The organism is Vibrio intestinalis (assembly GCF_025195085.2).
GTDB classification, from domain to species: domain Bacteria; phylum Pseudomonadota; class Gammaproteobacteria; order Enterobacterales; family Vibrionaceae; genus Vibrio; species Vibrio intestinalis.
In genome coordinates, this window is the sequence record NZ_JANAVY020000008.1 from 56,487 (window position 1) to 114,157 (window position 57,671).

A 57,671-nucleotide genomic window follows, 5' to 3' on the forward strand; every position below is an offset into this window, starting at 1 on the left:
GATACTTTTTGCAAAAGATACTTAAAAACATGAGTTAACCACTCTGTTGTACGTTTTAGGATGATGTATGTTTAAAAAGTTTGAGGGATTTACTAAACCCTTTCCAGAAAAAGAACCCGAACAACCGCCAGAAGGTATTATTGCCTTTTGCCGCTATTACACCCGAGGGTTTGAAAAGCCACTGATTATCATGTCTATCATGGCCACTATTGTTGCGATCGTAGAAGTTTCGCTCTTTGGTGCCATGGGTAGCTTGGTTGATTGGCTTTCTACCAGTAACCCTGACACGTTTTGGCAAGACAACAGCCAAGATTTGATTTTCTATGGTGTGCTACTGCTGCTCGTTATGCCAGTGTTAGTTGTCACTTACTCGTTGCTTACCCATCAGACATTATTGGGCAATTACCCGATGTCGATTCGTTGGTTAGCCCACCGCTACCTGCTAAAACAGAGCATCAACTTCTATCAAGATGATTTTGCAGGCCGCGTTGCGACTAAGGTAATGCAAACCTCACTAGCGGTGCGTGAAACGGTAATGAAGACCATGGACGTGTTTGTTTACGTCTCGGTTTACTTTACTGCGATGGTGTTTCTACTCGCTCAAGCAGATTGGCGCTTAATGATCCCGATGCTTGCTTGGCTTGTCGCTTATATTTGTATTCAGCTTTACTTCGTCCCTAAGCTGAAGCAAGTAGCTACCGAACAAGCAGATGCGAGATCACTAATGACAGGTCGTATCGTCGATAGCTACAACAATATCGCGACCGTTAAGCTGTTCTCACACAGTAAACGTGAAACCGAATACGCTGAAGAAGGCATGCAAGGCTTCCTTAAAACGGTGTACCGCCAGATGCGTTTGGTTACTGGTTTTGATGTCGCTGTCGAGATCACCAACTACATTTTAGTGTTTTCTATTGCTGCGCTTTCTATTTACTTGTGGATGGATAGTGCTATCAGTGTGGGTGCGATCGCCATTGCGGTGAGTCTAGCCCTACGTATCAACGGTATGTCGATGTGGATCATGTGGGAAGTAGGTGCTCTATTCGAAAACATGGGTACCGTTGTCGATGGCATGAAGACGCTTTCAAAACCTATCGATATCCAAGATAAACAAGACGCGAAACCACTGGCAGTGTCTCAGGGCCGTATTCGCTTTGAAGATGTAAGCTTCCATTACGGTGAGAAAGAAAAAGGTGTACTGAGCAACCTAAATCTTGAGATCAAACCGGGTGAGAAAGTGGGATTAGTTGGCCGCTCTGGCGCAGGTAAATCAACGCTAGTGAACTTACTGCTGCGTTTCCACGATGTAGAACAAGGCAAGATCACCATTGATGGCCAAGTCATCTCTGATGTTACTCAGGAATCTTTGCGCAGCAACATCGGTATGGTGACCCAAGATACATCACTGCTTCATCGCTCTATTCGTGAAAACATCCTTTACGGTAGACCAGATGCTAGTGAAGAAGATCTGATGCGAGCAACGAAACAAGCGCACGCACATGAGTTTATTGAGACCCTCAACGACCCATTTGGCAATGTAGGTTACGATGCCCAAGTAGGTGAGCGCGGTGTGAAGCTTTCTGGTGGTCAACGTCAACGTATCGCCATCTCTCGTGTACTACTTAAAGATGCGCCGTTATTAGTCTTGGATGAAGCAACCTCTGCCCTCGACTCAGAGGTCGAAGCGGCGATTCAAGAAAGCTTGTACGAACTGATGGAAGGCAAAACCGTTATTGCGATTGCACACCGTTTATCGACAATTGCAGCCATGGATCGCCTTATCGTACTAGACCAAGGCCAAGTGGTCGAACAAGGCTCGCACCAAGAACTACTGCAAAATGATGGCATTTACGCTCAGCTTTGGGCGCACCAGACTGGCGGTTTCTTAGGAGAGCAGCAAGATAACGACCAAGCGGAAAGCGCTTAAGTTACTTGCAACATTAACAGCTCGTTATCTACTAACAGCAATAACGAGGCTGTTATTTTTCAGCTTCAACATCAAAAAGCCACTGCAATTTGCAGTGGCTTTATTATTTACTGAGCTCTCCTAAACAAAACAGTTAATGGCGCTCATTGAGTAGATTTATTTCTCAAGCGACATGCCCATTTGATCTAAATGCTGCTTAAACGAATCGATACTCTCTGCTTGATATGTGGGTGAGCCATTGAAGTAGCGCGGTTTTTCGGGAAGCATTGCTTCCTTCAATGCTTTCTCTTGCTCAATGTCATCATGGTAAACCGTTACTCGATTTGGAATGTCCTGTTTAAAAGTCGCCATAGTGTCTCCTTTCAGCTGACGTGGTAATAAATCGCATACATTTAAGCGTAGGAAAAGCTAATCGAGAGTCAAAGTTAAGCCATCAACAAATCAACCGAGAAAACCAACAATCACCATCAACATTCTGTTATTAAACACTTTATTATTTACAGCCAATCCGCATTAATCTTGATTTTTGTGAGCCACATTGCAGTCACCGCGGTGCAATTAGTTACATTTATTTCACGCCTCATCCCCGATAATCTCGCCTACTAAAAAGCAATATTTCTACAAGGATGGCCGTCATGAACAAACTGATCGTCACATCAACGCTCATATTTAGTAGCTTGTTACCCAACCTAGCTTGGGGTAGCAGTGTCGATACTTGGGATAAAATTTCAGACATCTCCACTTACGGCTTAGTGGCCACCGCAGCACTGATACCGACTTATCATCGAGATTGGCAAGGCTTAAAGCAGGCAGGTTTTAGTATTGGGGTCGCATCAGGAGTGGGATTAATTGGTAAATCTTTGGTAGATAAAGAACGCCCAGATGGCAGTGATAACGACAGTTTCCCATCCAACCATACGGCAAATGCATTCGCCTCGGCTACCACGCTGCAACAACGCTATGGGTGGGAAGTTGGCATTCCAGCCTATGGTGTTGCGATTTTAGCTGGGATCGCTCGCGTCGAAGCCGAAGAACACTACTACTCAGATGTTTTAGCCGGCGCAGCGATTGGTATTGCCAGTGGCTATTTTCTCACAGACCAATATCAAGGTGACTTTCAACTGATGCCTTGGGCAACCACGGAGTCATTCGGCTTATCGATGCATTACACTTGGTAAATTACATCCCTAAAACGTAAAAAGCCCTCCGAAGAGGGCTTAACAATACCTATCAAAGCGTATTTACTTCGCGTTTACCGCTTTAATAAAAATCTCTTGCGCACCTTCAATATTAAGTGCTTTGGCTTCATCAAGTAGGCTTAGCGCTTTATCTAAATTGTTCGATTCAACCGCTGACTTAATCGCGTTGTGGTAGTAAGTTTGCGTTTCAGGCACCACAGTTTTGATTTCTACTTGGCTAACGGTCTCTTTTGGTAAGTTAGCTACTGGACTAGTTTGCGAAGTGCTCGGCTCTGAACCAAAACGGAAAAAGCTCGCACGGCCTAGTTCCACTTCAATCTTGCCGGTAAGTGCATTCGGGATCATAACAGGATCCATCGGGAAGTGATTACCGCGAGCCTCAGCGTCTAGTTGAGCTGGGTGAATCACGCCAGTATAACCACCAAGTTCAGATTGGTCGGTATAAACAATCAGATACATAGAGTCATTACCCGCTGGCGGGAAAAAATCCGTATCCAACACCAGTCGGTTACCATCAGCAAGGCGAGGTTTGGTGTACTTAAACTCTTCTTGATCATATTTAGCCACTAGATTACCAGCTTTATCAATGATCACAGCGCGAGGAACAAACGCAGTTTCTTCGATAAGGCTCGTCACCGTAAGGTTATACTCGCCGCGATTGGCAGGAATTTCGAATACCGCCACTGGGCTGTCTATTCCTGCATAGCTTAAGTATTGACTGTTATCATTAATATCAACGATGGCAGAACCGGGTAGCGTCACCGCTAAATGTTGTAATTGGTCATAAGCGACCGCTTTGTTGGTTTGAATTACTTGCGTGTGTTGTTCGGCAGGTTGGGTAAGTTGGCAGCCACTTAACAGCACGCAACCACTTAAAATCATAGTTCGGAGGATCATAGTTATTCCTTATTATTATTTTTTAAATATTCCCTTTAAATAGCTCTAGGAAATATTTAAAAAATAGCCGACACAAGGTCGGCTATCAGGACATTTAATGCTTCAAGCCTTAGCTTAGAACCAAGCTTCTACAGATGCACCTAGGATAAAGTCTGAATCGCCTTTTTCACCAAATGTAGTGCCTTCGCTATCAGTAATGTATGTACCGAAGATGCGGATTTCTGGACGAGCCCACCAGCTGTTACCCATTGCCCATGCTTGAGCTAGAGTGAACTTGTTACCTTCAGACTTGTCTGCGCCTTTCTCTTCAGTGAAGTAACCTACTTCTAGTACAGAACGCATGTTGTCGTTCCATTTGTACATTGGACGAACAACGATAGATGCAAGGTCGTGCTCAACTTTCGCTGAACCTACATCATAAGATTTTGCGAAAAGAACGTTGTGACCGATTTCAATGTTATCGGTTAAGCCAGCCACACCCCAGTTAAAGATACGGAAACCAGTAGCATCGTTGTTGTCGCCAGAACGGTCAAAGTATGAACCCGCACCTAGACCAGCCATATCTTTACCGTAAGAGCTTGTACCGTACTGGAATACTGTTTGGTTAAAGCCAGTATCAAGACCTTGTTGGATGATTGCAGTTGCTAGCACGCCATCGTCAGCTTTTACTGTTTGGTCACTGCCTTCGCTTGCAAAGTTGTAAACTGCTGCTAACTCTAGAGATGCGTTTTCCCAAAGGCCGATGTTAGCTAGACGAAGGTCGATTTTGTGTGCGTTAACATCTTCATCAGATGCTACTGACTTGTAACAACTGTCATCAGCCGGAGTACCTGTACCTGTACACTGCTCTTTATCAAATACAAATTCAGTTTCTGTATCAGATTTTTGAGAGCCTTTATCTTCGATTACAGCAAAAGACAGCTTCATATCTTTACCAACAGTCACACCTTCAATACCGATACCAGTACCTGATGTATCTAGGAAGTAGAAGTCGCTAATGTGAACGTCTTTACGTTGGTAGTAAGTTTTACCAGCCCATAGTGTTGCGTCACGGTCAAACTCAAATAGGCCTTTCGCTTTAACTGCGAATTGAGCAACGTTTACGTCGCCGCCAACCCAACCATTAGAACTGTCGCTGCCTTGAGCAATCATAGATTCAACGCGCCAAGTCTGCTCGCCAGTTTGTAGCTCTTCGTTAAAGCCAAACTCGTAGTAGTTGTCGCCTTGGTTACCTAGACGGCCTAGCTTCGCTTTTTGCCACGTAATGTCAGCACCAGTCTCACCACTCACACCAGTACTTGCACGTACGAAACCATTAAAATCAACTGCGAAAGCTGAACCAGCAGCTAGAGAAGCAGCCACTGCGGCAGCAATTAAACTTACTTTTTTCATTATTAACTCCATTTACCGTTGTAGGGTATTTTTTGTTTTTTGATTTTGTTCTTATCTATTTCTGTTTGATTCAGGGCATAGGCAGTAACACCATGAATAAAAGAGAGAAAGAATCGAACGAGGTTGTTAAACCCCTTGATGTTTCAACGAGCAAAGATTAACCAACAACGAGAAGGACGACTTCCTCCACCGCAAATTTATTTAGGGGGGATGAGAAAGGATGAAAGAATTACCAAAACGGCGTTTATTCGAGCTACGTCACGGTTAGAAGGTGGAGTTCTTTAGGATTAGACAAATCTTTGTAATACAAAATGCCATATAGTTCACTATTTAGAGAGTTAAGATGAATTAGTCTGAAATAAACTTTCATCTCTGCTCTATTATTTAGTGGTTGAGAGGCGCTTGACCTCTTGGACTCAAAGAATTTTACTTATGCTTTCGCCTCAACAAGTACGATTACCGACATCAATGACTTTACCAAGCTCTAGCCCATACCCATTAGGGGCCTCTTTAGATACTAAAGGGTGCAATTTCTCAATCTATTCTCCAGATAGTTCGGACATTCGTTTGGCGCTATTTGATGAGGACGGATTTTTCAGCACGCATGAATTAAGTCAACCTTACGTTGGCATTCGTCATACCTACATCGAAGGGATTAAAGCGGGTCAAAAATACGGATACGTAATAAACAAAGACGGAAACGAGCACTACCTCTCAGACCCGTATGCCAAAGCGCTCGATAAAGCGTTGCATTACGCAGTGCCATTCGATTCAACCAAAAGTTTTCAGTTGGCTAAATGCCTTGTGATCGAAGATGATTTCGATTGGCAGAACGTTCGCTCACCGAATCGCCCTCGCGATGAAATGGTGCTATTTGAAACTCATGTTAAAGGCGTGAGTAAACTAAACCCTGAAGTACCTACAGAACAGCAAGGTCGTTATTTAGGCTTAGCTAGTGAAGCAATGCTCCAGTTTTACCGTGAGCAAAACATTAATACCCTACAACTACTTCCAGTCGCAGCATGTATGCATGAACCTCACTTACTCAAAGAGAGCATGGTGAACTATTGGGGCTATAACCCCTACTTATTCATGGTTCCTGACCCACGCTATGCCGACAAAGATGCTGTCGCTGAGCTAAAAACAGCAATTAGAGAACTGCACCGCAATGGTATCGAAGTCATTCTCGATGTGGTGTATAACCACACAGCAGAAGGCGGCGGTGATGGCCCTATTTTTAACCTTAAAGCATTAGATTCAAACTACTACCTCAAACACGGCACTCATTTCGCCAATTATACTGGGTGCGGCAACACAGTCGATCTTTCTTATCAACCCGCACTCAATCTGGTAATGGATACCCTGCGTTACTGGGTAAGCGAGTTCCACGTAGATGGTTTCCGCTTTGATTTAGCGGCAACCCTAGGACGAGAAGGTGACCACTTCAACCCTGGAGCAGGCTTCTTTAAAGCCGTTGCGCAAGATCCTGTGCTTAAGCAAACCAAATTGATTGCCGAACCTTGGGATATTGGACCAAATGGCTACCAAGTTGGCAGTTTTCCTTTCGGCTGGAATGAATGTAATGATCGCCTGCGTGATATTACCCGAAGCTTCTGGCGGGGTGATAACGGTTACTTAACGGAATTTGCTACTCGAATCATGGGCTCGCGTGATCTCTACAGCGCAGCGAATTGGCCATATCGACTCACTGTAAACTACATCACCTATCATGACGGCTTCTGCTTACAAGATTTGGTCTCTTACAAATCAAAGCACAATGATAAAAATCGTGAACAAAATCGCGACGGTCACGGCGATAACCGCTCGGCGAATTACGGCGAAGAAGGAGAAACCACTCGACCATCAATCATTGCGATGCGTGAAAAGCAAAAGCGCAACTTTATGGCTAGCTTGTTATTTGCATTTGGCATACCGCACATTTTAACCGCCGATGTCCTCTCCCATACACAAGAAGGAAACAACAACGCCTATTGCCAAGACGGCCCTATCAGCTGGATAAACTGGCAAATAGACGAACGCAAGCAAAGTTTTAAAAATTGGTTAGCTGAAATGGTCGCAGCAAGACAAGAATACATGCTGCCATTTATCCGCGCGTTTAGTGGCGAGCGCCGTAATCACAATCGCATTTTCTGGCGTCGGATCGACGGCAAGTTTATGGAACATGATGATTGGAATAACCTCACCTCTGTTGCGCTCCATTTAGGCATCGATGAAGAAGGCGACGAGTTGTTTTACTGCATCAACCAAACCAATGCACCAGCAAGGTTCACTCTACCGAGTAAAAATGATCAACAATGGAATATGATCTGCAATACCAGTAGCCATAAACTTCATCAAAGTATTGATAACAAACAGATCCTTATCGAGCCTGTCTCCATGGCGATATTTCACTTCAAACGTAACTAAATTTACACCATCGTTCCTCTCTAAGGCGCTGTATTAGCGCCTTTTTTATACCCGATTTACCGCCAACTTAAATCACACTGTGCATTGATATGCGTAGAAAATGCGTTTAGTATACGCGACACAAATCACAATAATCAGCCCGTATTGAATAGAAATGCTATTTAGATCACAGGGTATGCATAACAACGTTGGCAAATAATATTAATCATGGCTTTACCTAAGTTCATTATACGTACGCTCAGGCCGTACATAATACTGTTATCCCTCGGGATGATTTATCTCGCGTATCAACAACTCAACTCTTCTGAGCTCAACGCTCATCGACAATCTCTGGCCAATCTCAATACTTCATCGCACCTTGTTTCAGCCCAAGTCGAAGCGGCAATCAGTAAACTCTATCTTCTTCACGACGCTCAATCTGTTACTGAATTTGACCATACCGCTCAGCGTATTCTTAAGCACTCCCCTTCGTATGCGGATATCATCTCAGTTAACCATGAAACCAAGCAGTACCGCTCCGCCAATTTAAAAAGCGTGACAGCAGAGCAAGAAGCGGATATTCAGTGGACGCCACTGCAAAGGTTATCAAGCGACATCGCTGTCTCATCACTTTATGAGAAGAAGCCAAACTACTGGGTTTTCGCGGTGAAATACACACCGAACAAACTTAAAGAAATCTGGTTAGAGTTCGATTTAATGCACACCACGCAAAGTCTACGTGGTTTACGCACACTCTCAGAAGGCTATGTGTTTGTTATCGATCAGCACACAGGCAGATTGATATTTCACCCAGATCCAGCACGCATCGGCACCCAGTCGATTAGCTTCCATAGCGGCATCAACGAACTGATTGAGAAAAACATCAAGTTTGGCGAGCACGAATACTACTATCGAGACCAGTTCAAAGTGACAGTATTTGATGCCAACAACCCTTATGGTTGGGTGTTTATATCGGGCACAGACAGGGCAGATATACTGGCAACCTCTTATCAATTCTCCCTCACAGCAGTTGTGATCGCCTCCCTATTACTGCTCGCTATCGCGATTAACTACTTCTCTTATCAGCTCAACCAATCATTGGCGGAACTCAACACCAAGCATGAGATGGCAGATTTTAAGTCTCACCTTCGCCACATTTTCGATCGCTTCTTGCCTCACCAAGGGGTGCAGTTTTGCTTATACGATGCTGACTACGGTCATTTCAGTACCATAGACTTCCACGGCAACAGTAAAATCATCCTCACGGATCCACGCCTAGCGCAAAGTTTTTCAGTCAATAACTTTAGCTATTTCGGCAAAAAATACGCCGATCCTCTGGCTAAACTACTGCGAATTGAATCCCGCCATTATTCGATTCCTCTTTTCAGTAAGGGAGAACTTATTGCGGTTATCTATGTGCAATCATTCCTGCCGACATACCATAGCGTGCTACGTATGATTCGTGACTTTTCCGAAGTCGCACTTTCAAATTTACTGCTTCACAAGCAACTGCGTAGTAAAGATGTCATGACCCATCTCGACAATAAAATGACTGTCCGTGAGGAAATCGAGCGTAACGTCGAGGATGAAAGTGCCTACTTTGCCCTCTGCGATCTCGACCACTTTAAAAAGCTCAATGACCAATACGGCCATTTGTGTGGCGACAAAGTCATCTTAGCCACCGCTGAGTTGATGGAAAAATGCTTCCCTAAACCTGGTGCGATCAGCCTTGCTCGCTACGGTGGCGAGGAGTTTTGTGTACTGTTTCACGCCAATGACCAAAACGACGCCTATGAGCAATGTGAACTATTTCGTCAGCTGATGGAAAAAACGGCCATCGAGTTTAATGGCCAACAAGTGAGAGCGACCATCAGTATTGGTATCACTCAGGCCGATGCCACTCAGCACATTACCATTGGCCGCGCCGACAAAGCGCTTTACCAAGCAAAAGGGTTGGGGCGCAACCAAGTGGTGCTAAACACTTTTAAATCTTAATCAAGGAGGCTTCGGCCTCCTTTTTCATCGCTTCAATTTAATCCACTCCGCATTATCTTCCCTTACAGTAGCGCCGAAAAATAAGATGGGTAAAATGTGCGTTATCGGTGCAACAAGGACAGTCTATTTTGGCCAAGCAGAAAATATCCACCTCACAACTTGCCAAGTTGAGAAACGTAGAAGCAAAAGCGCTGTTTGGCGACCTCAAACTTGCTGGCTACATCAACCGCCATGAAGATAATTGGGTACTTACTGAGTTAGGTAGTAAATTTGGTGGTGAGTACGTCAATCACAGCAAATTTGGCCAGTTTATTGTTTGGCCTGAAAACCTCTTGATAGATACCGACGCCACCAGTGGTCAATTACTAAGCGCGACCCAAATAGGCGAGCGACTAAAGCTTCCAGCAAAGAAGGTCAACCAGCTATTGAGCGAGCTTGGATGGATAGCAAGAGTGGACAAAGGCTGGCAAGTGAGCCCATCTGGTTTGACCCACGGCGGCCAACAACAAATGGACAACCACAATGAGCAACAGTACGTGTTGTGGCATGACTCTATCGTACGTAACAAACGTCTAAAACAGTCTGTGGTGGAGTTTCTAGGGCAAGATGCCGAGGCGCATGCCACAGATAAGTCTATCTCAAGCTTTCGCCAAAAATTTGAAGCTAAACACCGCACGTTAGATGGCCACTATGTACGCTCGCAAGGAGAGCTTCGTATCGATAATTGGCTGTATCTTAACGGCGTTGTGCACGCATACGATCGCCAACTGCCGATAGAACAAGATGTATTGAGCGATTTTTACCTGCCAAGTGGCAAGGTCTACCTTCAATATTGGGGGGATGATAACGGCGCGACAGAGGAAAAAGAAAGAGTGGCAATCCGTGCGATATATCAGCAACACGAATTCCCACTGATTGAAATTTTCACTGACGAAATAGACCAACTAGATAAAGTTTTACCTAGTAAATTGCGCGCTTATGGTATTAAGGCTTACTAGGGCGAAACTTAATTAATTTAAACCAAATACGTGCTCATAATCTGACTTACGGTACTTCTTCATTTGATAGAGGTTTTCGTCTGCTTCTGCTATGGCGGTTTTGTAGTCATTGTTCAAACAAGCTGCGGTACCATAGCTAAACTTCACCTTATCCGCATCACAAGCGTGGGAAACGCTATCAATAAAAGATTGAGCATCTTTCATATCAACGAGCGCAATAAACTCATCGCCACCAAACCTTAATATGTAGCCCGATTCTCCACACGCCTCAATCATGTGGCCAGAGAAGGTCTTGAGCACGTGATCACCAAAATTATGCCCTTGTGTATCATTGATCTGTTTAAAATCATCCAGATCAAAGTAAAACAACTGATATTGACCCACAGGAATCAAATCCAGTGCCGATCTTGTATAGGTACTGGTTAAATTGTCGGTAAGCGATAAAGTATTCACTCTCTTAAAGTGATGGTACAAGCCGTATAGTACACAGCCATAAGCAGCAATCAGTAGAGCTTCATCAAGCAATGCGTCTGCAAATGGGAAAGGACCACTGATTGCATTATCTATTGCGATGATCTCGGTAATGGCATCGTATGCGCCATTAAACACGGCGAAACCTAAACCAATTTTAATCACTTTAGATTTAACTAACTTACTCACCATCGAAGCAATCAAAACAACGCAATACAAACGGGTCACTTCAAGTAGATAATCGTATACCGACTCGATAGGAATTGAGAAAGCAAAGACAGGGATAAAGTAAGCCAAAGGCACAATCGAATACACAATGGCTGTTTTCGCTATTTGGCTAAAAAGCTCATGATTATTGAAAAGAGTTCTCATGACATACTGCGTCCACAAACGAAAAAAACAGGGTAATTCTATCATTTACCCGTGGATATTAATGCAAACAATCCCATATTTAGGTAAAACTTGTCTCACGCATTCACCTTGCAAAAAGAAAAATGAAACCATTAGCATAATTGAGAATTAGAAAATCAGGAATTTTATAAAACATTGCCGTTAAAACAATAGCCTAGCATACAATTCGTTCACTCTTATACATCCATTTTCCCCTCATTAACGTCCAATAACACTTTATTCAGACACAAAAAAACGAGGCAATGATAGCCTCGCTCTTAGAATATCCAACAACTCAATTAGCGGTTATGCTGAACATAACGAGCCGCTGCCGCTTCTTCTTTTGACACTACTGTTTTGCCAATTGGAGCCAATGAGATCACAGCCAATTTCAAATGTTGCAGTGCAAATGGAATACCAATAATCGTCACAAAACACGCCACTGCCGATAAGATATGGCCAATCGCGAGCCATAAACCAGCAAAGATAAACCAAACCACATTACCAATCACACCTAACGGGCTTGTGCCGACATCCATCTCATTGGTTAACTCACTACGAGAGATAGCTTCTTGTCCAAATGGGAAAAATGAAAAGTTACCCATTACAAAGCAAGCTCGTCCCCATGGAATACCAACAATACTAATAAAGGCTAATAAGCCAAATAGCCACCACAGCAGCCCCATAAATACACCACCGCATATAAACCAGATGATGTTTCCTAATGTCCTCATAACCTTCTACCCTCTTGTAAAAACGGAAAATCAAAATGAGAGAGTGCTTCTAGTATCTCACGCCAACATGAACAGACGATGAACTAGGCGGCAACGATACCTTGCCAGACCGCTGTCGCACCGCTAATAAAACATAATAGCAAAGCGCCAATTCGGATTTTTTCCTTTGGCAGAGATTGAGTGGTTAACCGCGCCAAACAGTAACCTAACCAAGCCGCAGGGATGAGAGGAATCGTAATCCAAACATGGTGCAACGTCAGAAACCCTGCGGGCATTTGTACGCATAAAGAAATCATCGAGCTAAATACGAAAAAAGCAGAGAGATTGCCGCGCAATTGATTCGCTTCTTGATGCTGCAACAATAGCGCCATCGGCGGCCCACCAATTGCAGAGCTTGTGCCAAAGAACCCAGAGAAGAAACCGGCTACACCCATGCGCATTGGCGTCGGCTCTATTCTAAATGGTAACAGGCTCACAACCACCGCAAAGAGCACGAGGCCACCTAACCACAAGGCAAGCAAATCAGTTGAGACCATGACCAACAATACACCACCTGCAATTGAGCCGGGAACTCGACCAATCAAGGCCATTTTTAGCCCGCCAATTTCAATATTACTGCGATGCTTTAACGCATTTAAAATAGAGATGAACAAGGCGACTAAGCAAATAGGAGAAGGTACGTAATCAGGTGAAATTAAGAACAACAAAGGCGCAGCTACAATCGCGAGACCAAAACCAATGGCCGTTTGCACGAATGAGCCCAAAAAGATCAAACTCGCGGCTATCAAAGCTTCTACCGTAAACCAATCCGCGTACATCATTATCTCACTAGCAAAAAGAAAGCTGAGTATAACTCAGCTTTCTCGATTAGGTGGATAGATAGTTTAAATTTCACACACTTAACAGAGTGAATCTATCTACTATGCATGGGCTAAACGAGCCACTGGCTTGTCATTAATTGGGATGTGCAAAAGCGCCGCTAAAAATGCCAATACCACGGTTGACCACCAAATCGGATCGTATGAGCCATAGTAATCGTAAATTCGACCACCTGCCCACGCCCCCAAGAAGCTGCCAACTTGGTGAGTAAAGAAAACCAAACCATACAAAGTAGATAGATAACGTGCACCGAAGATTTGTCGAACCAAGCCAGAAGTCAAAGGCACGGTACCTAACCAACAAAAACCAATTGCTGCGCCAAAAATAGCGGCGGTATGCTCAGTAACTGGCAAAGTAACAAATGCGGCAATAACGGCAGTGCGCATTAAATACAGCGCCGACATCACGTAACGCTTATTAAAACGGTCACCCATTACGCCCCAAAAATACGAACCAAAGATATTGAAGATGCCAACATAGGCTAATGCCATTGCTGCACTTGTCGCTGGCAGGTTTTTATCCGCCAAATAGCTTGGTAAATGAGTAGCGATAAACATCACATGAAAACCACACACGAAAAATCCGGCGTGAATCAGCCAATAGCCGCGATGAGAGAACGCTTCTTTTAAAGCTTGTGTCAGCGTTTGATTGTCTTGCTGGTTGTTTGCTTGCTGAGCTCCACTTTTATCGCTGGTTTTCATGAATAAGCTCAGCGCAACCATGATGGCACAAAGCATCGCAAACACCTGCATCGCTTGCTGCCAGCCAAAATCAGTCAGTAGCCATTGCGCACCTGGGATCATAGCAAACATACCAAACGATCCTGCAGCCGTTGTTAAGCCAAATGCTTTAGCTGCATGCTGCGCTGGAACTACTTTAGCAACTGCGCCAAGCACAATCACATAGCTGGTCGCACTCAAACCTAAACCAATAAGCACGCCTAGAGAGATATACAGCATGCTTGATTCAGCAGCAATCGATGTCAGATACAGGCCCAACGCATAAAAAATAGAGCCGAAAAAGATGATGCGCTTAGAGCCAAATTTATCTGCAGCCATACCAACAAACGGCTGAAACATACCGAATAGCAAGTTTTGCAATGCAATAGCAAAACTGAAAAACTCACGTCCAGTTTGGAAGTGCTCAGATATCGGCATCATAAAAATACCAAATGATTGGCGAATACCTAAACTGGTGATCAAAATTCCAATGCCCAACCAAACCAGCAAAGGAAAACGGAAAATACTCATATCAATAACTCTTAATGATGATGTGAATGATGCTCATGGCCTTCTGTACCACTTTGTTGGTGGCAACCCATATCGACAGCATGCTGAGCCAAAAGGTTTAATACTGGCTCCCAGTTATGCACCACATAAAGGGTGACACTGAGTGCGAGCAGCATTCGTATTAATTGCGCAGTAAGTGATTGCGAAAACATAAAATACCCCTGCAAATTCAAGAGCGCGGAGTTTAGTGCCTATTGATAAAACCATCTAATGATATTTAGTCAGCATAAACATGCATCAAATGCATAAATCTCTAAGCTTGATGATAAAAGTAAATGCCATGCCGAGAACCGATAGCCGTCGGTCCTAAAATTCCTCCATAAAACCGAATGACTTGTCTCTGAAAGTTTGAGGTTTGTGTCGCAATCACCCATTCGCATTAATGCTGAGGACGAATGAAAAGCTGACAATCAATGCAGATGCCCTTCCTAGGTACAAAACGATGAGCAATAAGCTGTCTGATTTTTCTGTGCACATTCCGATTGATGAAGCCTTGTGCAAAACCCAAGATCGAACCAAAGATCTGCTTTACGATTACAATCACGCAAGACCATCAGAGCATAAAATTAAACATCAGATCCTTGAAAAGTTGCTCGGTAGCTACAGCGGTGAAACCATCATCCCGCCGTTTTACTGCGATTTAGGCGAAAACATTCACTTTAAAGGCGGTGGATTTTTAAACACCAACGTTACCATCTTAGATCTAGCTCCAGTTTACTTAGGAGAATACGTTCAACTTGGACCGAATGTGGTCATCAGCACCGCTGGCCATCCTATTGATATGGCAGAACGTGTGTTGCCAATAGCATTAGGTAACCCAATCACCATTGGAGATCATGTCTGGATAGGCGCTGGATCTGTCATTCTCGATGGCGTCACGATAGGTGATCGCAGCGTGATTGGCGCAGGCAGTATTGTGACTAAAGATATACCATCTGATAGCGTTGCAGTAGGGAACCCATGTAGAGTCGTAAAGCAGATTCAGCATGGCAAAATACCAAGCGACGAAGAACTAGAAGAAATGTGGCGCCCTATTTTTGAAATGGAAAATGCCACCCGAGAAGAGAGTTAAAAATAGTAAAGCCCAGTCGATGCTGGGCTTTTTTAAATTCAGAAGTTAAAGAAGAGTATCTTTAATCACCTTTAATACACCAGATTCATTATTGCTTGGCGCACTAAAACGAGCGTATTGCTTCACTTCAGGGTGCGCATTTTCAACCGCGTAAGAGTGGTAACTCGCCTTTAGCATTTCAACATCATTGAAGTAATCACCAAAGCTCATCGTCTGCTCATGAGCAAAGCCAAGAGTCTTTTGAAGATGCTCTATCGCTGCTCCTTTTGACGCTTCTGCATTCATGATATCCAGCCAAATCTTGGCGCTCACAACCACTTGGTGAGAATGTCCGAACTGTTCGTTCATAGTTGGGTAGACATGTTCAGCCGTGCTATCGAAATGACAAATCGCGACTTTGATAAAGTCATCTTCTACCGTAAGTAAATCGTCTACGTATTGGCACTCGTGGTAGTACTTGCTTAGTTCCGCTATCGCAACTGGATCTTGAGTCTCGATATAAGCTGACTTTTTGCCACATAGCACCGTGTATGCACCATCAATGTCACGAGTCAATTGAATCACTTTAGCTATCGTAGGATGGTCTAACGGGCAGCTGTATAGCTCTTCCCCTTTGTGCATCACCAAAGTGCCATTTTCAGCAATAAACATCATCTCATCTTTAATAGGCGCAAACGTGGTTTGCAGACTCGCATATTGACGACCAGACGCCGCCGCGAAAATGATGCCTTTTTCTTTTAGTTGCTGGTATACATCATAAAACTCTGGGTCTAGCTGAGAAGATTCATTTAACAAAGTGCCATCCATATCAGAGGCAATAAATTTGATGTTCAATGCAGGCATTCCGTCTGGCTCATATAAAAAGTGGAATGGGAAGATTGCTCGATCTCTGTTTTTTTGTAAACCCCTAAACGCGGTACAATTGCACTATCAAGTTATCCTGTTTTCCTTTTTAAGAACTCTCCAGAGCGAGGTTTTGCAATAGGCTCAGCAATTGCGTACGGCGATCACTTCATAGTTATCGACACTTTCAATGTCATAGCGGAAGGTTACATGCTTGCAGACTCTTTGTTCTTGGTGGTGGTAATTCACCTTACCATGCACGTAAACCCAGTCCAACGTATCAGTCGCGGAAGAGATTTCAGCCTGATATAAGGCCCCCTCATTAACTATCGCAGACGGATCCATCCAATCTTTATGATGGGCGATATCAAACAAATAACTGTTGGCTACTTTTTCCAAATCTTTTGGTACTAAATACCAGTGGTAATATCCAAACGCGGCGACCCCAGACAACACCACCGCGCAAACCTTAGCAATAGGACTCACTACTTTTCCTTAACGCAAAAATCAACTCCATTAATGATATTTATCACTTTACATTGCAAACAATTGCTTATGTTCATTGTTGACTATTTTTGTGACATAATCTTCATTGTTAAGTTATTGATAACCATTATTTAAATGGATAGAACCATTAGCCCTTATCCTCTTTTTGGGCTGTAGTCACAAGGATTCACATGAACGCTACTCAATATCTCAACGAGCTCAATGCTCGTTATCTCGCGATCCATCGAAACAAAGAAGATTTTTTCTGGGAAACCTACATGGGCATCAGCGATGACCATCAAGGATCAGCCGAAGCGCAAACCAAGTGGACGCAGTTCCTCAGCGATGCGGAAAACATTGTTGAGACTAAAAAACAATTAGAGACGGCTATCTCTATTACGAATGAACAAGAAAAAGAAGCGACGATCCATGGCCTTAAAGGTTGGCTAGCGGTGTTCGAATCGCACGCGATTGAAGATACAGACACGCAGCAGAAACAAGCAGAGCTGATCAAATTTGAATCCGAGCTGTTTAAGAAGAAGCAATCACATCCGCTGATGTATCAAAACGAATCCGGCGAACAAGTTGAAGGTTCATTACCGGTCATCTCTTCTGCGATTCGTACCAGCGATCATGCCGAGGTTCGCCAATCAGCTCACCAAGCGCTTCTAAATTTAGAGCAATGGCTGCTAGAAAATGGCTTTTTAGAGTTAGTAAAACGTCGTAACCAGTTTGCTCGTTCACTGGGCTACAAAAACTACTTCGACTATTCGGTACTAAAAACCGAACACATGAGCAGTGATGAGCTGTTCGCCATTCTTGATGATTTTGAAACACGCACTCGTGATGTTCACCTCGCTAGTTTAGAAGGCTTAGCCACTAACAAGGGAGCTCAAGCGCTAGAAGGACATAACTTCGTTTACTCCTACTCCGGCGATGCAATGCGCGATCTTGACCCATATGTGCCATTCTCTAAATCACTGCGCCGCTGGGTTGAGTCGTTCGGTCGGTTAAATATCGAGTTTTCTGATGCAGAGCTAACGCTTGATCTACTTGATCGTAAGGGTAAATACCAAAATGGCTTCTGCCATGGCCCAGTTCCTTGTTTCTATAACCAGGGCGAATGGGTAGCTGCCAAAGTAAACTTCACCAGTAATGCAAAACCTGACCAAGTTGGCAGTGGGTACAGCGGTATGAACACACTCTTCCACGAAGGCGGCCATGCAGCACACTTCGCTAACATGAAGCAAAACGCTCCATGTTACTCAATTGAATTTGCGCCTACGTCTATGGCTTATGCAGAAACACAATCGATGTTCTGTGACAGCTTGCTGAAAGATGCTGACTGGTTAAAACTGTATGCATTAAATGCTGATGGTCAACCCGTACCAGACGACATCATTAAAAACATCACCATGAGCGGCCAACCATTTAAAGCTTATGAAGAGCGCTCTATTCTTGTTGTGCCTTACTTCGAACGTGCGCTATACCAGTTAGATGATGACCAACTACAGCCTGAGTTAGTAACCAAACTGGCTCGTGATTGTGAGAAACGCATTCTTGGCCTTGAGTGCAGTCCTCGACCATTGATGGCAATCCCACACCTACTGTCTGACGAAGCCTCATGTGCTTACCAAGGCTACTTACTGGCTCATATGGCGGTGTACCAAACTCGATCTTACTTTACCGAGAAGTACGGCTACCTTACCGATAACCCAGAAATCGGCCCTCTACTAGCCGAGCACTACTGGAAACCGGGTAACAGCCAAACCCACAACGAAACTATCGTGGCATTAACAGGTGAAGGTTTTAACGCTAAATATCTGGCTGATATTTGTAACCTAACACCAGAACAAGCGTGGCAAGCTCAGCAAGATAAAATGGCTAAACTAGCCAATCGTTCTCAAACTGAAATCAAGCCTCTTAATGCAACCATAAAGATCGTAGACGGTGCGAAGGAGCTAGCAAGCAACCAAAACTCAGACACTGAAATGTTTGAGCAATTTGAAGCTTACATTGCCAAACAATATGGCTGCTAAATTAGACTCGTTATTCAATAACGACTGATTACCCATTCTTTACCTAATAAGCAACAACTTGCCCAAAGCAAAGCAAGTTGTTGCTTTATTCAATATAACCACCTGATTTTACTCACTTAAAAACTTGGCATCGACCTTGTAATAACCCTAGCGATTATTTAATCACTTCCCCGCCCGGCTCACGCTCTGGGTGGCTAATAGGACTAATACTTAAGGATTTTAAGATGCCAACTCCATGTTATATCGCCATCGAGGGCGAAACTCAGGGCCTTATCACTGCAGGTGCATGTACTTCTGACTCTATCGGTGACTCTTACGTTGAAGGCCACGAAGATGAGATGCTAGTGCAATTCTTCGACCACGTAGTAACAGTACCGACTGACCCGCAATCTGGTCAGCCTTCTGGTCAACGTGTTCACAAACCATTCAAATTCACTGTATCACTAAACAAAGCGGTACCTCTGCTTTACAACGCACTGGCTGCGGGTGAGAAGATGAAGTCAGTGGAACTAAAATGGTACCGCACTTCAGTAGAAGGTAAGCAAGAGAACTTCTTCACAACTTGCCTAGAGAACGCGTCTATCGTGGATATCCAATGTGAGATGCCGCACTGTCAAGACCCTGCGTTTGCAGACTTCACTCAGAACCTAACCGTTTCTATGTCATACCGTAAAATCACTTGGGACCACGTTAACTCGGGTACTTCAGGTGCAGACGACTGGCGTAAGCCTATCGAAGCGTAATCGCGCTCGATATGACTCTTCCCTAAGTGCCTTCATTGAGTTGAATCACTTAGGGCTTAGCCCATTTCTTCGGAAGTGGGCTTTATGCCAATTTAGATAAGCCATTGTGTCACCGAACTCATTTCAACCCACAAGGTTTATCTCAGTTGGTATCGCACACAGCGAGCTAAGCAAAAGGAAGCGGTAATGGTAACTCTCAATTTTACTCTGCAAGTGGATGGCCTCGACCCTGAGACCTTTGTCGTGCATGACTATCACGGCACAGAGTCCATCTCTTGTGCGTCAATAACCAATGGCATTGACTGCCATGGCTACCATTACCAAGTTGAACTTGCCAGCCGATTACCCAGTTTAACCGCCGCTGATGTGGTGGATAAAACCGTCCAACTGGATATCTACCAAAATCGTGAGTTAGTCAAAACCATCCATGGCATTGCCAGCAGTTATAGCCAAGCCGACAGCGGCCACCATCATAGTTTTTACTCGTTAACCTTAGTGCCTTCGCTCAAGCGTTTAGCACTTCGCCAAAACAGCCGTATCTTCCAACAACAAACGGTGCCAGAAATTATCTCGATTCTTTTGCAAGAGATGGGCATTGAAGATTACGCCTTTGCGGTGCAACGTGATTGCTTACCACGTGAGTTTTGTGTTCAGTACCGAGAAACCGACCTGGCCTTTTTAGAGCGTTTAGCCGCTGAAGAAGGTTTGCGTTACAGCTTTGTCCACCAACCGGGTAAACACACCTTACTCTTTACCGACAGTAACGACAGTGTGCATTACATTGGTGACTTACCTTATAACGCCTTATCCGGCGGGATGAGTGAGCAAAACTATGTGTCGCAGTTTAGTGTCACTAAACAGGCGCAGACTAGCCACTCTCAGCTTAATGACTACAGCTTTAAAAAGCCCCATTATGCCTTCAGCCATCAAACCACCGGCTCTAGTGTCGGTACTGGCATGGAGTACCAACGCCAAGACCAATACGAACACTTTGATTACCCGGGCCGCTTTAAAGACGACGCCAGTGGTAAAGCCTTTAACCAAACCCGCTTAGAGTATCTGCGCCGTAGCGCCCATACCGCGCAAGGCAAAAGTAATCACCCACAACTACAAGCGGGGCATAGCTTCTCACTCAGTGAGCACCTCGATGATGCCAACAACCAAACTTGGCTGATTACCCAGATTCATCATCAAGGCAGCCAGCCACAAGCGCTCGAAGAAGAAGGGGGCAGCGGCGCCACCACTTACGCCAACCAATTTCATTTAGTGCCGGCCATTATGCCTTGGCGCGCGACTCCGACGCCAAAGCCTTTAGTCGATGGCCCGATGATTGCCCTTGTGGTTGGCCCAGAAGGCGAAGAAATCTTCTGTGATGAACATGGCCGAGTAAAACTGCATTTCCCGTGGGATAGATATTCTAATGCTGATGAACAAAGCTCATGCTGGGTACGCGTGTCCCAAGGTTGGGCTGGTAGCCAATACGGCATGATGGCCATCCCACGTATTGGCCATGAAGTGATTGTATCGTTCTTAAACGGTGACCCTGACCAACCAATTATTACCGGTCGCACCTACCATGCAACCAACACACCACCTTATGCCCTACCCGAGCATAAGACCAAAACCATCTTACGCAGTGAAACCCACCAAGGCCAAGGTTATAACGAACTCAGCTTTGAAGACCAAGCAGGGCAAGAACAAATCTATCTGCATGCCCAAAAAGACTTGGATGCGGAAATTAAGAACGACCACACCACCCACATTAAGCACGATAAGCACTTAACCGTCGATAACGATAGTTTTGCGTTGGTGAAAAACAATCAACACACCATCGTAAAAGGTGAAGACCGAACCAAAGTAACTAAAGACACAACCCAAGTGGTTAATGGGGCGTTAAACCAAAAAATAGGCTCCAACTACGCACTCCAATCTGGTACAGAGATTCACCTCAAATCAGGTCATAAGCTAGTCATGGAGGCCGGCAGCGAAATCACCATTAAAGCTGGCGGAAGCTTTGTAAAAGTCGACCCAGCGGGCGTACACATTGTTGGACCGACCATCAACCTAAACGCAGGTGGCAGCCCAGGTAGCGGCAGCGGCTACGGTGGCAGTGAAGCAATAGCACCAAGAATTATTGAAGAGTTAGTAGCGCCCGAGGAGCTGATTGTCCATAAGCAGAATGCAGCTAAGTTTGTTACTGCTCAGCAGATAAAAACTTTGAAAATTTCGGCATCAAAAGCTCAAGGTATATGTGAAACTTGTGAAGAAAAGGAACGAGATGAAAGCAAGCAAAATACCTGAATTACGAGTACCCAAGAGTCAATCTCTCTATTTGTTAATTGATGGAAATGCGGTTGATAAATTGGCGGAAAAAATATATTCATTAACCGAAAATTTAAATGTTCAATGCATATATACAAATAGCCCCTTACAACCTCTAAGAGAGGCTTCTCCATGGCTAATTGAACTTCTTGATTCTCAACGCTTTAGCGTACTAGCTTGGGCTCAGGAGCAAAATTTTTTCGAAAACCAAGCAGCATGGTTATTCATTTCAGAATCAAATATAGAAACAACCGCCGATCATTTTCGCTCGCTAGTGGAAGTTGAGCACCCAATGGGTCACCAAGTAGTTTTTAGGCTTCAGGATCCTAGAGTCGCCCGAGCATTATTTACTTACCATGCTGAGCAAAATCATTTCGAATTAACAGGCCCTATTTCAGAGTCTTGGTTTTATGTTCAGGAAAAATGGTTCAAAGTTAAGAGCTTTCCTCAACCAGTCAATAAGCGTAAGTACGTGCTGACAGAACAAGATCTAAATATATTAAACATCGTAGCTATGGAACAGTTTATTTTGGGACTCGATAAACATATCTCTCTATATTTCCCTCATTGGGTTGCACAAAAGAAAAGTAATACAAGAACCATCATAGAAAATGCCAAATCAAGAGGATTTACATCTGAGCGAGCTATATATTTCTACACCAATGTCCTTGGTTTTCTTGGAGAAAACTGTTTAGACAACAATGAATACCAAGATATTCAACAACTCGTACTCATGCCATCTAGGCTAACACCAGAGCAAAGAATTGAGAAAGCCGCACACCTTGCTTATCAGTACTCACAGGGAGAAATTCATGTCTAATGCTATATCAAACGCCTCGGAACAATCTTCACAAGAAGCTGGGTTGTCACTAGGCACCTGTCCAATGCAGGCGCTCGGCATAAATATCGTCCCTGTTCGCTATGCATTAGATGAACTAGATGATTTAGGCAATGCAAAAAATGGTTTAGTTAACAACTGGAAAGGGAACGGTATTTTCAACGACAATCTCTCTAGGTCTCAATACACACTGCGTCAGCTAAGGGACGGATGGCTTTATGTTCTATGTGATTACGACAAAACATTCCACGAATATGAAGTATCAGGTAATAACCTCATCAAATACGATCTAGATACCTGGATAAAAGAAAAAGGAAAAACAGAAAGAGGGTCAGCTGGAAAAACAGCGCCGTTCCTAACTTACAACCAAAACAACACTATCTATCTAGCTTGGTCGAAACAAAGATGGAGTTGGAGACTGTTTAACGATGTTTTAAAAAACAAATCTAATTATAAAAAATGGATGCGAAAAGTTGAACTAAGAGATTACTGCCAATCAATGGATGCTAAACATGTAGGCTTAATCACTGAAATAGAAACTTTTGTATCGGATATATCAATTGATAGCTCGAATTGCTCAAAGTTTTTGGGTCACATGACCCAAACTGCTGCAGGAGAAAATACTAAGAATACAGACATTAAGCCTGTTGTTCCCAAATCAGCACTAACATCAGGAATGACAGATGAGCAATCTGCTATATTTGTAGCCCTTGACGATCCAATTTGTGATTTACAAGAGCTAGGTCTATTTTTGAACAAAGAAGTACTTGAGTACGAACAACTCAAAGAAACAAAAGAGCACAAATGGGTACTTCTAGAAACTGCGGCAAAAGTTACGTCACTTAATGCACCTGAGGATCTAATTTATCCAGCTTCAGTTAATACAAATAGTGACACTGATAAACACGATTACTATGCACAACTATCAGAATATTTAAAGTTAAAGGCTGATTTACGGCCTTTAGAAGCATTAAAAAGTACGCACTATGGTTACGCCCAAAGGCTCTTACAAGAACAGAAAATTGTGTCCGCCAAGAAACAGCTTGTGTCAAAATATGGAGAGCACGATGTTGATAGCGAAACAGTCTTCGCTCGCTGGAACAATACGAAGCAATGGAGAGATGAGGTAAACAACGAAAAACTTCTACAAGCAATCGAAGACTTTAATACTACAGATCGTCCTGAACTAGAAAATTTAGTTAAAAGCCTTAATCAATATCGCCAGCAGTTAATCGCGTCTGTTCAAACCTTTGGGTGGGCCCCAGAAAGAGGATTTATAGATCACCACAACGTTGATGGACAAGAATTATTGTTTGAAGTCCATCAGTTCATTACTGAGGCTATGACGAAAGTGATTGATGATGAGACATTGTCATGGCTTGAAAAAGAATTTGAACAACCCACTACTCTGATTCCCCTTTATCTTTCTGGATTTAGTAAAGAGTTATACCTCAAGATAGGTTCTGAACTAATACCAAACGATACTGATAATGTATCTATCAACGACACAGGAAACTTTATTTCTCGCTATAATGACTTTCTGAGCTTTACGTCAAGCGAATCAATACAAAGCAGTCAATTCTATAGTGACCTATCTGAAAAAACCAAGCCTGTGATACAAGCATTTAAACAAGCTATCAAGACAACTGGCGAAGCGACTGTATCAATAATAGCTCGCCGTACCACATCATTTACATTCATGCTTGGAAACAATGGTTTTATTGACCGCTCAACGATTGCTGAACAGATTTCCTTAAATAGGAAGATCCAGATCTCAGAAGATTTTTTAGATGCTAGAACAAACTGGAAAGCACAAAGAACTAAGATAGCGCAAGAAGTTGAAGAGCTCTACCAACAATTACATGGAACTAAACTAGCCGTAAACCGTGCCGACCTAGACCTTGCAGGATATGATCCTACTACTTCTCCAGAGCGAATTGTAGAAATGGAAGAGCAGATCGATAGTGCCAAAGCAAAGCAAAAGGCAATGAATAAAGTAATAGATGCAAAGCAGAGACTTCAAAATGGATTTGATCTCTTAGATGAAGTCGAACAACAAAATCTACGCACTCGTTACTACACTGCCTTAAGCGAAATGAATGAACTATTTTATGGTACTCCATCGATGATGTTGATAGATGGAGAGGATGTAGCTAAAGAAATCAGAGGTAAAATTAAACTGAACTTTAAAAACAGTATCAAAGTAACCAGTAAAACATTTGAGAACTTAGGCGGATTAGGATTTTTAGCCTTTTTGTTCAATGCTCGTGATCTATATATGGCCTACGGTGATCTAAAACAAAACAATGTTCATACAACAAGAGAAAAAGCTGAATTAGTGCAGAAATTTTCTTATACCTTTAGCTCTCTAGCGGCAATATTCCAGAGCAAATCGTGGCGTAAAGTAGATAAAACTTCAGAGTTTTTTTATCAATCGACAATTAAACGCGCTAGTAATATGCATCGTTCGGTAAGTGATTACATCCGAATTTCTAGATTTACTAGCTCCTTCGCTATATTAGCAATAGGCATAGAACTCTACTTCTTAAAAACTGACATTGACAATGAAACTGACGAAACCAATAAACTTTACATGCAAATGAAGTTCAATGGACTCGTTCTAATGGGCGCCAGCGAAGTGGCTAAAAGGGGGGCTATGATTTTAGCTTCTCGTGTAAGCATTAGTTTTTTAGTCGGGTCATTTGTAACTGGCACCGCTTTAATAGGTGGTATTCTATATCTATTATCTACACTAGTTCTTAATGGACTAAAAAAAGATGACTATCAGAAATGGTTACATCGTTTACCTTGGTCATCGAAACCTAGTGAAAAACAGTTCCCCGATACACCTGAAGGCGTTGCTGAAGCTCTAATAGCATTGTATCAGTTTACTATGCAGCCAAAAGTTTACGTACAACAACTAGGACAGTTCACTAAGATTAGTAATGGGTATGGAAAAGTAAAATTCGAAAGAGAAGGCCTAAAACTACACGTACACCTCAATAAAAACTTAGAACAATCCAACAACCAAGTAGTCGTTAATGTCAGCTCCCCTAGAAAATATACTACCATAGCATCGAACTTTTCAAATACATCTGAATCTCTTAACTATGATTTAAAAATAAAAGACTCCCCAAAAAAAGAGCTATTAATTGAAGTTAGTTTTTATATAGATGCAACTAAAGGATCAAAACTCAATAAAAAACTAACATACAACTACTCCATAGATATTGCACAGATTGGCATTCATAGTATGACATTAATTCAACCTTTGAACTCTAACGAAGAAAAAGTGACCATCATACAAAATTATCATGACCAACAATGGTACACTAATCATCAGTTTAATTGGTCACCTTCAGAAAACCCTGTGGAAGCTGTTATTATATAGGTAACATTATGAATCCTAACTTTACTAAAGAGCAAATTACAGCTGAATTTACCAAGCTTGTAAAAACAAACCCTAAAAAAGAAACACTATTAAAATATAGATCAAAAATATACAGCCAAATTTCAAGTAGCCCTGACTCTTTAAAGTTTGATACAAAATTATCATTGGGTTTTTACAAGTTAAGAGAATGCTTTTCTTTGGCAGCGTTTGTTTTTCCTTATTTTCTATTGTCAATCTTTGAAGGTAAACTATTATCTCCAAACAGCGAACATTTCAACCTTGCTATCTCCAGCGGAATACTACCTCTTTTATTCGTGTGGTTTGGGTTCGCTGAAAAATGTTACTATTATCGATTGGACAAAAAACATATATCAACATATGAACACCAAGACCAACCTTTGATAATATTTTCAATACTAAGGTATATCGCATGGTTCGGAGTAGGCATCTGTATTATAGCAGTATTATGGATTGGCCCGATGGCGTTTGTTGGTGCTGGAGGCTCTGCTTTACTTGCATTTAAGCTGATAAATGCTAAAAGAGAAGAAGTCTATTGGTTGATAAATTATGACGGAATTTTGTTTATTGAGGAAGTAGAAAAAGAGAATAAAATTAATATCACTCACAAATTCCAAACTTTCACATCAAAAACAACACCTAAGATGATAAAGGAAGAAATTTTTATTGATACTATTTGGTGTGGTAATCAAGACAGAAACATAATAATGCAACATATAAAAAACAATATAGATGAAAACGTTGAGATATTTTCAACTGATAAAGAGGAAAATGAAATAAATTTCTTTGAGAAAATAAAAGACTACAATCTAACTCTAAAAGAATATTCTATTGATGAATACTAAATTAAATAATCAAAGTGTTTTACTTGATTGAGTTTTATAAAAACCATGTAAATAATTCATCTCAATTTAGAATGACAAGCACCTATTTTATGAAACATAACTATCAGTTATTTATATCGAATCTAAAGTTAGCTTTACATTTTTAACTATTAGCGAGTTGTAACCTTATGAATAATTTATTTTTACTTTAAACACAAAGCGCACGCGGGCAACAAAATCAACACCGACATGATAGACCAAGAAATGGCAGTACCAATTAACAAACCGAAAGTGAGCAAATCCCCATGATTGGCCATCACAAACAACGAAAATGCGCTGGCAACAATGGTGTTTGAGATAACTAGCGGCCTAGATGCAGACGCTAATTTCTTTGAAATTTCGGTGCTGTGATCTTTTTTAGCATTGGATGAGGTAATTTGCTGGTTGAGCTTTATTGGGCGCAAAATTTGTATCACTGCATCAACGATTAGGTAAATCAGCACTGACGCAAACCCCATTAAACCTGCGGTAATCGGCATCATCGCCATGGCCAGCGCCCCTAACGTCGCACCAAGAGTCATCGTCAACACAAGAAAAATCCACATTAACGAAGAGACAAACCCTTTACCTTGCCCCTTAATCAAACCACATAACAAAACACCAGCGAACAGCAATGATGGCCAAGATACCAAGGTAGAGTTCATTGCCTCATGAGTGACACTCAACATGGCCAACCCAGCGGCCATAAGCAATGTAACAACAATAAACCCTATCGACCATAGCTTAGGTCTCGCGAGTATGCGTTGGATCGTTTTGCTCAATCCTTTGTCGAGCCAATCAGGCTTAGTCTCTTTTGAGGTGAGAGACGGAGCAAAGGCCACCAGCAGTAACAGCAATAATCCCTGAGTGACAAGCATTACCGCAATACTTGCTATCGCAAAGCTGTAACCAATGAATGACCCAATCAGCAAAATTAGCGCAGCCGCCCAAATAGTCACTAACCCAATTGAACCCAGGTTAGATGTGAGTATCTTCGCTGACGGGCTCATGCTTGGCTGTGGCGTTTCTTTTACAGAAAACTGAACAGCACTGGTAATCGATACTGCTATGACTAACAACACAATTTGCAATGCACTAAACAGGGGCATTCCAAGTTGACTGAGCGCTATTAAAGTCGAACACAAACCGACGGCGCAAACTAACATAGTAATCAACGTGAGCAACAAGCTACGGCACAACCACCACATTAATAACATTACGGTCGCCATCACTGATACCCATAGGTATAGCGGTTCCTGCAATAGCCAACTAGTGATTTCACCTTGCTGAGAAACTAAATACAAACAAGCAGTCAAACTCACCAACACACACACAAGCAACCAATATCGGCAACCAGCGACGAAACAGAAAAAGGTAGAATTTGAGGTGTAACTTGACGAAGCAGATGTCCATTCAGCGTGCATTGGCCGTATCCTTATTTCACTACGGTGAGCAAATAAAGACTCTCATATTACGTATTAATTGAATCCTGACGAGACAACAGAGGGAGAGTTTTTGTCACTTAACGAAGCTTTAGTTCAACTCAGAGAGTCACTCAAAGCCAACTAGCATGTACTCTGCGGCAAAGAATACCATTACCCCACAGCAACAGACTTACGACGATAGTCTTTTGGACTGCAAGCGTACTGCTCTTTGAATTTCTTAGAGAAATGACCAACGTGCTTGAAGCCAATTTTATTGGCAACCTCTTGTACTGATAGCTCCCCTTCCGCCAACAGTTCGCTGGCTTTGGCCATGCGTTTGCTATACAAAAAGCCATATACAGTATCGCCAAACACCAGTTTAAAGTTACGTTTTAGCTTGTTGTCATTGATGCCTACTTGGCGAGCTAGGTCTTGTAGTGAAGGCGGCTCTTGCATGTGTTCTTCAATGATTCGAGCCGCATTTTGAATACAATCCATATCACGAGATGTCATGCCATCACACTGTTTCACTGGGTGAGTCAAGTTGTGGTACAGAATGGCTAACAGCTCCATCACCTTACCTTGTAGATAAAAGTTATTGGCAGATTTACTCAGCTTTGAGCGGAAAATATCATCCACCACTTTCACCATAGGCGCAGTCACTGACACAAGGTCGTATTTATTGCATACATTATCAGGGTCGACATTTGCGCCAATCAAAGACTCATACAAGGCTTTCGGCACACAAAAATTTAAGAACTTGGTGCGCTTATCGTTGTAGTGGAACTCAAACTCTCCACCCTGACAGACAAAGAACAAGGCTCTTTCTCGGGTAATGGTGATCGCCTTCGCTTGCTCTGGAACCACTAAGTCCATTTCACCTTGTAAGATTAAACAAGCACCATAGAAGTCTTGAGCTTGCTCTTTGAAACGAGTTGGTACTTTGAATGTCACGTCACTCAAAGTAACCGACATCCCCTCTGCTAAGTCAAAAATGTAACCAGCACCATCGCATACACTTTCTTCTAAGGTCACTTTAGAGGTAGCAAACTGAGCCAATTGATCATCTTGGGCGCAATCGAGAATGTCGTACATACGAAACGGCGTAGTATCAATGTCAACAAGCTCCATAGTCTGCTCTCCATGCCTGATAGTTAAATCAATAGATGAGCTGAAAACTATAACAAATGAGAATAATTATCAATTAATTTCAGGCGATATCACGCACTACCGCATAAGAATTGTCATCTTTACGGTACGAATAGATAGATTTGAAGCCAAATGGCTATGCCTCATAAACGGCTAATCGCTCGACGACTCACCAACAATGAGCCCTTAGCTTAACTCAATAGCGAATCCTGAATTACAAGCACCAACTGGTCGAAGACTGATGATCACGCCACAATGCTTGGTATGTTTCGCAGTCAGACAACAGCGCCTCGTGTTTACCTACCGCTTCAACCTTCCCGTTGTTCATCACAACAATTTGATCCACATGAGTGATACTCGATAAATTATGCGCCACCATAATCACGGTCTTATTTGCAACCAAGTGGCTAACCGCTTGCTTCACTTTGAGTTCGTTCTCTGCATCTAACGCTGCGGTTGCTTCATCCAGCAGTATTAATGGCGATTGGTTTAACAGTGCACGAGCAATGGAAATCCGCTGCTTTTCACCACCAGACAGTTTAGTCCCACCTTCACCAACTTGAGTATCCAAGCCCTGCGGTAAAGATTGAATAAACTCCCAGCACGATGCCATCTGACAACAGCGCTCAATCTCATCAGTGGAAATGGATGGATTCCCCATCGTCAGGTTATTCAATATGCTGTCATCAAATAGATACACTTGCTGAAATACCACACTGACCAACTGAGCTATCTGAGTTTGGTTTAAGCTATTAATGGGTTGCCCTGATAGCAATATTTGCCCTGATTGCACATCCCAAAATCTTGCCAGTAGATGAATCAAGGTTGATTTACCCGAGCCTGATGGCCCAACAATCGCAGTTACCGTATTAGGCTTAACCGTAAAACTGACTTGGCTAAGAACTTGTTGCTGCTGATATGCAAAACTGACGTTTGTTAGCTCTACTCCCGAGAAAGGATTTGAACCATTATTCGAACTCTGCTTAGGGGAACTATCAGTAATGTTATCAAGGCCTGGTTCAGCTAATACACCTGCGACACGATCCATCGCTGACTGGAAGAACTGCCACTGAGAAATCAAAATCCCCGCCTGCATGATCGGACGATAAAACTGCGTTGAAAGCAGTAAAAACAGCAACAGAACAGACACAGTAACTTGCCCATCAAGCACCCAGTAAATGCCCAAACTGATCAGCAAAGCAAAGCCTGACTCAGCTAACACAATGAATGCGGCAGGAGCCAATGTGGCACGTTTTTCAAAGGCAAGATGCGCATCTCGTGCGGATTTTGACTTCTCATCTAGCGATAGAATCTCTCCCCCAGCACAACCATGAGCTCGCAAAATTTTGATACCTGCGATGTAATCAAAAATGGTGTCCGTTAGCTCATCTCCCGCTTGGTACAACTGCGCTTTACTAGTTAAGGAAGCTTTGTTTAACCAATAGAATGCGCCACAAGCCAATGGAATGCCTGCCGCCATGCTTAGCGCTAAGCGCCAATCAAAATAGGCTAAACCAAGAAGAATTACGCTTAAAGTACAAAGCACGGCCATTAAATGACTCACTACATGGGAAAAAGCGTGCTCTACATGGTCAACATCTTTAAGCAATGTGTTGTTCAATGTACCAAGGTCGATGCTTAGTAAGCGGCCCATCGGAATGTTAGTCAACTTGCTCAACAAACCATTTCGGGTCTTTTCCCCAACGAGCGTCGCTAAGTAACTTTGTTTGAGGTTGGCGATACGAATCATCACCATCCGCACCAGCACACAAACCGCAATGGCTAAACAATAATAAGGCCAAGTTTCGGGCAGTTGGTTGTCAGCAATCAATACCGATAACAGCTGAAAAACCAATAGATAAGGCACAAGCGCAAACAATGCATCCAATGCGACCCACAGGGTATTAACCAGCATCGGGCGCAGCGAAATCCCCGTTAACTGTTGATAGCGTTTAAGCATGCTGCGCCTCCGGTTGTTGCTCTACCATTTGCGACGGCTTAATTTTCCATTGCTTAGCGGTTTGTTGCGTGTTCCATAACTGTGCGTAGTGTCCCTGTTGCTCTAGCAACTGCTGGTGCGATCCACACTCAACCAATAAGCCGTCATTAAGCACTAAAATTTGATCGGCATTGACCACTGTAGAAAGCTGGTGTGCAATCACGACGACCGTTTTACCTTGTGCTAACTCGCTAATAGCGGATTGAATCAGCTTTTGATTGGTGGCATCTGCATGCGCCGTCGGCTCATCCAACACTAGAATAGGCGCATCTTTTAGCATCGCCCTTGCAATTGCGATACGCTGTTTTTGACCGCCGCTCAGTGAGACACCATCACTCAATAGCGTGTCATAACCTTGGGGCAATTGTTTGATAAACTGATGAGCGTTGGCCGCTTTCGCTGCCGCCTCTATTTGCTGAAATGAATACGGCTTACCCATAGTAATGTTGTCCCGGATGGTCAGCTTAAATAGGTGTGAATCTTGAAAAACCAACGACATCTGATCCATCAACTGCGTCTCTGAAAAATCACTTAATGGCTGATCATCAAGATAAATTTGACCACTACTTGGTTGCCACATTCTGGCTAATAGATGAACCAAGGTCGACTTACCCGCCCCAGACCCACCGACAATCGCAGTCACAGTATGAGGCTTGAGCTCAAAACTGATGTTTTGCAGTGCTGATTTGTTTGTTTCTGGATAATGAAAACTGACTTGCTCGAACCGAACCTGATGATGTTTTACATTAGGCTTAGAAGCCGATTGATTGGAATCGTTGGCTTGTGTGACCACAGACTCTTGCGGCAATTGCTCAATCTTGATTAATCGCCCTACGCCTTCAAAAACTTGCCCCAGATAGGTGCTCAGCAAGGTTAGATTAAACAGCGGCTCCAGCATTCCTACACCAAGCAACAAACAGATAATGAACTGGGCAATGGTCAATGAACCATCAAGCCAAAAATAGAGACCCATCGGCACCAACACCGCTAAGCCACTGTTAAGAAAAGCTTTGAACGCAGCCATTGGCCAAGCCGCCTCTTTTATCCATTTAGCTAAATATTGTCGATGCTGAGCTAAGCCCTGCTCTAACTTAGTATGGCGAGTCTGCTGCATAGCAAACAAACGAATCACGGGCATCGCTCTGGCGAACTCCGTCACTGCACTGTTGAGCTGCTCCAAGTTATGGTGGTATTGCTGGGCTTTCTCTTTGTAACCACGAAACATCATCGCTTGGCTAATGGCAGCAAGAGGAATGGGAATTAGCGCAAATAGAGCCATGCGATAATCTATAAAACAGAGCAATACAAAAGTGGTCAAAGGCACAAACAGCGCTGTCACAAGATCAGCTAACTGATGCGCAATAAACACTTCCACTCTGTCGATATCTTCTGCCAACACCTTCTTTATCTCGCCGCTACTGGTTTGATTAAAATAACCTAACGGAATGCGGCTCATGTGCCGAAACAAGCGTGTCCTAATCTGATACTGAATATGAAAGGCGCTAGAATGGGCTAAATAGGTAGATAACAGTAAACAACCATAGCGCAGTAACATGGCCACCAACGCTAAGCTGGTAAACCACCAAATAGCTTGTTGGTCAGTCACTTGAGTAAGTAAGCTATCAGCAATCAAATAGACAAAATAGTAAGGCGCAAGAGAGAGCGTCGCTGCAATCGCTGCCAAGCAGACGGAACAAATCAAAATCCATCGATGTTGATGACAAAATTGCAGTAGCCAAGGCAACGCTGAGGGGGAAGATGACGAAGACATCCTTTCCTCCAAATAGAAATAAAAACAGCAGTGATAAGCCATGCTTACCACTGGAAAGAAATCGGGCTTTCAAATCGAATGATGAAAGCCCTTATGATTAGAAGTTAGCGCTTAAATCGACACCAAATCGCACTGGGTCACCATAATTGCTAAAGCCTGTTCCACCCCAGTTAACCGAATAGGTTTTATATCGCTCGTCGGTGACGTTGACGCCCCAGAGTCGAATTTCAAAGTCGTCTCGATAATTGAATCGAACATTGGCATCAACCACAAAGTAAGGGTCTTGGAAGTTGTTACCTTGCTTATCTAGTGCCATTTCACCATAGAAGCCAACACCGAGGTTTGGAGTAAACGTCCAGTTGTCGCCAATTTCACCGTAATAGGTCGCTTCAACATTAACTGTATGCTCCGGTGCAAATGGAATGCGTGCGCCTTCAGAGTAACTCGCTCCCGTGTAGCCATCCACTTGAGTGACCTTGGCATCATTGAAACCAAAGCTCAGTGCCGCTTCCCACACATCATTAATGAGTGCGCTGATTGAGCCTTCGATACCACGTGAGCGTACCTCTTTAATTGGTGCAATCGCATTCGCCCCTGTCGTCGGGTCTTGATAAGCGTATTGCAGGTTATTCACACGCATATCGAACACGTTAATATCGGCGACGATAGTACGATCATTCCAATAGCTCTTATACCCAAGTTCGTACACTTCGCTGGTTTCAGGGTCATAAGGTAAGCCATGACCTAGATTGCCCGAGCTGTCACTCGCTTCCGCAATCCATGAACCTCCACCACTTAACATACCCTCACCATAGCTCGCATACACGGTGTGATTTTTGCCAAAATCTTTACTGATGGCGAAGTTAGGTAAGAACTCAGAATAGTCTTTCTGGTAGCTGCCCTGCGTTTCAAATGGGAAACGGAACATGCTGTAGAACTGAGAGTCGATCTGGAAATCTTCTTTGGTGTAACGTGCGCCTGCTTTTAGTGTCCATGTCGGCGCAAAACGCCAACTCGCATCCATATAAGCGGTATAAGTATCTCGGGTATACTTACCAGCGGTCTTGGTAAGCTGCATTTTGTTTATATCCATCTCAGTGAAGTTATTATTATCTTCTTGAGAGCGATAAAACGCAGCGCCAAATGTCCAATCAACAGGTAGTGCACCTAAGTTCGAATTTAAACGCAGTTCTTGGAAGGTATCTTTTTCACGAATATAGTTATCAAGATAAGCAGACCCAGCGGGAGGCGTGACCACTAAGTCAGCATCAAAACGGCCATAAGTATCAATTTCACGAATACCCGTAACTGAGCTTAGTTGCCAGTTTTCTAATCCTGTCCAAGTAACATTCAACGCAGCACCTTTTGAGGTTTGATCGAACAAACCTTCTATATCGGTCGCCGTTTTCAGATCATCACCACGTTCGGTTTTCGGGTCATCTTTCACATACGGATATACACCACTTTCTAATGTGGTGTGGTCAAGGTAAAGGTTGGCTGTCCAGTCACTACTTGGCGTCCAATGCAGGCTTAACATGGCCGAACGTTGCTCTTTAGGATCTACCGATTTGTTAAGGTGAGTATTCTCAACAAAACCATCGCGAGATAAGTAATCTAGCGTAACTTTCGCAGTCAACACGTCTTCAATCAGCGCTGTACCCGCAGTCACCGTTCCGCTTTGTTGATCGTAGTTAGCAACACCTAACTCAAAAGATGCAGAAGGATCATTGCCCTGCTTTTTAGTGGTAATAACGATGATACCGTCACGAGCATTACTGCCATAAGTGTTACCTTGGGGTCCACGTAAGAACTCAATCGATTCAACGTCTTTCAACAGTAAGTTGAGGCCATATAAACTGGTCTGCGGTACACCATCAACGTAAATTGGCACGTTACTTTGCTCTAAGTGACGCGGCAATCCACGCACTTGAATGTAACTGTAATCGCCCGGTAGCTCCGGTAATACAATGTTTGCGATAGACTTAATCGCATCCGCTACGGTCTTATAACGGTGCTTTTCAATATCCTCAGCAGAGAGATAATCCATGCTTTGCGGAATATCTTTCATGTCCTTTGCTACACGAGCAGCATGCACAATAACCGTCTCGTCCGCTTGCGGTGCGGCGACGCTTTGTCCATAAGCAAGTGTTCCTAAAATAGCGGCTGCTAGTACTGCTTTATTGTTCACCTAGAGTCTCCCCTAATGACTGGATGATGTGAGATGGCAGTAATGTAAATGAAAACTATTTTCGACTAAATGGAGAAACTAGCAGTAGCGGGAGACAAAACAGCACTAGAGGAATTTTAGTGATTATCCATCGAATGTGATGAGTATTTCATTTTAGCCCTAATCTCAATTCCCAACTTCGATACAGCGTGATAAAACGGTGTACGGAAATGAGAAAGTGTGTTGATTTGCATATAAGTTAAACAGGTAAAAAATGGCTAAACCAAGAATATTCGTAAGCTCTACCTACTACGATTTAAAACAAGTTAGAACTGATTTAGAAAGATTCATAGTTGAACAGGGTTACGATGCTGTTCTAAATGAAAAAGGCCATATTTCATATGGAAGCCAAGAAAAACTGGAAGAATACTGCTACAAAGAAATCGACCAATGCGACATCCTAGTATCAATAATTGGTGGTAGATACGGCTCTCAATCACATGAAAGTGAATACTCGGTATCCAACAAAGAGCTAAAAAAAGCTTTAGACACAGGAAAACAAGTTTATATATTCGTTGATCATGCTGTTGCTACCGAGTATCGAACTTTTGAAGTAAACAAAGGCGTATCTGGTGTTAGATATGCAGCAGTGGATGATGTAAAAGTATATGAATTCCTAGAAGAAGTATATGACCTGCCAAAGAACAATACCATCCATAACTTCCATGGTGCACAAGACATCACTAACTTCCTAAAAGAACAATGGGCGGGACTATTTCAAAGGCTTTTAAGTGATGAATCTAAGAAAAAAGAGTTGGATCTAATCCAAAAGCTATCCGAAACATCTGAAACTCTAAATCAGTTAGTAGAATACTTAATTGGTGAGAAAAATAATGGTGAAACGGCTGTCTCAAACATATTGCTCAACAACCACCCTATTTTCTCTGATATAAAAAGCAAAGCTAAGATTCCCTTCAGAGTATTTTTCGAATCAACAAATGAACTATATGAGATACTTTACGCATCTGGATTTAGAAGCCTAGGCAAGGACGAACTTGGCTACAAAAAAGATTACTACTCCGCAGTGTTCCCAGACGACGGAATCAAAGTTCTAAGAGTACATAAAGATGTTTTTGATGAACAAGACAATAAATTAAAAGTTATGACTCCTAGAGAATGGAAAAGCGAATACGTAACTATTGATATTATCTTTGATGACGACATACCGTTTTAAGCTCTAACTAATATAAAACCAGCTTGCTCTGGTTTTATATTTTAACGCTTGCTCCTAAACGTATATCGTGCCTTTGAGGTACAACACGCCCGTACCTGACACCAATACACGATCATCCACAAGTTGGCAGTGCAGTACTCCGCTACGCTTAGATGCTTGTAAAGCCACCAAATTCTGTTTACCAAGTTGCTCTGCCCAGTAAGGCGCGAGTCCAGTGTGAATAGAACCAGTCACCGGATCTTCATCACCTCCATTAGCAGGCCAAAAGTAGCGTGAGACAAAATCGTACTCACTCCCCTTCGCTGTCACTACCACATCATACGGCGCAAGCTGTTTAAGCTGGTCTGAATCGTACTCGACTTCGAACACATCTTGCTCGCTGGCCACCACCGCCACATAGGCTTGTCGATTGCGTAGCACTTTTACTGGTAAGCGAGATAGCCCATCTAACAATGCACTCGGTGTATCATCAATCTCATCTGGCTTTTGATTTGGGAAGCTCATTTCAATTCGGCCATTTTGCTTTTGCTGCACAAAAAGGTTGCCGACTTCTTGAGTCAAATATTCGATTTCGCCAGTAACACCAAGCTGGTTAAACAGCACAAACGATGCGGCCAACGTAGCATGACCACAAAAATCAATTTCAGTCAGAGGAGAAAACCAACGAATTTGATATTGATTGGAAGAGCTTGTGTAACCAAGCTTTTGATTAACAGGAACAATAAAAGCCGTTTCAGACAGGTTATTTTCTGCGGCGATGGATTGCATCAGCTCCACGCTAGGCCATTGCGTTACCGGTACAACTGCCGCTGAATTGCCCTTAAACTGCTGATCGGTAAATGCGTCGACAACATATATATCTAGCTCTAACTTTGACATAGCGATTCCTTTCAATGTTCGAATGCTGATTGGTATCCAGACATTCAGTCTATCGAATTTACGCTAGTCATACCGAGCGTAGTTTATAAAACTATTAGTATTTTCAACTACTCACGAACGATTAGACTGGGTAAACCTTCTCGAACCGCTCTAACACTAGATCAGAAGATGTATTGAACTCTGCGCCAATTTGTTGAGCATATTGAGTAAAGAACTTCACATGGGCATCGTGCCACCATTGATAACTACGATCGCCTTCCCCCTCAGCATACGCAAACTCTGGCGTAACTTGATCGAACGGGCAAACATCCACCTGAGTCAACTTAACGATGCACACAGGATTTTCTTGCCAATCCAAAACCACGGTTAATCGGCCGACTTGTGGCAATGGCTCATCTTCTATCTCATAACCTTGCTTTAAACTGCACGAAGCCGTCTTTATACCCTGATCGATCAGCTTGGCACATTGATTTGCATTGTATTCATCAGCACAAAAATACTCGGCGATGGTTTGCGGGATTTGACTGCGCTGTTCGGCAGTTAACTGTGACAGGTACTGTTCTAAAAATTGCTGGTGATGCGGCTTCATATTTCTTCCTTGGTTACAAATCATCATCGACCTGATAATGAGCTACGATTATAAACTATTGATTCAATGAAAAAAGGAGCATTTTACTGCTCCTTTCAAACCGTGACATCTTTGATCATCAGCTAACTTTGTAATACGCGCTCAATCTCGCTGATGCTGGATGGGTCATCGATGGTTGATGGAACGGTGTAAGACTCTCCATCTGCGATTTGACGAATCGTGCGACGCAATATCTTACCGGAGCGTGTTTTCGGTAATCGCTCCACCACCAAAGCATGTTTAAAGCAGGCAACTGCGCCAATAGAATCTCGCACTTTAGAGACCAATTCGCCCTCTAATTGCAGCGAATCAATACTTATCCCGTCTTTTAGTACCACAAAGCCTAATGGCAATTGACCTTTCAAATCATCATGAATACCGACAACCGCACACTCAGCAATCGCAGGATGCGCACCAACGATTTCTTCCATCTCTCCGGTGGATAACCTATGCCCAGCAACGTTAATCACATCGTCAATTCGCCCCATAATAAACAAATAACCATCTTGATCGAGATACCCCCCATCACCTGACACGTAGTAACCCGGAAATTGACTTAAATAACCTGATTCAAAGCGGTCATGGTTGCGCCATACGGTGGGTAAACAACTTGGAGGTAATGGGCGTTTCAAGGCGATATAACCTTGCTGATTGGCCTGCGCTGATTCGCCTAGCTCATTGAGGATTTCTACTTGATAGCCAGGAATAGGTTTGGTGGCAGAGCCAGCTTTTACTGGCATCATTTCAAGCCCCGTCGGGTTGCCCGCAATCGCCCAGCCAGTCTCCGTTTGCCACCAATGATCGACCACAGGTTTATCGGTTTTCGATTCTACCCAGTCCAGTGTTGGCGGGTCGAGCCGCTCTCCGGCCATAAAAATCGTCTTTAATTGGCTAAGATCGTATTGGTTTAAATAATCCCCTTGAGGATCTTCTTTTTTGATCGCTCGAAATGCCGTTGGAGCAGAGAACAGCGCATCGACTCGGTACTCTTCGCACACTCGCCAAAATGCGCCCGGATCAGGTGTACGCACTGGCTTTCCTTCATACAAAATCGTCGTGCAGCCATGAATCAACGGGGCATAGACAATATAAGAGTGGCCAACTACCCAGCCCACATCGGATGCCGCCCAAAACACGCCATCTTGCGGCATGTTGTAAATCGTGCTCATCGAATATTTCATCGCAACAGCATGACCACCATTATCTCGTACCACGCCTTTTGGCTTACCCGTCGTGCCTGAGGTATACAAAATATAAAGCGGATCAGTGGCGAGTACCGGGACACAAGCATGAGGTAGCGCATCTTGATAGGCTTGTTGCCAATCAATATCACGGTCTTGGTTTAGATCTGCGATTACTTGTGGCCTTTGCAATACGAACACGGTTTCCGGTTTCCAGCGGCTATCCATAATTGCTTGGTCGACCATAGGTTTGTATGGCAATACTTTGTTGATTTCAATCCCGCAAGAGGCCGTCATGATCACCTTAGGCTCTGCATCTTCAATTCGCACGGCTAATTCGTTGGGCGCAAAGCCACCAAACACCACCGAATGGATAGCCCCCAGACGAGCACAAGCAAGCATGGCCATGGCCGCTTCTGGAATCATCGGCATGTAAATCACCACGCGATCGCCTTTTGTCACACCTTGCTTAGCCAACATTCCAGCAATCTTCGCCACTTGATCACGCAGTTGTTGATAGCTAAAAGTTTTCTTTGCTCCCGTTGCTGGAGAATCATAAATCAAGGCAATGTTGTCACCTCGTCCCTGCTCGCAGTGGTAGTCCAACGCCAACCATGAAGTATTGAGCAACCCATCGGGAAACCAACGCTCAATGCCGTTTTCGTCCGTGGCTAAAATGGTATTGGGCGCTTTAAACCAATCGATTTGCTCAGATTGTTGTCGCCAAAACTGCTCAGGCTCGTTTTTGGCCCAAAGATATTCCTTCTGATACTCAGACATAGTGCTTCCTCCAGTATGTCTCGATACTGCTCTAACTTGGTTTTAATACAGCTTCGCTTTATCGTTATTAAAATAGGTCGGAGGGAACACGCACTACGCCCTCCATCAATATGCGGGCGCTACGGCTCATGGTCACTTTTTCAATTTGCCATTGCTGATCTTGCGAACACGACGCTTGTGCGCCAACTTTGAGCGTTCCGGATGGATGACCAAAAGTAACGGTTTCTCGTTCACCACCTCCCGCCACTAAATTGACTAGCGTACCGGGAATTGCGGCGGCAGAGGCTATTGCCACAGCAGCCGTCCCCATCATGGCATGATGCAGTTGCCCCATCGAAAGCGCGCGAACCAGTAAGTCCACTTGCTCTCGTTCAACCTCTTTCCCACTCGAACTTAGATAGCTTTTGGGCGCAGAGACAAAAGCGATTTTCGGTGTGTGCTGACGAGTCTTGGCTTGCTCTAAATCTTCTATCAAACCCATTTTTAATGCGCCATGTGCTCTTATCATTTCAAAGCGATCTAACGCAGCAGCATCAGAATTAATTTCTGACTGTAGTTCAGTGCCTTGATAACCTTGAGCCTGCGCTTCAATAAAGATAGTTGGGATGCCAGCATTGATTAATGTGGCCGGAAACCTTCCTACATCAGGCACATCAAGTTCATCCACTAGATTGCCTGTCGGGAAAAGGCTGCCTTCAGCTGCTGGGCGGACAAAATCAACTGGTACTTCAGCGGCCGGAAAGGTCACCCCATCTAACTCAAAGTCCCCCATTTCCTGTACTTCCCCATCGACCATGGGAACGTGCACGACTATGGTCTTTTCAATATTGGCCTGCCAAATACGCACTTGCGCAATTCCGTTTTCTGGCACGCGCTTAGGATCAACCAGACCAGCATGCACGGCGAATGGCCCAACCGCAGCGGACAAGTTTCCACAGTTACCGCTCCAATCAACAAATGGCTTATCGATGGCGACCTGTCCAAACAGATAGTCCACATCATGATTTGGCTGACTACTCTTCGACACGATTACGGTTTTGCTGGTGCTCGACGTTGCCCCGCCCATCCCATCAATCTGTTTCTGATACGCATCAGGGCTGCCAATTATCCGCATCAACAGCTTATCTCGCGCTTCCCCTGCCACTTGGGCTGGTGCTGGCAAATCTTGCAGCCGGAAAAATACCCCTTTGCTGGTTCCACCACGCATATAGGTAGCAGGAATTCTCAGCTGAGATTGTTGTGACTGCTTAATTAGTTTTTCCATAACACCACCCTAAGCCGCTAAGAAATCTTGGGCGAAACGCTGTAATACGCCGCCTGCTTGATAAACGCTAACTTCGTCTTCTGTATCTAGACGGCAAGTCACTGGGACATCGAGCTTTTCGCCATTTGCGCGAGTGATCACCAAAGCCAAATCAGCCTCTGGAGTGATGTGACCCACTACGTCATACAACTCGGTGCCATCTAGCTGCAAGGTATGACGGTCTGTCCCCGCTTTGAACTGCAATGGTAATACGCCCATTCCAACCAGATTGGTGCGGTGAATACGTTCAAAGCCTTCGGCCACAATGGCCTCTACTCCCGCAAGTCGCACCCCTTTTGCCGCCCAATCACGAGACGAACCTTGACCATAATCAGCGCCTGCCACAACGATGAGCGGTTGCTGACGATTCATGTAGGTTTCAATCGCCTCCCACATGCGAGTCACTTTCCCTTCTGGCTCTACACGGGCCAACGACCCCTGCACAACTTCCCCTTGTTGCTTGACCATTTCATTAAACAATTTTGGATTGGCAAAGGTCGCTCGTTGAGCAGTCAAATGGTCCCCCCTATGGGTGGCATAGGAGTTAAAGTCTTGTTCAGGTAATCCCATTTTTGCTAAGTACTCACCCGCCGCGCTGCTTGGCAAGATCGCATTAGAAGGTGATAAGTGGTCGGTGGTGATGTTGTCACCCAAAATGGCTAACGGACGCATAGCCGATAGGGTTCTTTCTCCTGCGAGTGCTCCCTGCCAATAAGGTGGGCGGCGTATGTAAGTACTCATTTCACGCCAATCGTACAGCGGGCTTTCACTTCGCTCTGCATCATCCAATTTGAACATCTGAATATAGACTTGCTTAAACTGCTCAGGCTTAACGCTTTGCTCGACCACGGCATCAATTTCTTCATCGCTCGGCCACAAATCACTTAGGTAAATGGGCTCTCCTTGAGCATTCATCCCGAGTGCATCACGCTCTATATCAAATCGAATTGTCCCCGCTAGCGCATAAGCAACCACTAATGGCGGTGAAGCTAAAAACGCTTGCTTAGCATAGGGGTGAATTCGGCCATCAAAGTTTCGGTTACCGGAAAGCACTGCGGTCGAATACAAGTCACGGTCAATGATCTGCTGCTGAATGGCTGGGTCTAATGCGCCGCTCATTCCATTACACGTTGTACAGGCATACGCGACGATGCCAAAACCAAGCTGTTCTAACTCTTTCAACAAGCCAGATTCTTGCAGGTAAAGCTTGGCGACTTTCGATCCCGGTGCAAACGAAGACTTCACCCAAGGTTTACGCACTAAGCCAAGTTGATTGGCCTTTTTCGCCACTAACCCTGCTGCAACAACATTTCGAGGATTACTGGTGTTAGTGCAGGAGGTAATCGCAGCAATAATCACAGCTCCATCTGGCAATTGATCATCGGGTAGATCTTGTTGCCATTCGCCCGCAATACCTCGCTGCGTGAGCTCAGAAGTGGGTAAACGACGATGTGGATTCGATGGCCCCGCAAGATTCCGTGTTACCGCTGATAAATCAAATTCAAGCACTCGCTCATATTGGGCAGTGTTTAAATCATCCGCCCATAAGCCTACTTGTTTGGCGTAAGTTTCCACCAACTGCACCTGTTCATCGTCTCTCCCTGTTAACTTCAAATAGTTGAGGGTTTGCTGATCGATGTAAAACATGCCAGCGGTGGCGCCATATTCTGGCGTCATATTTGAGATGGTTGCACGGTCACCAATGGTGAGATCACTTGCTCCTTCACCAAAGAATTCTAGATAACAGGAGACGACTTTTTGATTGCGCAGAAACTCGGTAATCGCCAATACGATATCAGTAGCGGTGATACCCGCTTGGCGCTGACCTGTGAGTTTTACCCCGACAATATCAGGCAGACGCATCATTGACGGGCGACCAAGCATCACAGTTTCAGCTTCTAAGCCACCCACACCGATTGCGATAACACCCAGGGCATCAACATGCGGGGTATGACTGTCTGTGCCAACACAGGTGTCGGGATACGCTACACCATCTTTGGCTTGTACAACCGGAGACATCTTCTCAAGGTTAATTTGATGCATGATGCCGTTACCCGCCGGAATCACACTCACGTTCTCAAATGCGGTTTTACACCACTCGATAAAGTGAAATCTATCCTCATTGCGGCGATCTTCTATAGCGCGATTCTTTTCAAAAGCTTTCGCATCACAGCCCCCGTGTTCAACCGCTAGGGAATGGTCGACGATCAGCTGAGTTTCAACCACCGGATTAACTTTGGCGGGATCTCCCCCTTGTTCTGCTATCGCATCACGTAGGCCAGCTAAGTCAACCAATGCAGTTTGGCCGAGAATGTCATGGCACACCACCCGAGCCGGATACCAAGGAAAATCCAGATCACGCTTGCGCTCTATAAGCTGCCTCAAACTGGCTTGCAATTTTTCTGGCTCGCAGCGACGAACCAATTGCTCAGCCAATACTCGTGAAGTGTAAGGAAGAGTTTGATATGAGTTAGGCGCAATATCCTCAACCGCTTGGCGCACATCGAAATAATCTAAATGAGTGCCCGGCAGCGCTTTTCTGTAAAGAGTGTTCATGCTCATGGCTTTGCTTCCAATTTGTTATTATCGCCACCGACAAGCGGTGGCTTTCGCCGTTTTGAATCGAGAGTTATTGACGTTGCTCGATAGGCAACCACTCTTGATGTTCTGGGCCGGTGTAATCGGCACTTGGGCGAATAATTCGATTATTCGCTCGTTGCTCATACACGTGAGCAGCCCAGCCAGTTAAACGGCTCATGACAAAAATTGGGGTAAATAATGGGGTTGGAATGCCCATAAAGTGATAAGCCGATGCGTGGAAAAAATCCGCATTACAGAACAAGTCTTTCTCACGCTTCATCACCGATTCAACCCGCTCAGACACTGCGTATAAATGCGTGTCACCCACCGCTTGAGACAGCGCTTTTGACCAACGTTTGATCAGCGCATTGCGTGGGTCGCTTTCTCGGTAAATCGCATGACCAAAACCCATGATTTTGTCTTTGTTAGCCAACATTCGCAGAATGTTTTGCTCCGCTTCATCTGGCGTTTGCCAATCTTGAATCATTTCCATCGCAGCTTCATTTGCGCCGCCATGTAAAGGACCACGCAAAGTGCCAATGGCAGCGGTAATGCAAGAGTGAATGTCCGATAAAGTCGAGGCACAGACACGGGCAGCAAAAGTGGAAGCATTAAACTCATGTTCTGCGTAGAGAATCAGTGAACAATGCATGACCTGTTTGTGCAGCTCACTAGGAGATTTATCCGTGAGTAACTTAAGGAAATAACCACCAATACAATCTTGGCTTTGATCTTCCGTATCCACTCTTACACCGTCATGGCTATAGCGATACCAATAGCAAATAATGGCAGGGAAGAGTGCCAACATGCGCTCAGTGGCGACCAGTTGTTGGGAGAACTCGGTTTCTTGTTCTAAATTACCTAATACAGAACAACCTGTGCGCATTACATCCATCGGGTGCGCATCAGCAGGAATCAGCTCTAACGCCTGCTTAAGCTGCGAGGGTAAACCTCGAAGGCTAAGCAAATAAGTCTTGTAATTATCAAGCTCTTGTTGATTAGGAAGATGACCACGCAGCAACAAATGTGCGACCTCTTCAAATTGAGCGTTATTGGCTAAATCAGTAATGTCATAACCTCGATAAGTTAGACCGGTTCCTGATTTTCCGACAGTGCATAGCGCAGTGCTACCAGCGCTTTGGCCGCGAAGGCCTGCGCCGTCTAGTACTTTAGAAGGCATGTTGAACTCCTTTTCTGTCTGGTGCGGGCTCTCTTTGGAGCATTTCTGTTTAACTCAGTAATCGCACTCAGACGGTTTCACGTTTATTGGATTTGGTGTTAATTAATGTCTTACCTAATTATTTTGAAAACAGCTGGTCGAGCTTGTCTTCATATTGGTGGTAATTAAGATGGGCATACAACTCAGCGCGAGTTTGCATGGAGTCAAGTAACGCCTCTTGATTCCCCTCAGTTAGCAGATGCTGGTAGACCATCTCAGCGGCTTTGTTCATCGCCCTGAAAGCACTCAGTGGGTAAAGAACCATATCCACATTCGATTGGGCTAACAGCTCGCAGCCATACAGTGGAGTTTGGCCAAACTCGGTAATGTTGGCCAAAATCGGCACATGCTTACCCGTTGCAGACTGCAAAGCATTAGAGAACTGAGTGTATTGGTCTAGTTGATTCATCGCCTCAGGGAAAATCATATCCGCGCCCGCTTCAACACAAGCAATAGCACGCTCGATGGCACTATCCATCCCCTCTACTGCTAGGGCATCTGTGCGAGCCATGATCACAAAGTCATGATCCACTCTGGCATCGACCGCAGCTTTTACTCGGTCTGCCATTTCTTGTTGGCTAACAATGGCTTTGTTGGGCCTATGACCACAGCGCTTCTGTGCCACTTGGTCTTCAATATGCACAGCACCTGCACCCGCTTTTTCTATCGATTTAATGGTGCGAGCAATATTAAATGCGCCGCCAAAACCCGTATCAATATCCACCAATAACGGTAGATCGCAGGCATTATTGATTCGGTCGACATCCGCGAGCACATCATTAAGGGTGGTAATGCCTAGGTCGGGTAACCCATATGACGCATTAGCAATACCGCCACCTGATAGATAAATCGCTTGATGGCCAACGTTTTTTGCCATCATGGCGCAGTACGGGTTCACCGTACCGACAATTTGTAATGGTTGATTGGTTTCTACTGCGAGTCGAAACTTCGCCCCCGGAGACTGACTCATGGCTACTTCCTTATATTTGTTGTTCAATCAGCTTACGACTGCCTGAGATGTGGCGTCGCATTAGCATTTCAGCGAGTTCTTCATCACGATTACGAATCGCTTGAAGAATAAATTGATGTTCCGCCAGCGCCTCTTTCGGGCGAGATTGTGCACGCGGCGATTGGTAACGATACATACGCAGCAAGTGATACAGCTCATCGCACAATAAGCCGATAAGCTTTTGATTACGGCTGGCTTTGATGATGCGGTAATGAAAGTCAAAGTCTCCTTGCTGCTGAAAGTAAGAAGCACCTTCGACTTGTTCGATATGATTGGAATGCTGGGTAAGCAATAGTTCTAACGCTAGAATTTCATCTTGCTGTATATGCCTTGCAGCTAGGCGTGCGGCCATCCCTTCGAGCGCTTCACGCACAGCATATAACTCGACCAGTTTTTCTGGGGTTAAGGTAATGACACGAGCCCCTACATGGGCGATACGCTCAATTAAACCCAACCCTTCAAGACGCATGATCGCCTCACGCAATGGCCCACGACTGACTTGGTAATGTTTAGCCAACTCAGGCTCAGAGATCTTACAGCCTTGCGCTAAATCACCATTCACGATCGCTTCGATTAAGCTTTCAGTCAACGTCACCGACTTGGTATTTTCTTTGTCGCCATTACCCTTGGAATCAAGGTTTTTTAAATCACTAGGCTTTAAATTGAGTTCACTGTTCATCTTGTCTATTTTGCCTCTAAGACCACTCAGCCTGATGATTTCCAGAACAAAGTGTCAACAATTTCTTAACTTGATTACAAAATAGGCGATTAATGAGCGACCTTTCAAGCAAATTGTCGACAATTTAGACTAAGGTATAAGGGGCTAGAAATGAGAAAGTAGGGAAAATAGAAGGAAAAAGCGAAAAGATATTAGAGCCTGATGACAAGAATTAAAGAAAACCGGAGTAGTAAAGGCCACCTTGTCAATAACTTGGCCGGACAGCTCTACTTGATCTTGATATCATGCGTTTTGGTGTATTGGCCTTTAAAACAACCTTACTTACGGCTTGCACTCAATTCGAGTAAAACAGAGATTATCAGTGAATTGGGGAAACCGCTTAAATATCGCTATAGCTGATTCTGGTCTGCTCAAATTCGCCGACAACAGGAAAGTATTTTAGGCTAGGCACAGAGTCACCCTCACCATATCCTCTCACATAGTGGTAGTAGCAATGGTCGTCATTTTTACCCCAAGCGATGATTTCAGAGCCATCCTTCAACCCAATGTCTGAACCCAAACTAGTGTTAACAAGATTGTTCCATAGGTCTTTACAGTCTGCCGCATAAAATTGGTCGAAATCTTGAGTTCGTTGCCGCCCCGTGATTGGGTAACCGAGCGTAGAAGGATAAATTACATCATCATATTCGATACCATCCACCATAGACTCGCCGCTAACTAACCATTTTGAATGGTATAAGGTTACTGAATCTTGAAAGCTAGAAAACACCGCATCAGCACTCGCTTCATTGGCTTCATCTTGTAAGTTAAGAAACTGTGGTAGTGCGGTAATGGCGAGCACACCGAGTATCGCAATGACCACTACTAATTCAATAAGGGAAAATCCAAAGTGTTTGTTTTTTTTCATAAAGAACACCACGGCAAGAGCGGCTATCAGCAGATCAATTCTTAATAGCCAAACATATAATACAACATACTACATTTTCTCTATCGCAGTTTTCTTGGCATATTCCACAAAACGCAGACAATACATCACTCGGTGCTGTTGAACTCACTAGGAGAACATAACCCAAGCCATTTTTGCTCAATAGGTAGTGCGCTAGAGCGGAAAATAAAGCGTGAGTAAGAATAGTTCGACACAAAACTCTGAAGGTTCACTACCCAGCAAAAAGGCGCATTACGCGCCTTTATCGTTTATCGAACGTTATTTTAAGCCCAGTGCTTTTTCTAAGCCGAAGCCATACGCTTCATCAGCTTGGTATGCGTGCTCAATGTGTTTCTGTTGAATGAATTCAGGAACACCCGCAATAGAACGCGCCGTATTGTCGAATAACTGCTGGCGCTGCTCAGCATTCATTAAACGGAACAAATCACCCGCTTGGCTAAAGTAGTCTTCATCAACACGGTGATCGTAATGATCAGCATCACCCGAGATACGAAGTGGCGGCTCAGAATAATCTGGTTGCTCAGCCCACTCTTGCTTGTGGTTTGGCTCATAGCCAATGGTTGAACCATAGTTACCATCCACTCGCATAGCACCATCGCGGTGATAACTGTGTACAGGGCAACGAGGCGCATTAACCGGAATTTGGTGATGGTTCACACCCAAGCGGTAGCGCTGTGCATCGCCATAAGCAAACAGGCGGCCCTGCAACATTTTATCTGGAGAGAAGCTAATTCCTGGAACGACCGCAGCGGGGTTAAACGCAGATTGCTCAACTTCAGCATGGAAGTTTTCTGGGTTACGATTTAACTCAAACTCGCCAACAGGAATTAATGGGTAATCTTTTTGCGACCATACTTTGGTTAGATCGAACGGGTTGAAGTTAACTTCATCCGCTTCTAACTCAGGCATGATCTGTACATACATCTTCCATTTAGGGAAATCCTGACGCTCAATCGCTTCATACAAGTCACGTTGATGGCTTTCGCGATCTTTACCAATCATTTGCTCTGCTTCTTGGTCAGACAGGTTTTTAATGCCTTGCTGAGTTTTGAAATGGAACTTAACCCAAAAACGTTCGTTTTCTGCATTGATGAAACTAAAGGTATGGCTACCAAAACCATGCATGTGACGGTATGAAGCAGGAATACCACGATCACTCATTACGATCGTCACTTGGTGGAAGGCTTCAGGCAACGATGTCCAGAAATCCCAGTTGTTGGTCGCGCTGCGCATGTTAGTGCGCGGGTCACGTTTTACCGCGTGGTTAAGATCTGGGAATTTTAGGGGGTCACGTAAAAAGAATACTGGCGTGTTATTGCCCACCAAATCCCAGTTGCCTTCTTCAGTGTAGAATTTCAACGCAAAGCCGCGAATATCGCGTTCTGCATCGGCTGCACCTCGCTCACCCGCAACCGTAGTGAAACGTGCGAACAAGTCAGTTTTCTTATCAATTTCAGAGAAGATTTTAGCGCGAGTATATTGGCTAATATCATGAGTTACCGTGAAAGTGCCGTAAGCACCAGACCCTTTGGCGTGCATACGACGCTCAGGAATCACTTCACGATCAAAGTGAGCTAGTTTTTCAAGAAACCAAACATCTTGCAGCAATTGCGGGCCTCTTGGCCCTGCGGTCATTACATTTTGGTTATGCGCGACGGGACAACCCGCAGCAGTAGTGAGCTTCTTACTCATAACGATTTCCTTCCAGAGTTTTTTATTGCTTTATAAGCGGCACATGCCTTGTTTATATCTGGAAGATTAGACCTAAGTTCGAACTTTATAAAACTAGATATTCTTATTAATTCAATAGGTATTAGCTATGGTTTAAATTAACTTAGAATCAATGAATTACAATGTGTCGAACCTATTCACCTGCTCACTAACATGACTACTAACCCATTCAACAAATCAGTAATGAAAGCTAGCGTTCACCATGGGTTATTTCCCCAATTTCTTTCGACAATTCATTCATTAACTCTGTGATTTTCACAAGCTTTTCTTCACTTATTCTTTCAAGCAGTTTTCCTGCTACCATCGCATGATGAGGGCGAATTTTGACCTTCAAACATTCAGCCACTGATTCGTCGCCATTACCCAACCATCAGGAAAACTGATGAATAAACCACCAAATTAGAAAATTTCATAAATTTAGCTAAAACCTATGCACTCTAACTGAATTTTTTTGCTAGTCTTGGCAACCTAATTTTACAGATTAATCTGAAATTATTTTCGCTAAGGGTATTTTCTTTTGAATATGAAGTTGTTTGGCAGTGCCTTAATCTTATCTGGCACCGCTCTTGGAGCAGGTATGTTGGCCATCCCGATGGTACTTGCACAGTTTGGGTTTATGGTCAGTGCTATTTTGATGCTGGTGATCTTTGTAGGTACGACCTATTCAGCCCTGCTGCTAGCTGAAGCTTGTACCAAAGCTAAAGACAATGTGGGCATGAGTAGCATCGCTTACCTCACCCTTGGCCGCAAAGGCATGCACTTTATCAACTTCCTGTTTTACCTCTTGCTAGTGTGCATGTTGATCGCTTACATCATCGGTATTGGTGATCTGCTGCATAAGATGTTGCTCGACCTCGGCTTAGAACTCTCTCCAAGCCAGTGCTATACAGTGTTCAGCTTAGTGATGGGTTTTGTCGTCGTCGCGGGTAAAAGCTACATTGATAAGCTCAACCGTGCCTTATTCATCATAATGGTGGTGATGTTGTTTGTTGTGATCGCTTCGCTTCTAAGCAACGTTCAATGGGATTATCTAAGCCAAGCCAGTAATTTCACCAGTGGCGATGTGGTGCAATACAGCGCCGTGATCTTCACGAGTTTTGCCTCAATGGTCGTCATTCCTTCTTTGGTGATTTACAACCATGAAGCGAGCGCCAAACAAATTCGCAATATGATTCTGCTGGGTTCGATCATTCCTCTGGTTTGTTACCTTACATGGCTATTTGCCATCATTGGTAACTTGGGTACAGAGGCAGTGAGCCAGTTCGACAATATTTCTCAACTTATCGCAGCTTTCAGTGGCCAAGCTGCCATGTTGAAACCGATTATTGCCATTTTCTCTGCACTTGCTTTGGTGACATCGTTCCTTGGTGTGTCGATGGCACTGTTTGATCAAAACAAAGACGCATTAACAGAGAATAAGTTGGTGAGCTATGGCTTAACCTTTGTTTTACCGCTCGTGTTGGCGAAACTATTTGCCAATGAGTTCGTAAGCATGCTTGATTACGCGGGAATGGTATTGGTGTTCTTAGCGATTTGGGGCCCGCTGGCAATGGTACTTAAAGTAAGAAATCCACACTTTGAACATTTAAATAGAGACAATACTTACACTGCGGGCGGCGGTAATATCGCTCTAGTTCTAACCTTCAACTTTGGCGCGCTGATCTTCATCTCTTGGTTCATGGGTTAAGCATGACCTAAAGGATAAGCAAAAAAAGAGAGCTGATTTCAGCTCTCTTTTTTCATTTACTAAGCCAAATTGCCCGCTTCTTGATGGGCGTTTCGGTCATGAAGATCGAGTATTATCTGAGTCTCCTGATCAACTCTCGTTGAGCCAAAAGAAGCCATATATTTCACTACAGAATATCCCGAAGATGCTGACTGATAACGACTAAGCCATGTCTGAAACGCTTGTTGCTCAGACTTATCCTCGCGAGGAAAACGACTCGTTGGACGTGATATATTCAAACGCCAAGGCTTAGGTGTCATTCGTGCTCGATAGCACTCTTGTTGCTGGCACAAGCGACTATAAAGCGGATCAACATGAAGCGCCTCAAACAAACGTTTTATCACGTCATCATTAGGAGCATAACGCTTATTCGTAAGGATAAATCGTACGCCAGAATGAGTTTCGTATACTCGAAATGCTAGATGTGGATGCGCTTTTTGATACTTCTCGATCAATGATAAATAATACGACTTATCTTTAATTTTCCGACCAAAAACTCGCATTAGACGATCAGTAAAACTAGGAGGATAAACGTCAATATCACCAAATACGAGATGACTAGTATTTAAAATGGTTGCACCATAATTGTTGCGGCTTAATACCGCGATGGTCTCACCCGCTTGAGATTTAACTTCGTCAACAATTTCTTCTTTGACGAAATCAATCCAATAGTCGTAGTCATCGCCTTTAGAAAAGTCTCCTTGAATAAACGCGCTCATCTTAAAGACTCGGCTTGCGGCACTTTGCTGCGCGGCTTGCTCACTCTCGTTCGATGCTCCCCATACCATTATATGGTCGTTTCCAAATACCTTTCTATCAACAGACACTCTCTGTTTTTGCCAATATTTTGCGAACTTCATACTAGCCTCCGAGCCCAGCATACAAACGAAATGCTCATTTGCTGTTTTCATTTATATCGATCGCAAAAACAAAGGAACACATTCACACAGCAAATGCACCGAGGTGTCTTATATAAATTAAACCAAATGCTACTTCCATTCAGCATTTGATATTTCGATGTGCGGCATTTGATATTTCATCACTACGTTTATTAATAATATTGAGCGCAATTTGTCACCAGTCGACATGGAGTCGCTCAATGATTTTGCCCCGCTTACCTTTCGCTTTAACTGCCATTAGCAGTGCGTTTTTAGTCGCGAACATCGCTCAAGCAGAGCAATCTGCTGATGAAACCTATGTGGTGACAGCTCGTCATTGGCAAGAACCCACATTGCTTGTTCCTGCGAGTGTAGAAAACATGGAGATTGAAGAACGGAAAGCCAGCCTAGAAACCTTAGAACAACAAACGAGTAATGTTCGTGTTGAGCAATCATCGGTGCAAACTCGTGTCGCTATTCGTGGCAGCACTGGCTACGACACGAGCTTGCAACAACCGGTCGGTTACTACCTCGATGATATTGCCTTACCGCTAGGCGGCACTCAGCTACCTGTGCTGTTTAACCTAGAGTCGGTAGAGGTCATCAAAGGACCACAAGGTGATTTATATGGACGTCATTCAGAAGCCGGTGTCGTCAAATTACAAAGCAAATCTCCAACTTGGCAAACGAGCGTAACGGCGCAGCTATCCTCGGGTATTACAGATGGTGCCAACGACTATCAGCCATCGAATGTACTCATTTTGCGTGGTAGCAACACATTAATAACCGATACATTGGCAGGGTCTGTCGCCATACGTGCAGAGCAAACCACAGGGCCACAAATCAACTTACTCGATGGCAATGAAGAAGGTGGAAAGCAAGATAACTTCTCAGGCGCTATTGGTTTTGATGGGGTAATCGGAGAGAACACCGAATGGCAATGGAGAAGTCATATTAGTCGCCAAAAGCTGGGTAAAGCCCAAATGCGCTACCTCACTGGTTTAGCGGCAACCGAACGCTTCACGACCAACTACAACAGCGATAGCTTTGAAAACCGAGATTCAGATATTCATTCTCTGCGTATTAACCGTGACTGGAATGGATTAACCTTCACCTCAATTACTGGCGGCACACTATTTAAGCGCGACTTTTCAACCGACTTAGACCTGACTCCGGCCCCCATTCCCTCCACCGAAATGGACATGCAGGATGAGATGCTATCGCAAGAGTTTCGACTCACTAATGAGCCAGAAAGCCAAGATCTACGCTGGCTTGCAGGCCTGTATTTATACCAACAAGATAGCGATATAGATTTCACTATTGGCGGCAGCATGATGATGCCCCGTAGCCAGAGGATCACCCATATCGAACAGTCTGGTATTGCTGGATTTGGTCAACTCGAATGGCAATTCCAACCAAATTGGGCACTCACCTTAGGCTTACGTGCAGAACACATCAACAAGAGCGGGAAACAGCAAATTAATGGCCTGTTTACGAGTGATTATCAGGCGGACCTTGACCATACCATTTGGTTGCCTAAAGCAAGTTTGAGCTATCAATTGTCTTCACTAAGCCAGCTCTATTTCACCGCAGCTCAAGGTTACCTGCCTGCTGGCTACAATTACGCTTCTGCGCAAAATCTCGCTTCGTTCACCTACGATGAAGAAAAGAGCACGAACCTTGAGCTAGGCTATAAAGCGCTGCTATTAAACAACAAGCTAAGCCTATCTGGTGCGCTGTTCCATATTGAAACCAAAGACAAGCAAATCACCGATCTACAACCTGGTTTTATACAAACTATCTCTAACGCAGCACAGACCACCAGCTACGGTTTTGAGTTAGCCGCCGACTACCAATGGAATCAGGCCTTGAACAGTTTTATTCGTTTAGGGTCGATGAAAACAGAATCGGACCAATACATAGTGCATAGCTTTAATGGGTCTGGCTTTGTTGCCAATGATTTAGCGGGTAACGAATTACCATTAGCGCCTGAGTTTACTTACTCGCTTGGTCTTGAGTACTTAACACAGCAAGGTTGGTTCGCAAGAATCATCGGCTCAGGCAGTAGTGAATACTATTTTGATTCTGCCAACACACTGACTCATCCAAGCTACTTTACCCTTGATGCAGAAATCGGCTATCAATTTAGCCAACTGTCTATCGCATTCAATGTCGACAATGCCTTTGATGAGCATCGTTACAGCCGCTCCGTTAGCACGCCAACAGGCATCGTGGTTGAAGACAGCCATGAGCGTTACTTTGGCTTAACGATTAAAATGGATTGGTAATAATGACTTTTGCTAACCAAACCAAAATGTTTGATATGCTGCATCGAGCCCTAGAATGGCCATTGATCGAAGCCGGTTTACGAAGTGGGGTGTTTGACGTACTTGCAACGCCTCATACCGCTAAGCAGGTTGCCAGCAAGTTTAATTGGCAACTAAACCAAACCACTCTGTATTTGGATGCTTTGGCTAGTTTAAGCGTAATCAGCAAGCAACAAACGGTCTATCTCATTGCTCCCCAATATTCAGAGCTACTGATATCAAACCAGCCCAAATCGATGGAGTGCACCTTGCTTCATCTTAGCGCAATCAAGATGACGACAGCTGCCCAAATCCTATCAATGCTAAATAGTGATGAGCCACCTACCCAAGCAGTACATTTCGACGATGCTAACTTTTGGCAACAGTCGACCGCAAACTTGCGCTCATTCCATCGCAGTTTTGCTAGTGATTACTACGCTGCCCTGCTGCAAAACCAACCCTTTTGGCCACATGTAAACAGCTTTCTAGAAATTGGGGCAGGCTCTGATGAGTTAGCTCAAGTTCTTACCTATAGCAATCCCAAACTTGATTACCATATTTTCGATTTGCCCCAAGTGGTTGAACAACTCTCCCTTCAGTTCAACGGCAACGGGCAAATCATTTTTCATTCCGGCGATTATAACCATACTCAGCTCCCCCAAGGTTATGATCTGCTGTTTGCTTCAATGTCACTCTATTACGCTAACGATCTATCGAAGTTGATGAGACAGGCTAAGCAAGCCATCAATGACGGAGGCTGTTTTGTCAGCATTCACGAAGGTTTGACCGAACAAAGAACTCAGCCTCGACATCACGTTATTGGTCGATTTATCCCTGCAATGCGTGGTAATGATGTCTCTTTTCAACGTGGCGAAATTGCTCAGCACATGATGAAAGCCGGATTTACACAAGTGCACAGCCAAAGTATCACCACCCCATTTGGGCCAATGGAACTCGACATCGCATTCAAATAAGGAAATATAATAATGCAGCAGACTCGACCATTACTTTTTGCCTTAATCGCCAATGGCGCTGGCCACGCCTACTTTGCGATTAGTCTACCAACTATAGCGAGAAGTATGACCATGTCGGACATCAGTGTAGGCATGATCATGAGTCTATCCGCACTTTTGCTGATCATTACAGCCCCTATTTGGGGTTGGATGTGTGACAAGTTCGGTCGAAAACTGGTACTGACCATCGGATTGCTTTCTAGTGCCATCACCACATTTATGTTGGCCATGTTGATCGAGTTCGTTGCGTTACTGCCCGCACTGTTTGCCAACCTGTTGTTTACGATAAGAGCAGTGCAGGCTGGGTTGAGTGCGGGATTAAAGCCAGCAACCCAAGCGACTGTTAGTGATATCACTCAATCTAACAATCGCATGCAAGCGATGGGAGTAATGGGAGCAACGTTTGGTGCTGGAACCGTTATTGGCGGCTTAATGGCGGTGCTTAGCGGACAATCTTGGCTCGTCGAAGGTTTTATCGCTCTTAGCGCAATCATGGCTCTCTCATCGTTTTGGGTTATCGCTAAGCTACCAGAAACTCACAATCAAACCGTCACTGCGACCCGCCACTTTAATCTTAGAGCTGTTGCGCTCTATTTAGCTTCTACAACGCTCAGCTTGACCATCTATAGCGGCTTACAACCTATCACCAGTTGGATACTGCAAGATCAGTTTGCTCTTAATGGAGACCAAACCATTAAGTTTACTGGCGCTATTATGATGAGCAGCATGTTGGCGATGATAATGACTCAAATCGTCTTAAGCCGCTGCAAAACCTTTCATTTAGATAAGCAAAGTTCAGTAAGAAAAATCGGTAGCCTGATTTCGTCCATCGCACTGATTGCTTGCGTGTTTAGCTCAAGCACGCCGTTATTCGCTGCTTCAATGGGGTTATTGGGTATTGGATTGGGCCTGTTCTTACCGGCCAATTTGGCATTAATGACCGAGGCGGTCAGCCATCAACAACAAGGAAAGCTAGCGGGAATGAACGGGTTATGCCAAGGGCTTGGGCTCGCTCTTGGGCCAATAATGGCCAGCTTAGCCTACCAATATCACTATCAACTTGCCTATTATCTCTCGGCAGCAGCAATGGGGGCTTTACTGCTAATAACCCAACGTCAGGGCAAACCATCTCAGCAAAACTCCCACTCTATTTAAATCACGTGCAGTTACCCTGCTCAATACCTTTACGATACTCAGTTGGCGTAATGCCGTATTGAGACTTAAAGGTTTGAGTAAAGTGGCTGGCACTACTAAAACCACAATTCAGTGCAATATCGGTAATGGCTTGGTCTGGGTTCGCTAAATAGTTCTTTGCTCTCTCTAAACGGTGCTGACGCAGCCACTCGAATACAGTTTTGCCAAACTGGGATTTAAACTGACGATTAAGCCGTGCATGACTCATTCCCGCTTGTTTTGCCAAACTGTCTAAAGATGGAGGCTGAGCCAAGTTCTGGATTAATGCATCAATCACAGGTTGCAGGTTCGATTCTGATTGTTCATTTTGCGCTTGGTTGACTGGCGTTAACCAACGAGCGATCAATTCTAATGCTCTAGCTTCTGCTAACAACCTATCACTCACCGATAGCATCGGATTGCGCACTAGCTCAGCAATCCATTCCTCAGGTGACTGTTGAAACCCAAGCCGAATCATTTGGCTACCACATAGCTGCATAGGTTGCTCATCAGATTGGTGAAACGCTTGGTTGATTCGCTCGGTGGCGTACTTAATTACCGTCATTTTCGATAACGTGTTTGCTGGAGTAGTCCGCAAAAGTTCATCTTTTGCAGTACTCAATAACCAGACATCACCGGGTCTCACGGTACAACCTAACTGAGAAGTAACAAACTCAAACTGGCTGATACCTTCAACACCGAAA

Annotated in this window: 45 protein-coding genes (1 of these 45 only partly in view); 17 read left to right on the forward strand and 28 right to left on the reverse strand. The window is 44.1% G+C overall.

Annotated elements, in window-relative coordinates; translation table 11 throughout:
* The first annotated feature begins 67 nt into the window (after positions 1-67).
* Entirely contained in the window at positions 68-1,927 is a 1,860-nt protein-coding gene (locus MU515_RS12335) for an ABC transporter ATP-binding protein (protein WP_260260729.1), read from the forward strand.
* 156 nt (positions 1,928-2,083) lie between these two features.
* Here the strand turns inward: MU515_RS12335 and MU515_RS12340 are convergent, their stop codons facing one another.
* Positions 2,084-2,278: a hypothetical protein gene (locus MU515_RS12340; protein ID WP_260260730.1), complete on the reverse strand. Its 195-nt coding sequence runs from the start codon at positions 2,276-2,278 to the stop codon at positions 2,084-2,086.
* A gap of 275 nt (positions 2,279-2,553) precedes the next feature.
* Here MU515_RS12340 and MU515_RS12345 point away from each other — a divergent pair, with 275 nt between their 5' ends.
* Positions 2,554-3,105 carry a phosphatase PAP2 family protein gene (locus MU515_RS12345; RefSeq protein WP_432816145.1) on the forward strand — a complete coding sequence of 184 codons (552 nt, stop codon included), beginning with the start codon at positions 2,554-2,556 and terminating at the stop codon, positions 3,103-3,105.
* Between the two features lie 63 nt (positions 3,106-3,168).
* Here MU515_RS12345 and MU515_RS12350 read toward each other — a convergent pair whose 3' ends face one another.
* On the reverse strand, positions 3,169-4,023 hold the full coding sequence (locus MU515_RS12350) for a MalM family protein (protein ID WP_260260732.1): 855 nt from the start codon (positions 4,021-4,023) through the stop codon (positions 3,169-3,171).
* 114 nt (positions 4,024-4,137) lie between these two features.
* On the reverse strand, positions 4,138-5,415 hold the full coding sequence (locus MU515_RS12355) for a carbohydrate porin (protein ID WP_260260733.1): 1,278 nt from the start codon (positions 5,413-5,415) through the stop codon (positions 4,138-4,140).
* 468 nt (positions 5,416-5,883) lie between these two features.
* On the opposite strand from MU515_RS12355, the gene glgX reads away from it, so the two are divergent.
* The 3 genes from glgX to MU515_RS12370 all read left to right on the forward strand — a co-directional run bounded on the left by glgX (position 5,884) and on the right by MU515_RS12370 (position 10,814).
* Positions 5,884-7,842 carry a glycogen debranching protein GlgX gene (gene glgX, locus MU515_RS12360; protein WP_260260796.1) on the forward strand — a complete coding sequence of 653 codons (1,959 nt, stop codon included), beginning with the start codon at positions 5,884-5,886 and terminating at the stop codon, positions 7,840-7,842.
* Positions 7,843-8,112: 270 nt separating this feature from the next.
* The gene (locus tag MU515_RS12365; protein ID WP_260260734.1) at positions 8,113-9,816 is read left to right on the forward strand and encodes a sensor domain-containing diguanylate cyclase; all 1,704 of its coding nucleotides are present in this window, start codon (positions 8,113-8,115) and stop codon (positions 9,814-9,816) included.
* Positions 9,817-9,944: 128 nt separating this feature from the next.
* Complete coding sequence (locus MU515_RS12370; protein ID WP_260260797.1) at positions 9,945-10,814, forward strand: glycerol kinase; 870 nt, start codon at positions 9,945-9,947, stop codon at positions 10,812-10,814.
* Positions 10,815-10,826: 12 nt separating this feature from the next.
* Here MU515_RS12370 and MU515_RS12375 read toward each other — a convergent pair whose 3' ends face one another.
* The 5 genes from MU515_RS12375 to MU515_RS12395 all read right to left on the reverse strand — a co-directional run bounded on the left by MU515_RS12375 (position 10,827) and on the right by MU515_RS12395 (position 14,729).
* Positions 10,827-11,657 (reverse strand): GGDEF domain-containing protein, encoded by an 831-nt coding sequence (locus tag MU515_RS12375; RefSeq protein WP_260260735.1) that lies wholly within the window; start codon positions 11,655-11,657, stop codon positions 10,827-10,829.
* 317 nt (positions 11,658-11,974) lie between these two features.
* Entirely contained in the window at positions 11,975-12,409 is a 435-nt protein-coding gene (locus tag MU515_RS12380) for a YccF domain-containing protein (RefSeq protein WP_260260736.1), read from the reverse strand.
* Between the two features lie 83 nt (positions 12,410-12,492).
* Complete coding sequence (locus tag MU515_RS12385) at positions 12,493-13,227, reverse strand: sulfite exporter TauE/SafE family protein (RefSeq protein WP_260260798.1); 735 nt, start codon at positions 13,225-13,227, stop codon at positions 12,493-12,495.
* 102 nt (positions 13,228-13,329) lie between these two features.
* Positions 13,330-14,538: an MFS transporter gene (locus tag MU515_RS12390; protein WP_260260737.1), complete on the reverse strand. Its 1,209-nt coding sequence runs from the start codon at positions 14,536-14,538 to the stop codon at positions 13,330-13,332.
* An 11-nt stretch (positions 14,539-14,549) separates the two neighbouring features.
* Positions 14,550-14,729, reverse strand: a complete 180-nt coding sequence (locus MU515_RS12395; RefSeq protein ID WP_260260738.1) for a hypothetical protein — start codon at positions 14,727-14,729, stop codon at positions 14,550-14,552.
* Between the two features lie 290 nt (positions 14,730-15,019).
* Here MU515_RS12395 and MU515_RS12400 point away from each other — a divergent pair, with 290 nt between their 5' ends.
* On the forward strand, positions 15,020-15,649 hold the full coding sequence (locus MU515_RS12400; RefSeq protein ID WP_260260739.1) for a sugar O-acetyltransferase: 630 nt from the start codon (positions 15,020-15,022) through the stop codon (positions 15,647-15,649).
* 45 nt (positions 15,650-15,694) lie between these two features.
* Here the strand turns inward: MU515_RS12400 and MU515_RS12405 are convergent, their stop codons facing one another.
* Complete coding sequence (locus MU515_RS12405) at positions 15,695-16,492, reverse strand: Cof-type HAD-IIB family hydrolase (protein WP_260260740.1); 798 nt, start codon at positions 16,490-16,492, stop codon at positions 15,695-15,697.
* A gap of 144 nt (positions 16,493-16,636) precedes the next feature.
* Entirely contained in the window at positions 16,637-16,978 is a 342-nt protein-coding gene (locus tag MU515_RS12410) for a hypothetical protein (protein ID WP_260260741.1), read from the reverse strand.
* Positions 16,979-17,169: 191 nt separating this feature from the next.
* On the opposite strand from MU515_RS12410, the gene MU515_RS12415 reads away from it, so the two are divergent.
* The 6 genes from MU515_RS12415 (at position 17,170) to MU515_RS12440 (ending at position 27,174) form a co-directional block, all read left to right on the forward strand.
* Positions 17,170-19,017: a M3 family metallopeptidase gene (locus tag MU515_RS12415; RefSeq protein ID WP_260260742.1), complete on the forward strand. Its 1,848-nt coding sequence runs from the start codon at positions 17,170-17,172 to the stop codon at positions 19,015-19,017.
* Positions 19,018-19,241: 224 nt separating this feature from the next.
* A complete protein-coding gene (locus MU515_RS12420; protein ID WP_260260743.1) occupies positions 19,242-19,760 on the forward strand; it encodes an Hcp family type VI secretion system effector in 519 nt (172 codons plus the stop codon).
* A 186-nt stretch (positions 19,761-19,946) separates the two neighbouring features.
* A complete protein-coding gene (locus tag MU515_RS12425) occupies positions 19,947-22,061 on the forward strand; it encodes a type VI secretion system Vgr family protein (protein ID WP_260260744.1) in 2,115 nt (704 codons plus the stop codon).
* On the forward strand, positions 22,039-22,902 hold the full coding sequence (locus MU515_RS12430) for a DUF4123 domain-containing protein (protein WP_260260745.1): 864 nt from the start codon (positions 22,039-22,041) through the stop codon (positions 22,900-22,902). The genes MU515_RS12425 and MU515_RS12430 overlap by 23 nt, the downstream gene beginning before the upstream one ends.
* Positions 22,895-26,311, forward strand: coding sequence for a T6SS effector BTH_I2691 family protein (locus tag MU515_RS12435; protein ID WP_260260746.1), 3,417 nt, complete (start codon positions 22,895-22,897; stop codon positions 26,309-26,311). The genes MU515_RS12430 and MU515_RS12435 overlap by 8 nt, the downstream gene beginning before the upstream one ends.
* Before the next feature lie 8 nt (positions 26,312-26,319).
* A complete protein-coding gene (locus tag MU515_RS12440; protein WP_260260747.1) occupies positions 26,320-27,174 on the forward strand; it encodes an immunity protein TsiV2 protein in 855 nt (284 codons plus the stop codon).
* 182 nt (positions 27,175-27,356) lie between these two features.
* On the opposite strand, the gene MU515_RS12445 is transcribed toward MU515_RS12440, so the two are convergent.
* The 5 genes from MU515_RS12445 to MU515_RS12465 all read right to left on the reverse strand — a co-directional run bounded on the left by MU515_RS12445 (position 27,357) and on the right by MU515_RS12465 (position 35,723).
* Positions 27,357-28,616, reverse strand: coding sequence for an RND transporter family protein (locus MU515_RS12445; protein ID WP_260260748.1), 1,260 nt, complete (start codon positions 28,614-28,616; stop codon positions 27,357-27,359).
* Between the two features lie 171 nt (positions 28,617-28,787).
* Positions 28,788-29,747, reverse strand: coding sequence for a helix-turn-helix domain-containing protein (locus MU515_RS12450; RefSeq protein ID WP_260260749.1), 960 nt, complete (start codon positions 29,745-29,747; stop codon positions 28,788-28,790).
* Between the two features lie 232 nt (positions 29,748-29,979).
* Positions 29,980-31,725: an ABC transporter ATP-binding protein gene (locus MU515_RS12455; RefSeq protein WP_260260750.1), complete on the reverse strand. Its 1,746-nt coding sequence runs from the start codon at positions 31,723-31,725 to the stop codon at positions 29,980-29,982.
* The gene (locus tag MU515_RS12460) at positions 31,718-33,535 is read right to left on the reverse strand and encodes an ABC transporter ATP-binding protein (protein ID WP_260260751.1); all 1,818 of its coding nucleotides are present in this window, start codon (positions 33,533-33,535) and stop codon (positions 31,718-31,720) included. The genes MU515_RS12455 and MU515_RS12460 overlap by 8 nt, the downstream gene beginning before the upstream one ends.
* A gap of 97 nt (positions 33,536-33,632) precedes the next feature.
* Positions 33,633-35,723: a TonB-dependent receptor gene (locus tag MU515_RS12465; protein WP_260260752.1), complete on the reverse strand. Its 2,091-nt coding sequence runs from the start codon at positions 35,721-35,723 to the stop codon at positions 33,633-33,635.
* Between the two features lie 253 nt (positions 35,724-35,976).
* Between MU515_RS12465 and MU515_RS12470 the strand changes: the two genes are divergently transcribed.
* Positions 35,977-36,936 (forward strand): DUF4062 domain-containing protein, encoded by a 960-nt coding sequence (locus tag MU515_RS12470; RefSeq protein WP_260260753.1) that lies wholly within the window; start codon positions 35,977-35,979, stop codon positions 36,934-36,936.
* Between the two features lie 54 nt (positions 36,937-36,990).
* Here the strand turns inward: MU515_RS12470 and MU515_RS12475 are convergent, their stop codons facing one another.
* From MU515_RS12475 to MU515_RS12525, 11 genes are all read right to left on the reverse strand, one after another.
* Complete coding sequence (locus MU515_RS12475; RefSeq protein WP_260260754.1) at positions 36,991-37,815, reverse strand: PhzF family phenazine biosynthesis protein; 825 nt, start codon at positions 37,813-37,815, stop codon at positions 36,991-36,993.
* 121 nt (positions 37,816-37,936) lie between these two features.
* Positions 37,937-38,404, reverse strand: a complete 468-nt coding sequence (locus MU515_RS12480) for an ASCH domain-containing protein (protein WP_260260755.1) — start codon at positions 38,402-38,404, stop codon at positions 37,937-37,939.
* 122 nt (positions 38,405-38,526) lie between these two features.
* Positions 38,527-40,404: a propionyl-CoA synthetase gene (locus MU515_RS12485; protein WP_260260756.1), complete on the reverse strand. Its 1,878-nt coding sequence runs from the start codon at positions 40,402-40,404 to the stop codon at positions 38,527-38,529.
* Between the two features lie 67 nt (positions 40,405-40,471).
* Positions 40,472-41,668 carry a 2-methylaconitate cis-trans isomerase PrpF gene (prpF, locus tag MU515_RS12490; RefSeq protein WP_260260757.1) on the reverse strand — a complete coding sequence of 399 codons (1,197 nt, stop codon included), beginning with the start codon at positions 41,666-41,668 and terminating at the stop codon, positions 40,472-40,474.
* Between the two features lie 9 nt (positions 41,669-41,677).
* On the reverse strand, positions 41,678-44,269 hold the full coding sequence (gene acnD / locus MU515_RS12495; protein WP_260260758.1) for a Fe/S-dependent 2-methylisocitrate dehydratase AcnD: 2,592 nt from the start codon (positions 44,267-44,269) through the stop codon (positions 41,678-41,680).
* Positions 44,270-44,336: 67 nt separating this feature from the next.
* Positions 44,337-45,467: a bifunctional 2-methylcitrate synthase/citrate synthase gene (gene prpC / locus MU515_RS12500; protein ID WP_260260759.1), complete on the reverse strand. Its 1,131-nt coding sequence runs from the start codon at positions 45,465-45,467 to the stop codon at positions 44,337-44,339.
* Positions 45,468-45,585: 118 nt separating this feature from the next.
* Positions 45,586-46,476 carry a methylisocitrate lyase gene (gene prpB / locus MU515_RS12505; protein ID WP_260260760.1) on the reverse strand — a complete coding sequence of 297 codons (891 nt, stop codon included), beginning with the start codon at positions 46,474-46,476 and terminating at the stop codon, positions 45,586-45,588.
* A gap of 10 nt (positions 46,477-46,486) precedes the next feature.
* Positions 46,487-47,194, reverse strand: coding sequence for a GntR family transcriptional regulator (locus tag MU515_RS12510; protein ID WP_260260761.1), 708 nt, complete (start codon positions 47,192-47,194; stop codon positions 46,487-46,489).
* 379 nt (positions 47,195-47,573) lie between these two features.
* The gene (locus MU515_RS12515) at positions 47,574-48,101 is read right to left on the reverse strand and encodes a type II secretion system protein (RefSeq protein ID WP_279257261.1); all 528 of its coding nucleotides are present in this window, start codon (positions 48,099-48,101) and stop codon (positions 47,574-47,576) included.
* Between the two features lie 297 nt (positions 48,102-48,398).
* A complete protein-coding gene (gene katE2, locus MU515_RS12520) occupies positions 48,399-49,832 on the reverse strand; it encodes a catalase KatE2 (RefSeq protein WP_260260762.1) in 1,434 nt (477 codons plus the stop codon).
* A 229-nt stretch (positions 49,833-50,061) separates the two neighbouring features.
* Positions 50,062-50,217 carry a hypothetical protein gene (locus tag MU515_RS12525; protein ID WP_260260763.1) on the reverse strand — a complete coding sequence of 52 codons (156 nt, stop codon included), beginning with the start codon at positions 50,215-50,217 and terminating at the stop codon, positions 50,062-50,064.
* A gap of 177 nt (positions 50,218-50,394) precedes the next feature.
* On the opposite strand from MU515_RS12525, the gene MU515_RS12530 reads away from it, so the two are divergent.
* A complete protein-coding gene (locus tag MU515_RS12530) occupies positions 50,395-51,558 on the forward strand; it encodes an amino acid permease (RefSeq protein ID WP_260260799.1) in 1,164 nt (387 codons plus the stop codon).
* A 59-nt stretch (positions 51,559-51,617) separates the two neighbouring features.
* On the opposite strand, the gene MU515_RS12535 is transcribed toward MU515_RS12530, so the two are convergent.
* Positions 51,618-52,457 carry a hypothetical protein gene (locus MU515_RS12535; protein WP_260260764.1) on the reverse strand — a complete coding sequence of 280 codons (840 nt, stop codon included), beginning with the start codon at positions 52,455-52,457 and terminating at the stop codon, positions 51,618-51,620.
* Between the two features lie 239 nt (positions 52,458-52,696).
* Between MU515_RS12535 and MU515_RS12540 the strand changes: the two genes are divergently transcribed.
* The 3 genes from MU515_RS12540 to MU515_RS12550 are packed head-to-tail and all read left to right on the forward strand — an operon-like array spanning position 52,697 to position 56,949.
* Entirely contained in the window at positions 52,697-54,763 is a 2,067-nt protein-coding gene (locus tag MU515_RS12540) for a TonB-dependent receptor (protein ID WP_260260765.1), read from the forward strand.
* Between the two features lie 2 nt (positions 54,764-54,765).
* Positions 54,766-55,755, forward strand: coding sequence for a methyltransferase (locus MU515_RS12545; RefSeq protein ID WP_260260766.1), 990 nt, complete (start codon positions 54,766-54,768; stop codon positions 55,753-55,755).
* A gap of 12 nt (positions 55,756-55,767) precedes the next feature.
* Positions 55,768-56,949 carry an MFS transporter gene (locus MU515_RS12550; protein ID WP_260260767.1) on the forward strand — a complete coding sequence of 394 codons (1,182 nt, stop codon included), beginning with the start codon at positions 55,768-55,770 and terminating at the stop codon, positions 56,947-56,949.
* A 1-nt stretch (position 56,950) separates the two neighbouring features.
* Here the strand turns inward: MU515_RS12550 and MU515_RS12555 are convergent, their stop codons facing one another.
* Positions 56,951-57,671 carry the 3' portion of a helix-turn-helix domain-containing protein gene (locus MU515_RS12555; protein ID WP_260260768.1) on the reverse strand. Its footprint extends 227 nt past the window's final position, so 721 of the gene's 948 nt are visible here — the last part of the coding sequence; its start codon lies off the right edge, out of view — the gene reads right to left on this strand; it ends in the stop codon at positions 56,951-56,953.

Bases quoted from the DNA above. Each gene is read 5' to 3' on its own strand.
- MU515_RS12335 (WP_260260729.1), top strand. From the start codon at position 68: ATGTTTAAAAAGTTTGAGGGATTTACTAAACCCTTTCCAGAAAAAGAA.
- MU515_RS12340 (WP_260260730.1), bottom strand. From the start codon at position 2,278: ATGGCGACTTTTAAACAGGACATTCCAAATCGAGTAACGGTTTACCAT.
- MU515_RS12345 (WP_432816145.1), top strand. From the start codon at position 2,554: ATGGCCGTCATGAACAAACTGATCGTCACATCAACGCTCATATTTAGT.
- MU515_RS12350 (WP_260260732.1), bottom strand. From the start codon at position 4,023: ATGATCCTCCGAACTATGATTTTAAGTGGTTGCGTGCTGTTAAGTGGC.
- MU515_RS12355 (WP_260260733.1), bottom strand. From the start codon at position 5,415: ATGAAAAAAGTAAGTTTAATTGCTGCCGCAGTGGCTGCTTCTCTAGCT.
- glgX (WP_260260796.1), top strand. From the start codon at position 5,884: ATGACTTTACCAAGCTCTAGCCCATACCCATTAGGGGCCTCTTTAGAT.
- MU515_RS12365 (WP_260260734.1), top strand. From the start codon at position 8,113: ATGATTTATCTCGCGTATCAACAACTCAACTCTTCTGAGCTCAACGCT.
- MU515_RS12375 (WP_260260735.1), bottom strand. From the start codon at position 11,657: ATGAGAACTCTTTTCAATAATCATGAGCTTTTTAGCCAAATAGCGAAA.
- MU515_RS12380 (WP_260260736.1), bottom strand. From the start codon at position 12,409: ATGAGGACATTAGGAAACATCATCTGGTTTATATGCGGTGGTGTATTT.
- MU515_RS12385 (WP_260260798.1), bottom strand. From the start codon at position 13,227: ATGTACGCGGATTGGTTTACGGTAGAAGCTTTGATAGCCGCGAGTTTG.
- MU515_RS12390 (WP_260260737.1), bottom strand. From the start codon at position 14,538: ATGAGTATTTTCCGTTTTCCTTTGCTGGTTTGGTTGGGCATTGGAATT.
- MU515_RS12395 (WP_260260738.1), bottom strand. From the start codon at position 14,729: ATGTTTTCGCAATCACTTACTGCGCAATTAATACGAATGCTGCTCGCA.
- MU515_RS12400 (WP_260260739.1), top strand. From the start codon at position 15,020: ATGAGCAATAAGCTGTCTGATTTTTCTGTGCACATTCCGATTGATGAA.
- MU515_RS12405 (WP_260260740.1), bottom strand. From the start codon at position 16,492: ATGCCTGCATTGAACATCAAATTTATTGCCTCTGATATGGATGGCACT.
- MU515_RS12415 (WP_260260742.1), top strand. From the start codon at position 17,170: ATGAACGCTACTCAATATCTCAACGAGCTCAATGCTCGTTATCTCGCG.
- MU515_RS12420 (WP_260260743.1), top strand. From the start codon at position 19,242: ATGCCAACTCCATGTTATATCGCCATCGAGGGCGAAACTCAGGGCCTT.
- MU515_RS12425 (WP_260260744.1), top strand. From the start codon at position 19,947: ATGGTAACTCTCAATTTTACTCTGCAAGTGGATGGCCTCGACCCTGAG.
- MU515_RS12430 (WP_260260745.1), top strand. From the start codon at position 22,039: ATGAAAGCAAGCAAAATACCTGAATTACGAGTACCCAAGAGTCAATCT.
- MU515_RS12435 (WP_260260746.1), top strand. From the start codon at position 22,895: ATGTCTAATGCTATATCAAACGCCTCGGAACAATCTTCACAAGAAGCT.
- MU515_RS12440 (WP_260260747.1), top strand. From the start codon at position 26,320: ATGAATCCTAACTTTACTAAAGAGCAAATTACAGCTGAATTTACCAAG.
- MU515_RS12445 (WP_260260748.1), bottom strand. From the start codon at position 28,616: ATGCACGCTGAATGGACATCTGCTTCGTCAAGTTACACCTCAAATTCT.
- MU515_RS12450 (WP_260260749.1), bottom strand. From the start codon at position 29,747: ATGGAGCTTGTTGACATTGATACTACGCCGTTTCGTATGTACGACATT.
- MU515_RS12455 (WP_260260750.1), bottom strand. From the start codon at position 31,725: ATGCTTAAACGCTATCAACAGTTAACGGGGATTTCGCTGCGCCCGATG.
- MU515_RS12460 (WP_260260751.1), bottom strand. From the start codon at position 33,535: ATGTCTTCGTCATCTTCCCCCTCAGCGTTGCCTTGGCTACTGCAATTT.
- MU515_RS12470 (WP_260260753.1), top strand. From the start codon at position 35,977: ATGGCTAAACCAAGAATATTCGTAAGCTCTACCTACTACGATTTAAAA.
- MU515_RS12475 (WP_260260754.1), bottom strand. From the start codon at position 37,815: ATGTCAAAGTTAGAGCTAGATATATATGTTGTCGACGCATTTACCGAT.
- MU515_RS12480 (WP_260260755.1), bottom strand. From the start codon at position 38,404: ATGAAGCCGCATCACCAGCAATTTTTAGAACAGTACCTGTCACAGTTA.
- MU515_RS12485 (WP_260260756.1), bottom strand. From the start codon at position 40,404: ATGTCTGAGTATCAGAAGGAATATCTTTGGGCCAAAAACGAGCCTGAG.
- prpF (WP_260260757.1), bottom strand. From the start codon at position 41,668: ATGGAAAAACTAATTAAGCAGTCACAACAATCTCAGCTGAGAATTCCT.
- acnD (WP_260260758.1), bottom strand. From the start codon at position 44,269: ATGAGCATGAACACTCTTTACAGAAAAGCGCTGCCGGGCACTCATTTA.
- prpC (WP_260260759.1), bottom strand. From the start codon at position 45,467: ATGCCTTCTAAAGTACTAGACGGCGCAGGCCTTCGCGGCCAAAGCGCT.
- prpB (WP_260260760.1), bottom strand. From the start codon at position 46,476: ATGAGTCAGTCTCCGGGGGCGAAGTTTCGACTCGCAGTAGAAACCAAT.
- MU515_RS12510 (WP_260260761.1), bottom strand. From the start codon at position 47,194: ATGAACAGTGAACTCAATTTAAAGCCTAGTGATTTAAAAAACCTTGAT.
- MU515_RS12515 (WP_279257261.1), bottom strand. From the start codon at position 48,101: ATGAAAAAAAACAAACACTTTGGATTTTCCCTTATTGAATTAGTAGTG.
- katE2 (WP_260260762.1), bottom strand. From the start codon at position 49,832: ATGAGTAAGAAGCTCACTACTGCTGCGGGTTGTCCCGTCGCGCATAAC.
- MU515_RS12530 (WP_260260799.1), top strand. From the start codon at position 50,395: ATGAAGTTGTTTGGCAGTGCCTTAATCTTATCTGGCACCGCTCTTGGA.
- MU515_RS12535 (WP_260260764.1), bottom strand. From the start codon at position 52,457: ATGAAGTTCGCAAAATATTGGCAAAAACAGAGAGTGTCTGTTGATAGA.
- MU515_RS12540 (WP_260260765.1), top strand. From the start codon at position 52,697: ATGATTTTGCCCCGCTTACCTTTCGCTTTAACTGCCATTAGCAGTGCG.
- MU515_RS12545 (WP_260260766.1), top strand. From the start codon at position 54,766: ATGACTTTTGCTAACCAAACCAAAATGTTTGATATGCTGCATCGAGCC.
- MU515_RS12550 (WP_260260767.1), top strand. From the start codon at position 55,768: ATGCAGCAGACTCGACCATTACTTTTTGCCTTAATCGCCAATGGCGCT.